This is a genomic window from Burkholderia sp. COPS, assembly GCF_019425585.1.
Classification (GTDB): domain Bacteria; phylum Pseudomonadota; class Gammaproteobacteria; order Burkholderiales; family Burkholderiaceae; genus Burkholderia; species Burkholderia cepacia.
The window spans coordinates 1-56,108 of record NZ_WIXR01000042.1 but is presented as its reverse complement, the minus strand read 5'-3'; the positions used below and the strand labels follow the sequence as shown (position 1 = coordinate 56,108).

Sequence of the window (56,108 nt, the reverse complement as noted above, 5' to 3'; positions counted from 1 at the left end):
AGCCTTCCGCGAGAAACGCGCGCAGCGCGGCGCGCAGCGACTTGTCGGCGGTGGCCAGCTCGCCCAGGGTATTGGTGACGAACTGTTGTACGGACTCCATGTGATTGGTCATCAGCGCGATCAGGCTCATGCTGTCCGCATGCACCACGCCGACGCCGGCGTGCAGCCTGCCGAGCAGCCGCTGCGTCGCCAGTGCGTCCAGGTGGCCGTGCCGGAATCCTTCCATGCCGCTGCCGGCGGTCGCGACGGCCATGTGCACACCGGGCAGCGCGTTGATCGCGCGCTGCAACCAGGGCATGTCGAGCGGTTTGCCGTCGTGATACGTCCAGACCCACAATGTCGCCGTATTCGCGACGACGACCAGCGCATTGCGCGTGCCCGCGCATTGGGCCAGCGCATCGGCTGCCCGCTCCAGCAAACCCAGTTCGATATCGGCTTCCTCGCTCCAGACGATCGCGGCGTGGTGGCGCTGCTCCAGCGTATAGCCCAGACGCCGGCTGGCCTCTTGCGCGCCGATGGCCGTACCTTCGACGATCTGCGTGACCAGTTCGCGACGGTCGGCGTGCGTGCCGCGCAGTCGCGCTTCGCGCTCGGCGCGCATGAACTCCGCCATGCCGACCATGTTGGTGTCGATGAACGTCGCGATCGAACGTGACGACACGGCGAGGAATTCGCGCAGTTCTTCCGGGTCCTGGGTCAACGTAAACGCGAGCTCCATCCAGCGTTGCCACACGACGCTCTGCGACGAACGGGCCGCGACGAACACGAGGTCGGTGAGGCCGCGCCGCACCAGTTCCTGCGCACTGCTCAGCATGTCGGCGGACAGGAAGCGGGAAACCGGCGCGCAAGGGTTTTCAAGGTTGGAGGTTGCCCAGTGAATCAGCCCGTTGCGGTTGATCCGCCGCACGGCCGCCGCGAGCACGGGGTCGCTCATCGTCGTGCTGGCCGCCACGTTCTCCTTGTCGAGTTCCTGCAGCCATTCCGTCTGCACATTCAGCGCGATCTCGGCGCCCTGGCGCATCAATTCCCGGATGCGAGGCGACGGCATCGGCCATGGCGGCGGGGTCATGGGGGGGAGGTTCTGGGACATGGCAGGCGAGACGCAAATGAAGAGGTGCAAGTTGCACTAATTGTAGTCGCGTACTGTGCGTTCGACACCTTGTTTGGTGCGGTTCGGTTGATAACAATAACGACACATCGCGCATTTCGACGCAATCAGGAGACACGCCGTGACCGTACACCCTCTTCCGTCCACCGAGCATGTAGATGTGCTCATCGTTGGCGCCGGCCTTTCCGGGATCGGCGTTGCCCGTCAACTCGAGACGGACCGTCCCGGCACGTCGTACCTCATTCTGGAAACACGTGCCACGACCGGCGGCACGTGGGACCTGTTTCGTTATCCGGGCATCCGCTCCGATTCGGACATGCACACCTACGGTTACGGTTTCAAGCCTTGGGCCGACAAGAAGGCGATCGCCGGTGCGGATTCGATCCTTGCTTACCTGAGAGAGACCGCGACCGAATACGGGATCGATCGTCACATCCGCGTGAATCACAAGGTGACCCAGGCAAGCTGGTCGAGTGCGCAGGCGCTGTGGAGTGTCGAAGTCGAGCGCCTCGATACGGGCGAACGCAAGACGATCCTGGCCAGGTGGTTCTTCAGCGCCGCGGGGTTCTATCGACACGACGAAGGCTACACGCCGAAGCTCGACGGGATCGAGAATTTCCGCGGGACCGTGGTTCACCCGCAGCACTGGCCGGAAGATCTCGACTACGGCGGCAAGCGCGTGGTGGTGATCGGCAGCGGCGCGACCGCCGTCACGCTGTTGCCGGCCATGGCCGACAAGGCCGGGCACGTCACGATGCTGCAGCGCACGCCGACCTACGTGGTGAGCCTGCCGTCCGAAGACCTCATTGCCAATACGCTGCGCAGGATCATGCCGCACAAGTGGGCCTATGCGATCGTGCGTCGGAAGAATGTCGCGATTTCCCGCTTCATCTGGCGCTTCTGCCGGTCGCGTCCGCAGGCTGCGCGGCGCCTGATCCGCTACCTGAACAAGCGCCAGTTGCCGAAGGACTATCCGGTCGACGTCCATTTCAACCCGCCGTACAACCCGTGGGACCAGCGCCTGTGCGTGGTGCCGGACGGCGATCTCTTCAAGTCGATCCGCGATGGCCGCGCGTCGGTCGTGACGGACCGCATCAGGACCTTCACGGAAACGGGCATCGTGCTGGAATCCGGGCAGACCTTGTCCGCCGATATCATCGTCACGGCGACGGGGCTCAACGTCAGGTTCTTCGGGGGGATCAAGCTGGTGGTCGACGGCGAGCCGGTCGATCTCCACAGCAGGGTGGCATTCAAGGGCATGATGCTCAGCGGCGTGCCGAACTTCGGGTTCTCGATCGGCTATACGAATTCGTCGTGGACGATGAAGGTCGGGCTGCTGGCCGAACACTTCTGTCGTTTGCTGACGCATATGGAGCGCGGCGGTTACGCGGTCTGCATGCCTGAATTGCCGGCCGCCGACATGCCGACGCGCCCGCTGCTCGATTTCGGTGCCGGCTACATCAAGCGCGCGATCGACGGCCTGCCGCGCCAGGGCCCGGGCACGCCGTGGATCATGTCGATGGACTATCACGTCGACGTCAGGATCTTGCGGTATGGCCCGGTCGAAGATCCGAACCTGCGTTTCGGGCATGCGCCGGCAGCAGGCGGCACGGATCATGTCGAGGCCCGTCGGGCCGTCGGAGCCTGATCATGACGATCCACGCCATGGAAGCAATCCAGGACGCGTTCTGCGACCTGCCGGGCGGGGTGCGCCTCTGCTATCGCACCTACGGGCCCGACGACGGCGAGCCGTTGCTGCTGATCGCGGGCATGACGCTGCAATTGACCTTCTGGCCGCCCGCGCTGATCGGCGCGCTGATTCAATGCGGCTATCGCGTGATCGTGTTCGACAATCGCGATGTCGGGCGCTCGTCGCGCATCGCGCGGCCGGGGCCGAGCGTGCTCCGGCAATTCCTGCGCGTGCCCGTCAAGGACGGCTACGACCTGGAAGACATGGCGCAGGACACGATCGGCCTGCTCGACAGCCTGAAGGTGGCGCGTGCGCATGTCGTCGGCATGTCGATGGGCGGCATGATCGGCCAGGTGCTCGCCGCTCGCCATCCGCAACGCGTGCTGTCGCTGACCTCCATCATCTCCACGACCGGTGCGCGCAACGTCGGCCAGCCGGCCATGTCCAGCATGCTGATGCTGACCGCACCGCCGCCGCGCACACGTGAAGCGGCGGTGGAGCAGTACAGCCGCATCATGGCCCACATCGGCACGCAGACGTATCCCGCGGACGACGCCGCGCGGCGCGCGTACGCGGCCCAGGCGTGGGACCGTGGCCAGCAGGCGCGCGACCACGAGAGCACGACCCGCCAGATCGGCGCGATCATCAAGTCAGGAGACCGAACCGAGGAAATCCGGCGAATCCGGGCGCCGACGCTGGTCGTGCACGGCGATCGCGACCTGCTGGTCGCGCCGAGCGGAGGCGTCGCGACCGCCGCCGCGATCCCGGGTGCCGACATGGTGACGGTGCGCGGCATGGGGCACGACATTCCCGATGGCGTCGTGCCGCTGCTGACGAGCCTGATCGACGGCCATATCCGGCACCGTGCAACACGCGCTGCCGCGGAACCCGAGCGTGCCGGCAGGCACATTGCGTGAGCCGGTTCGCGCGCGGCACGCGACAAGAGGAGACGGCGCGGCGCTCGCGCAATCGCCGGCAAACGAACTGCCCGAAGGCAGCGTGAAAACCAGGAACATCTTGCAAGACGCTTGTCGTGATGCGACGCGATCGCACGATCGACAAGCCGGAGGAGACACCATGCATCAAGGTTACCCGACCGACCTTGCGGCCCGCTTCGAGCGCCAGCGCCGCGCCTTCGCGCTGGAGCCGAACCCGGCGCTGGCTACCCGGCTGGCGCGCCTCGAACGGCTGGCTGCGTGGCTCGATGCGCACGAGCACGATATCGTGCGCGCCATCGACACCGATTTTCAGGGCCGCTCGGCTCACGAGACGCGGCTCGCGGAGGTGTTCATCGTGCGCGCCGGCATCCGGCACGCGCGCCGGCACCTGAAGCACTGGATGCGGGCGCGTCGCGTGCCGACCGCGCTGCATTTCCGGCCCGGCTACAACCGGCTCATCCCGCAGCCGCTGGGCGTGACGGGCATCATCTCGCCGTGGAACTACCCGCTGCAGCTTTCGCTCGGGCCGGCACTCGCGGCGCTCGCCGCCGGCAATCGCGTCCTGATCAAGCCGTCCGAGCTCACGCCCGCGCTGTCCGACCTGCTCGTGTCGATGGCGCGCGAGACTTTCGCGCCGGACGAACTGGACGTCGTGGTGGGCGACGTCGAACTGGGCAAGGCGTTTGCGAGCCTGCCGTTCGATCACCTGTTCTTCACCGGGTCGACCCAGGTGGGGCGTGTCGTCGCTCAAGCCGCCGCGGCCAACCTGACGCCCGTGACGCTCGAGCTCGGCGGCAAATCGCCGGCCATCCTCGATGCATCGTGCAACGTCGCGGTGGCCGCGCAGCGCATCGCGTTCGGCAAGCTGCTGAACGCGGGCCAGACCTGCGTCGCGCCCGATTACCTGCTCGTGCCCGCCGGCACAGCCGACAGCGTCGCGTCGCAGCTGGCGCGCGCCGTCGCGCGCCTGTATCCGACACTGGCCGCCAATCCCGACTACACGGCGATCATCAGCGAACGCCACCGCGCGCGCCTCGCCGACATGGTTGATGAAGCGCGTTGCGCGGGCGCGCGCATCCTCGAAGTCAACCCGGCCGGCGAATCGTTCGTTACGTCGTCGCGCAAGTTCGCGCCGACGATCGTGGTCGGCGCGCCGGCCGACACGCGGCTGATGAACGAAGAGATCTTCGGCCCCATCCTGCCGATCGTCGAATACGCGAACCTGGACGATGCACTCGCCTACATTCAGGGCCGCGCGCGTCCGCTCGCGTTGTACTGGTTCGGCGAAGACGCGTCGCGCCGCGATCGCGTGCTGCGCGAGACGGTGTCCGGCGGCGTCACGATCAACGACTGCCTGTGGCACCTGGTACAGGAGAACCAGCCGTTCGGCGGCGTCGGGCAGAGCGGCATGGGCGCCTATCACGGGCAGTGGGGCTTCGACACCTTCAGCAAACTGAAGCCGGTGTTTCATCAGGCCCGCCGGAACGGCGCCGTGCTGTTCCATCCGCCGTACGGCCGCGTCTTCGATCTGCTGCTGCGCACGCTGTCGCGACTCGCGTGACTTCCGAATCCTGTATCGAGAGAAATGCCATGAATCATCAGTTCGACTACATCGTCGTGGGCGGCGGCTCGGGCGGCAGCGTGGTAGCAGGGCGCCTGACCGAAGACCCGAACACCACCGTCTGCCTGCTGGAAGCGGGCGGCGGCGGCGACGGCATGGAAATCAACATCCCGGCGGGCATGGTCGCCATGCTGCCGACCCGCCTCAACAACTGGGCGTTCCACACGATGCCGCAGCGCGGCCTCGGCGGGCGCGTCGGCTATCAGCCGCGCGGCAAGGCGCTGGGCGGCTCGTCGGCGATCAACGCGATGGTCTACATTCGCGGCCACCGCACCGACTACGACACGTGGGCCGCGCTCGGCAATCCCGGCTGGTCTTACGACGAAGTGCTGCCGTACTTTCGCCTGAGCGAGCACAACGAGCGCATCAACGACGCATGGCACGGCCAGGACGGCCCGCTGTGGGTCAGCGACCTGCGCTCCGACAACCCGTTCCAGGCACGCTTCCTGACGGCGGCCCGCCAGGCCGGCCTGCCGCTGACGGACGATTTCAACGGCGCGCAGCAGGAAGGCGTCGGCATCTACCAGGTCACGCAGAAGCAGGGCGAACGGTGGAGCGCGGCGCGCGGCTATCTGTTCCCGCACCTCGGCAAACGCGCGAATCTCGCCGTCGAAACGCACGCGCAGGTACGGCGCATCCTGTTCGAGGGCAAGCGCGCGGTGGGCGTGGAAGTGCTGCAGAAAGGCACGCTGAAGACCTTCCGTGCACGGCGCGAGGTGGTGCTGGCCGCGGGCGCGCTGCAGACGCCGCAACTGCTGATGCTGTCCGGTATCGGCCCGAAGGGCGAGCTCGCGCGCGTCGGCATCGACACGCTGCACCATCTGCCCGGCGTGGGCCGCAACCTGCAGGACCACCCCGACTTCATCTTCAGCTACCGCACGCGCAGCCTCGATACGATGGGCATCTCGGTGGGCGGCAGCGCACGGATGCTGCGCGAGATCCTGCGTTTTCGCCGTGAGCGGCGCGGCATGCTGACGTCGAATTTCGCCGAAGGCGGCGCGTTCCTGAAGACGCAACCCGGCCTCGACGCACCCGACATCCAGCTGCATTTCCTGGTGGCGCTGGTCGACGACCACGCGCGGCGCATGCACCTGGGCCACGGGCTGTCCTGCCACGTATGCCTGCTGCGCCCGCGCAGCCGCGGCTCGGTCACGCTGCTCAGCCGCGACCCGGCCGACGCGCCGCTGATCGATCCCGCTTTCCTCGACGATCCGCGCGACCTGGAGGACATGGTGGCGGGCTTCAAGATCACACGCGGCCTGATGAACGCGCCCGCGCTCGCGGAGTGGATCACGCGGGACATGTTCACGCGCGACGTGCACAGCGACGACGAGATCCGCGCCGTGCTGCGCAAGCGCGCGGATACCGTCTATCACCCGGTGGGCACCTGCCGCATGGGGCAGGACGCGATGGCCGTGGTCGATCCGCAGTTGCGCGTGCATGGCCTCGACGGGCTGCGCATCGTCGATGCATCGGTGATGCCGACCCTGATCGGCGGCAACACCAATGCGCCCACCATCATGATCGCGGAGAAAGCGGTCGACATGATGCGCGGCGTCAGCCGGGTGGCATCCGCGGCGCATGCGACGGCGGCGCCGGCGGAAACGCACCAGTTCACGACGTCGGGCATCGATACCGACCGATAGGGGGCCGTCCGATTACCGTTGTTGCCGGACGTTCACCCGGCCAAACGAATGCGTGCATGCAGTGTCGGGACGGCCGGTCCCGCCGCTGCCATTTCTCACCCGCAGTTTTGACGAAGAGTTGCCGAACCATGTCAGCCATCCGATCGCCATTCTGGCCCGCGCACCTGGCCACGCGTCAGGTGCCGCCCGCGACCAACCTGTTCCGTCACGTGGAGGCCGCGGCGGCGCGCCATCCCGACAAACCGTTCATCCTGTTCTACGACACGCCGGTCTCGTTCGCGCGCTTCCAGCGCGAAGCCGAGCACGTGGCGGGTTTCCTGCAGCAGCGTTGCGGGGTGAAGGCGGGCGACCGCGTGCTCCTGGACATGCAGAACAGCCCGCAATGGATGATTGCGTACTACGGCATCCTGCGCGCGAACGCGGTGGTCGTGCCGGTCAACCCGATGAACATGACCGACGAGCTCGCGCATTACATCGAGGACAGCGGCGCGAGCACGGTGTTCGTCGCGCAGGACCTGTATCCGCGCATCGCGCCGCTCGTAGGCGGCGCGGGCGGCCTCGCGAACGTCGTCGTCGCGACGTACGGCGACTACGTGGCGCAACCTTCGGCCGTCGCGGTGCCCGATTTCGTGGCCGCGCCGCGCCACGTCGACGGCCCCGGCGTGGTGCACTGGCGCGATGCGCTCGCCGCGCAGCTGGCGCCGGGCGAACTGACGGCGGGCCCGGACGACATCTGCCTGATGCCGTACACGTCCGGCACGACGGGCAAGCCGAAAGGCTGCGTGCACACGCATCGTAGTGTCATGTGCACGGCGGCCGGCTTCGTCGACTGGTTCGACGATCCCGAGGACGCGATCCACCTCGCGGTGCTGCCGCTGTTCCATGTCACCGGCATGCAGGGCGGCCTGAACGGCCCGTTGTACCGCGGGTCGACGGTGGTCGTGCTGCCGCGCTGGGATCGCGATGCCGCGGGCCTGGCGATCGGCCGCAACCGCGTATCCGTGTGGCAGTCGATCTCGACGATGATGGTGGACTTCCTGTCGAGCCCGAACCTGCACGAATACGACCTGTCGAGCCTGCGTTCGGCGCGCGGCGGCGGCGCGGCGATGCCGGAAGCGATCGCCCGCAAGCTCAGGGAAACGGTCGGGCTCGACTACGTCGAAGGCTATGGGATGTCGGAAACGATCGCCGCGACGCACATCAATCCGCCGGCGCGTCCCAAGCCGCAGTGCCTCGGCATTCCGGTGTTCGACGTCGATGCGCGAATCGTCGATCCGGTCACGTTCCAGCCCGTGCCGCAAGGCGAGGTGGGCGAGATCGTCATGCATGCGCCGCAACTGATGCAAGGGTACTGGCGCAATCCGGAAGCAACGCGGCAGGCGTTCGTCGAGATCGACGGCAAGCGCTTCCTGCGCACCGGCGATCTCGGCCGCATCGATGCGGACGGCTATTTCTTCATGGCCGACCGGCTGAAGCGGATGATCAACGCATCGGGCTACAAGGTCTGGCCGGCCGAAGTCGAGACGACGATGTACCGCCATCCGGCGATCAAGGAAGTATGCGTGATCGGCACGCGCAGCGCGCATCGCGGCGAGACCGTCAAGGCCTTCGTCGTGCTCGATCCGGCGTACCCCGGCGGCGTGACGCCCGACGACGTGGTCGCATGGGCGCGCGATCATATGGCGTCCTACAAGGTTCCGCGCATCGTCGAATTCGTCGATGCGCTGCCGAAATCCGGGTCCGGAAAGATCATGTGGCGGGAATTGCAGGAAAGGGAAGAGGCGGCGGCCGCCGCAGCTCGAGGAAACGCAGTGGCGTGACGTAGGCGCGATGCGTGACGCATCTCGCTGAATGAAGCAGCCACGAGGGAATGCCCTCGTGTTTCGTGTCGATTTCATGTTTGTCATATCGACCTATCGTTGTTGTCATGAACTACCGATCGAGCGGCCCGGTTTCCGGCGTCGCGCGCTCGGGCCTGTCAACGTCAATCGAATGGTTCTCCATGCGGGAACCGGGCGTGGTGTGCGGAGAAAGAGAATGAGGAACGATTTATACAAGGTCATGCGCTTCACGGCATGGAGCGCGATCGTCGGCGGCCTGCTGGCCTACGCGAACGTCGGACTGGTGTCGGCGGTGGCCGGCCCGGATACCGGCATGTTGCTGCACGGCGCGACGATGCTGAGCCTGCCGTCCGATACGCGCGACCTGTTTCGCCTGTCGATGCTGGCCGACGTGTTCGGGTTCTATCTCGCGGTTCTCGTGATCGGCGGGTACTTCCTGCATACCTTCAAGGATGAACTCGGCGCGCTCGGCTACATGATCGCGTTCGCTATCGGGGCGTATGCGGTGCTCGGCATCACCGGCGCGGCATTGCAGCTGTCGGTGCTCGATCCGCTGGCGCGGATGTATGCGGGCGGAGACGACGCAACGAGGGCCGCCGCGGCCGCGGCGTGGGCGACCGTCGCCAACGGCACGCAAAGCGGGTTGTGGTGGGCCGAAGGCCCGCTGGTGTTCTTCTGGGCACCGATCGCCGCCAACCGGTTGAAACAGGCCGGATGGCACGGGTCGTTCCTGCTGAAGATCGTCGCGTGGTTCTTCGCGATCATCTTCGTGTCCGGATTCTTTCCTGAATACGAAGCCGTGACGGGGGCGAGCGAGGTCGTCGTCGTCCTCGTGCTGCCGTTGTGGATGCTGTGGTTCGGCGTGCAGTTGCTGCGGCGAGCGGGCCGGCACGTAAAAGCGGGGGCGATGGCCGCCGGCTGACGAATCGACAGCGAGGCCCGGGGCTCCCATAACCGGCTCCCTTCTCGCGTTCCCATGGACGGCTCCCATGTGCGATACCGAACGCGGGAATCGCACCCGCGTGAATTCGGCGGCCGTCGAAGCCGGTCTACTCGACCGCGACGCAGGCCGACGCGCCGCTCGACGCCGCCGCCCGCAGGTGGCGATCGCGGTCGGCCAGCCAGTCCTTGCGTTCGCCGCGCCAGCCTACCGCATGGATCTTGTCCATCTGGCGCGCGGCAACGGTTGCCGCGCAGGCCAGGCCGGGGAGCGGGATGTCGAGCAGGCGCCAGCGGCCCGCATGCGGCGTATCGACCTCGCGGAAGGGCCCTGCAAACGGCGCCAGCGACGCGAGCGTCGCGCCGTGTCCGCTTCCGCATGCGTTCGAGAGGCTGTCCAGCCGAAGCTGGTCGCGCGATGCCGGACCGGCGGGCGTGCCGGCTTGCGCCATGCCCAGCCCGATCGGGCCACGGGCGATCGCGATCACGATCCAGATACCGGCGTGGCCGACCACGATGTCGAGCCCGTCCAGCGAGTCGCAGCCCGCGATCGCGATATGGTCGGCCTCGCGCTCGATCAGCGTGAGCTCGTCGGCGGCGCGGCCGGCCAGCGTCCCCAGGATCGCGCGCAGCGCCGACCGGCCGATCGCGAAGCGGCGGCCGTGCGCGCGGTTCGGATGCATCCTGGCACGCCGCAGTTCCGTCTTCGACAGGCAGAGATGGCCTTGCTCGCTGGCGACGAGCTGCCATTCGCCGCGCAGTCGCCACAACAGGATCTCGCCCGGATCGGGAAGCCGCGACGGACATGACGCCAGCGTGTGCGAGCCGGTGATCGTCAGGGCGGGATAGCGCATGCGGGCCCCCGTGTCGGTGGCGGATGCGACGTGGCCCGGCGTGCCGGCCCCGTCATGCCTGTTGTCCGGTTTGCAGCGCGTCGTTGCCCGAATGCTGCCGCGTGAGCCGGGCGGCGAGCGAGACGGCCTGCCCGAACGACGCCACCGCGTGATGAGGAATCCCGAATGCCTTGACGGCGACCTCGCCCTGCGCGGCCACTTCCGCGCGGCGGTCGGGATCGGGTTCGACGCTGACGAGCGCCTTGCAGACGGCGCCCAGCTCGACCTTGTTCTGCTTGAGCCAGACCGCGCGATGCTTGCGGTCGTCGTGGCTTTCGTCGGTATCGAGCTCGACGTAGACGATCACGAACGGCTCGCCGTGGCGCATCAGCGTGTCGATCTCGCCTTCCCAGCGCGGCGCGTAGCCCGGTGTCGCGTGTTCGGGGCGAAACACGCAGACCGGAAAGAGATGGATGTCGTGCAGCGCGAAGTCATTCGGATTGAGAGCGGACATCGAGGGTTCTCCGTTGGATGAGCGACGCCGGAGCGTCGGGTGGCCGTGCGGCGGCATTCAATGCGCGCTCGCTTGCGCCGCGCCGGCCTGCGCGACCGGCGGCGTATCGCGCCAGCCGACGCCGAGCGACTTGTAGAGCGCGATCGCGCCCTGCACCTGGGCGAGCCGGCTGAGTGCGAGCGCATCGCGGGCGCGATACGTCGCGCGTTGCGCCGTGAGCACCGACAGGTATTCGCCGAGGCCGTTGCGATACAGCCGCGTCGCGCGCGACTGCGCGTCCTGGCTGCTGTCGACCGCCGCGGCGAGCATGGCTTGCTGGTCGCGCGCGGCGCCGATCGCCACCAGCGCGTCCTCGACATCGCGAAACGCGCGGCGGATGCGCTGCTCGTATGCGAGCCGGGCGGCCTCGGCGGCCGCGCGCGCGGCGTCGACGCCGGCTTTCGCGCGGCCGCCGTCGTACAGCGTCTGCGTGCCGTCGAGCGCGACCGACCATGCGACGCTCGCGCCCGAGAACAGGTCCTGCACGAGGCTCGCCGTCGTGCCGAGGCTCAGCGGAATCGCGAAATGCGGAAACTGCTCGGCGCGCGCGACGCCGACCTGCGCGGTCGCGGCGGCGAGCCGCCGTTCGGCGGCGCGAATGTCGGGGCGCTCGCGGATCACGTCCGACGGCAGCGTGACGGGCAGCGCGGGCGCGACCGGCAGGGTCGCGCCGGGCGCGCTCAGCGTGTCGCGCAGCGTTTCCGGAAAACCGCCGACGAGCACGCCGATCGCGTGGGCGAGCCGCGCGACGTCCTGCTGCAGCGGCGGCACCGCCGCCTGCGCGAGCTGCAGTTCGGCACGTGCCTGCGCGACCGCGAACGACGTGCCGAGGCCGCGCCGGTTCGAGCGCTCGGTCAGCTGCCGCGTGGCGTCGAGGCTCGCGACGTTGTCCGTTGCGATCCGCAGCCGCTCCTGGGTCGCCCGCAGTTCCGCGTAATCGGATGCAAGCTCGGCCAGCAGGCTCACGAGGATCGCGTGGCGATCGTCGTCGAGCGCGTCGATCTGCGCATCGGCCGATTCGACCGCGCGCCGCGTGCCGCCGAACAGGTCGAGTTCCCACGACGCATCGAAGCCGAGCCGGTAGGTGCGCGACTGGCCGATCCCGGGCGGCCATTCGAGCGCCCGCGACGAGCGCAGCGCATCGGCGTTCCCGCCCGCGGTGACGGTCGGGCCGAGGCGGCTCGCGATCTGGTCGCGTTCGGCGCGCGCCTGCAGCAAGCGCTGGCGCGCGATCGCGAGATCCTGGTTGTGCGCGATCGCCTGCTCGACGAGCGCATCGAGCTGCGCATCGCCGAACGCGCGCCACCAGTCCTGCAACTGCGCGGGGTCGGCCGTCACCGTGTCGCGCGGCGCGATCCAGCCGGGCGGATGCGCGGGCTGCGGCGCCACGTAATCGGGGCCGACCGTCGTGCATGCGGCGAGCGCGCACGCGCAGGCCGCGACGAAGGCGCGCACGCGGCACGTCGCGCGCACCGGAGGGAACAGGCATCGCATCGTCGCCTCCGTCACATCCACGCGTGCAGCCACGACGCGAGCCGGCCGCGCGGCGTGCGCTCGCGCCCGCGTTCGCCGACTTCGACGCTGCACGTCATGCCGGCCGCCAGCAGCACGCCGGCCGGCACCCGGTCGATCTCGATGCGCACCGGAATGCGCTGCGCGAGCCGCACCCAGCTGAAGGTGGGGTTGACGGCCGGCAGGCCGAGTTCGTCGAGCGTGCCGTTTTCGTCGGCGATGCCGCGGCCGATGCTCGTCACGTGCCCGCTCAGCAGCGGATCGAAGCCCATCAGCCGGATCGTCGCGGGTGCGCCCGTCGCGACGCGACGCAGCTTGGTCTCCTCGAAATAGCCGGTGATCCAGAAGCTGTGCGCGTCGAGTACCGAGATGCCGGGCTTGCCTTCGACCGCGTAGTCGCCGTGGCGCAGGCGCAACTGCGTCACGTAACCGTCGACCGGCGAGCGCAGCGTCGTGCGTTCGAGGTCGAGCTTCGCGACATCGAGCGCGGCCAGCGCCTTGCGGTACTCGGCCTGCGCGATCGCCACCGCGCGGCTCGAGCGCTGGATGTCCTCCCGCGGCACGAGATCGTCAAGGCCGGTGCGCCGCTGCGCTTCGTCGCGCTTCTGGCGCATCGACTCGGCGGTCGCGGCGACCTGCGCCTCGGCCTGTTCCACCGCCAGCGCGAAGCGCTGCGGATCGATCCGGTACAGCACGTCGCCTTTCGCGACGCGCTGGTTGTCGACCACCGCGACTTCGACGACGGTGCCCGACACTTCGGGCGCGATCCGCACGACGTGCGCGCTGACACGCGCATCGCGCGTCCACGGCGCGAGGACGTATGCGTGCCAGAGGGCGGCGACCAGCACGATCGCCACGGCCACGGTGGCGAGCGTCAGCAGGGAGCGGGTGAGGGGTTTGAGCGACATGACGCGATACGTTCCGACGGGAGGCTAGAAATAGAGGATCAGCGTGGCGACCAGCACGAGCGAAATCGCGAACTCGAACAGCGCCGGATGCCACACGCGGCGCAGCACGCCGAGCCGCGCGAGCAGCGCGCGCACGGCCAGGTAGAGCGGCACGGTCGCGCACGCATAGACGAAAAAGGGCGGCAGGTAGATACCGGCCAGCGGGAATTCACTGAGCATCGCGGGCGCGCTCCGGAACAGCGGTGAAATAGGCGGCGTACGTGTGCAGCAGCACGTGGACGTCGGCGAACGCGGCCATCAGCCACTTCAGTTCGGTGTTGCCCGGCTGCGCGGCGGCGAGGCCGGCCAGCACGTGCGCGGCGCGCCGTGCATGCCGGGCCGCGCGCGGCGGGGCGGCCGCGTGCCGCGCGAGGCCCGCGAGCCCCGCCCGCACGCATCGCCGCGCTGGGTCGGGCAGGCCGTCGCGCGCGGCGCCGCGGCGGATCCGCAGCAGCTCCTTGCCGACGTGCAGCGCCGCGAGCGCCTCGATGCTCGCCTGCGTCATCGCGGCCGGCTGGCCCGCGAGCAGCGCGCCGAGCTGTGCGATGCGGTGCTGCTGACGCTGCTGCCAGCCCGCCGCCGTGACGCGCCGGCCGGCCACGAGCGCGAGCGTGTCGTCGCGGATCGTGCGGCGCAGCCGCGTGGCGTCGGTGGCCAGGTTGCCCGGCAGGATCAACCGGAACGTGAGCAGCGTAAGGAACGTGGCGAGCACCCACGCGACCGACTGGTTCAGGAACAGCTCGACGTCGGGGCGGAACGGATTGGTCGCACCGGTCAGCGTGTTGAACGCGACGAGATAGGCGAGCCCCGCGAGCGCGGTCTTCGGCACGCTCGTCGCGTAGATGCCGGGCATCCAGAACAGCGCGAGCGCGACGACGAGCAGCGGAAAGCCTTCGATGCGCGGCAGGATGCCGAACGCGCACACGAACGCGGCCGGCACGGCCAGCACCGTGCCCTTGATGAACGCCTGCGCGCCGGCGGCCGGGTTGCCGGCGGTCGCGAGCAGCGCGCAGTACGGCGCGACGACGAGCAGCATCATGTCGCCCTGGTTCCAGCCGGTCGCGAGCCAGAATGCGCCCGAGATCACGATCGCGCACGCGGCGCGCACGCCGTTGCGCAGGGCCGCGCCCGTGTCGCGGTGAAAGCGCACCCGCGCGGGCCGGTAGCCGGGGCGCGGGCGCTGCAGTTCGACGAGCCCGTCGAGCGCCGCGCGGTAGTCGTCGATCTGCTCGATCAGCCGCTCGCCGGCGATCAGCAACGCCGCCTCGTCGCGCGGATCGCCGAGCGCGATGCCGTCGAGCGCGTCGCGCAGGCGTTCGCGCGCATCGCCTAGCAGCGCACGTGCGTGCGTGGCGCCGCCGGGGCCGTCGCCCAATGCGTCGGCGGCGGCCTGCCACGCGGCCGCGAGACGCGGCTGCAGCGATGCGACCGCGCGCGCGCCGGGGCTGTCCGCCGGCAGCGGCGGCATGCCGCCCGCGAGTGCGCCGAACAGCGATGCCATCCCGTGCCGCACGGCGGCCGCGCGTTGCGCGAGATCCTCCGATTCGGCCTTGCCGAGCGCGAGCAGATCGTCGATGCCGTAGATGCCGGCGAACAGCGCGTGCCGCTTGTCGTCGGCCGGTGCCGCCGCGAGGCCGTTGCGCTGCGCGGCGATGACCCGCGCGACGTCGGCGGTGATGCGCGTCACCAGCGCGTCGAGCTTCGCGTGCACGTCGCGCGTGCCGAGCAGCATCGACACGAGGCTCAGGCACAGCACGCCGATCGCGACCGTCGAGCCGCGCCCGATCACGTGTTCGAAGGTCAGCTCGGGATGCTGCATCGCGCCGTAGGTCGCGAGGCCGATCGTGTAGCCGGCCACGACGGTGCCCGACGCGCGGAAGTGCCGCAGCAGCGTCATGCCCGCGACGCAGACGCCGAGCCAGAACGCGAAGCCGAGGATGAACAGTAGCGGTTGCTGCGCGAAGCAGCCCATCAGCACGAACGCGACGACCATCCCCGCGATCGTGCCGACCACGCGCCACACGCCCTTGCCGATCACCGCGCCCTGGACGGGATTGATCACGAGCAGCACCGTCGACGCGGCCGAATACGGGGTTTCCAGTTCGAGCAGGTACGCGACGCCGAGCGCGAGCGCGGCGGCGATGACCGAGCGTGCGACATACGCGCCGCGCGGCGTGAAGATGTCGATGCGCGCGATCAGCGCCGCGGCCGCGCGAGTCAGGCGGCGGGGCGGCGCCGCGACGGCGCGCGTCTGATCTGCTGCTTCATGCACTGCACTCGCTCCATGAGAAAGGACGAAGCCAGTCTACGGTCGCGCCATGCATGCCGAACAGTGACGTCTTTGCACTCGACGAGTGCGTGCGACGCATCCGTCATGCGTGCGCCGCACGCAGCGCCGGCTGGCCGGTGCACAGCCCGCGCACGACACGCCGCAACCACTGGTGCGCGGGGTCGCTCTGGAAGCGCGGATGCCACGCCTGCGTGATCAGCACGGTTTCGAGCGGCACCGGCAGTTCGAACGTGCGCACGCCGAGCCCAGCCCGCACCGCGCCGCGCGCGAGATGCTCGGGCAGCGGCAGGATCAGGTCCGACGCCTGCAGCGCGAAGATCGCCGCATACGGCGTCGGCACGACGAGCACCACGTGGCGCGCGAGCCCGCGCGCGGCGAGCGCGTCGTCGATCGGCCCCGCCGACTTGCCGCGCCGCGACACGCCGATATGCGGCCAGCGCGCGAAGCGCTCGGGCGTGATGTCGTCGTCGAAGATCGGGTGGTTGTGGCGCGCGAGGCCGACGAAGGTCGTCGTGAACAGCGGCTGCACCCGAATCTCCGGCCCCAGGCGGCGCGACGCGCTGATGAAGAGGTCGATACGGCCGCTGCGCAATGCGTCGTCGTCGATGTCGTCTTCCTCGGGCATGAAGCGCAGCATCGCGCGCGGCATCCCGCGCGCCATCTCCTCGAGCAGCCGGCTGCTGTGCAGGCCGACGAAGACGTCGTTCGCACGCACGTTGAACTGCTTGTCGAGCGTGCCGAGATCGATTTCCGCGGACGGCGCGAGCAACTGCGATGCGCGCTCCACGGTTTCGCGGACGACGCCGCGCAGTTCGAGCGCACGCGGCGTCGGCACCATCTTGCGGCCGGCCTGCACGAAGATCGGGTCGCCGACCGTTTCGCGGATGCGTGCGAGCGTGCGGCTCATCGCGGGCGGGCTGAGGTTCATGCGGCGTGCGGCGCCGACGACGCTGCCCTCTTCGAGCAGCGCATCGAGCGAAATCAGCAGGTTCAGGTCGGGTGCCATCGGCTTCTCCGTTTCATCGCGTGCATGCGGCGCAATGGTAGTGCGTGATGTGCGCGCGCAGCGTGACTGCAGCGCACGCAACGATTGCGTGCGGCATCACGCGTGACGCACGCATCGGTGGGGGGGCGCGTGTTTTCTCGAGCGAACGAGCCTGGTGCGAACCCCGCGAACGAATGCTCGAAACAACGGAACGTGCGGCCGTCATCCGCCGCCGGCATCGGACGGCAGCGAGCGGACGGCGGCGAACGCGCCGTTCACGTACATCAGCGGGTTCACGTCGGCGGACATCGCGACGCGCGTGACCCGTCCGACCAGAATCGAATGCGAGCCGACCTCGACCTGTTCGAGCGTGTCGCAGAAGAACGACGTCTGCGCGTTCTCGAGATAGGGCAGGCCCGTCGCCGCGTCGGTACGCCATGCGTCGTGCGCGAAACGCGTATCGGAGCCCGTCGTGCTGCACGCGAGCGCGAGCGGCACGTGGCAGCTTCGCAGCGCGTTCACGCAGAAGCGCCGGCGGCCGGTGATCGACGCGTGAATGCTCGCGCGCCGGTTGATGCACACCAGCACGGTCGGCGGATCGAGCGCGACCGACGTGAACGAGCTGGCGGTCAGCGCGCACGGTGCGGCGGCGGCGCCGTCACCGCCGGTCGTCACGATCGTGACGGTGGCGGCCACGCCGCGCATCGCCTGTTTCAGTTGCTGCGCAATGTCCACGGTGTTCGTCATGATGCGGTCCTGTCGCGAGGAGCCCCGGTACCGCGCGGGTCGCGCCGCGCGGCACCGGGGCGGGCGTCAAAGCTGGTACGCGTCGGCCCAGGTCCAGTGATAGGACTTGAAGTCGGCGCGGCGCGACTTGAGCTCGGCGTCGCGCGCCTGCTGCTCGGGGCCGTCGGGCAGGTGGAATACGCCGCCGTTGCCGGCCGATGCAAGCTGGATCCGCGCGCTGCGGTCGATCCGCAGGCGCTGGTATTCGACCAGCGCGGCGCCGAGCGCGTCCTTCGACGCGAGCCCGGTCACGCACCGGCCGAGCACGACTGCGTCCTCGAGCGCCTGCGCGGCGCCTTGCGACTGGTACGGCAGCATCGGGTGGCATGCGTCGCCGAGCAGGCACACGCTGTCCCACACCCAGCGCGTGAGCGGCTGCCGGTCGTGCAGCGACCAGCGGCTCAGGTCCGACGCGCAGCGGATCAGCCCGACGAGGCGCGGATCCCAGCCGGCGAGCTCGGCCTCGAGCGTCGCGCGGTCGCCCTTGCTGCTCCACGATTCGCGCGTGCTGCCGTCGCCCGGCACGATCACGACGAGGTTCAGCAGCCGGCGGTCGCGCACCCAGTAATGGATCGCGTGCCGGCCGGGCCCGAGCCAGATCGTCACCTGCGGTTCCTTGACGATTTCGAACACGGGCGAGCGCGGGTCGATCGCATCGGCGTCGATCAGCGCGCGATACGCATCGTCGCCGCTGTAGTGCGGCGCGTCGTCGCCGAGCAGCGCGTGGCGCAGCGTCGAATGAATGCCGTCGGCCGCGACGACGAGATCCGCGCGCCAGCGCGTGCCCGCCGCATCGACGAGCGTCGCGCCGTCCGGCCCGTATGCGTCGAGGCCGCGCACCGCGATGCCGCCGAGGACGGCGACCGGCGGGCCGGCCGTGTACGGGTCGCGCACGGCGTCGAGCAGCGCGGCATGCAGGTCGGCGCGATGCGCGTTCCAGTACGGCGCGTTGAACTCGGCTTCGACCGCGTCGCCGAGCGGGAAGGTGCCGAGCAGGCTGCCGTCCTGCCAGCGGCGGCGGATCGTCGCGATCGGGGCGACGGCGGCCAGCCGCTGCCGGTCGAGCACGCCGAGCGCACGCAGCGCGCGCGTCGCGTTCGGCACGACCTGCAGCCCGGCGCCGACTTCCCGAAACGCCCGGCTCTGCTCGAGGACGGTGACCCGATGGCCGGCGCGCCGCAGCGCGAGCGCGGCGGCGAGGCCGCCGATGCCGGCGCCGACGACGATCGTGTCGAGTGACAGGGACGGTGTCATGGGCGAGCCCGTGGTGGATCCGGAAAGAATCGGCATGGCGTCATAGTCCCGGCAGCACGTCGCGGGCGAACACCTCCAGGTTGTTGCTCATCAGTTCGTACGGCTGCGCGCCGTAGTCGATGTGCCACAGGATCGCGTCGAGGCCGAGGTCGGCCTCGAGCGCGCGAATGCGCTGGCGCACGGTGTCGGGCGTGCCGAGCACGGCGGTTGCGTCGAGGTCGGCCGTGTCCATGCCGCCCATCTTGTTCTTCATCGCTTCGTTGTAGCCCTGGTAGGCCGGCGACTGCACCTGCTCCCACGACTTCGCCGCTTCCGCGAAATTGTGCCAGTGATGGCGCAGGCGCGGCTCCGCGAGTGCCAGCGCATGCGCGTCCGACGTGCCGATCATCAGCGGGATGCTGATCGCGACCTGCGGCTTGCGGCCGGTGTGGCCGTGATGGCGCTCGAACGTGTCGCGATAGAGCGCCACCATCTCCTGTGTCTTCGCGAGCGCGGCCTTGCGCGGCGGCGCGGCCATCAGCAGGTTGAAGCCGCGTTCGCCGATCCACTCGAAGCTGGACGGCGTGAGCAGCGCCGCGACCCACACCGGCGGGCGCGGCTGCTGCGTCGGGCGCGGCAGCGATTGCGCGTCGCGATAGCGGAAGAACGGGGTGTCCTCGCTGGCCGATTCCTCGGCGAGGAGCCGCACCGTCGCGTCGATCGTCTGCTGGAAGCGCGTCTTGCTCGAATCGAGATCGATGCCGAACGCATCGAATTCGTACGGCAGGAAGGCGCGCGCGAAGCCCAGCTCGAGCCGCCCGTTCGAGATCGCGTCGAGCTGCGCGGCTTCGGCCGCGAGCTGGATCGGATGATGGAACGACGCTTGGATGCCGCCCGTCATCAGGCGGATCGACTTCGTCTGCGCGGCCACGGCCGCGAGGAACATCAGCGGCGACGGGCTGTAGCCGCCATACGGCTTCAGGTAGTGCTCGGTCATCTTCACGTACGTGTAGCCGAGCCGCTCGGACAGCGCGCTGAGCTTCAGCGCCTGGGCGTAATAGTCGGCCGCCGGGCGGTCGGACGGGCCGGTATCGGGCAGGAAGGACACGCCGAACTTCATAGACACCTCACAGGTTGATGTGCTGCCGTTGTCTGCAAAGGGGAAGCGATGCCGCGACGAATGCGTCCCCCGGTCGGGAAACAGGATCGCTCGCAAGGCACTTGCAAGGATGATCCAATCATAGGATGATTGGGTCTATGCAAGTCTTACACGTCGCAAGATTTGCTGCAAGCGTTGCTCGGTTGTCGCTCCAGTTCCGCCCGCAAACGGGCACCCCGGGGGCAGGCTGAAGTCGAACGGGCCGGCCTTTCCATTTCTGGCGAGGAATCACGGATGAACGCTCTTCTATCGGTTTCTGGCAAGGCGCTCAGGATGCGGCGGGTGGTGCGTGCCGCGTCGGGCAAGTGTCTGATGGTGCCGCTCGATCATTCGCTCGCGGACGGGCCGATCGCCCATCCGCAGCAGTTGCGGCAACTGGTTGGCGACATCGCCGCGCACGGCGGCGACGCGATCGTCGTGCATCGGGGCCGCGCGCGCTTCCTGGCGCCCGACGTGCTGAGCGATCTCGCGCTCGTCGTGCACCTGAACGGTTGCACGCGCTACGCGGAGGACGCGAACGCGAAGACGCTGTTCGCGAGCGTCGAGGACGCGCTGGCGAGCGGCGCGGACGCGGTCAGCGTGCACGTGAATCTCGGCTCGAAAACGGAATCCCAGCAGCTGCTCGACCTGAGCCGCATCGCGACCGAATGCGCGCGCTGGTCGCTGCCGCTGCTCGCGATGATCTATCCGCGCGGCCCCGGCCTCGGCGATCGTCCGCAGGCCGAACTGATCGCCCATGCGGCGAACGTCGCGGCGGATCTCGGCGCCGACATCGTCAAGCTGCCGTACAGCGGCGACGCCGCGAGCATGGCCGACATCATCGCCGGTTCGTCGCTGCCGGTGCTGGTCGCGGGCGGCGCGAAGCTGCCCGAAGACGAGTTCGTCGCGTTCACGTCGCGGGTGATGAACGCGGGCGCGCTCGGCATCGCGGCCGGCCGCAACGTGTTCGCCGCGCCGAAGGCCGCCCCGCTGATCCGCCGCCTGTCGGACGCGGTGCACGGCGTCGAGCGGCGCGCCGCGCACCTGGCCGCCTGATCCGCTGCGCCGGGCCGTCGTACCCGGTCTTTTTCGACCATCGAGGGTTTCCATGCATCGCTATCCGTGGATCGACCTGCGCGCGCTCGGCGCGCAGGCAGGCGCCGTCGCGGCCGACGCGGCGAGGGCCGGCGCGCGCCGCGTCGTGGTGGGCGACGCCGGTCGCGAACCGTGCGCGGCCGGCGCGGCGGCGCTATTGACCGTTTCGACGGCGGGCGTCGCGACGCTGGTCGACGATGCGCATGCGCCGCTCGCGGGCGTTCGCGTGAGGATCGACGGCGCGGCCGATTTCGATGCCGCGCGCGCCGCGATCGCGCGGCACGCGCTCGTCCTGCTCGACTACGCGCTCGCGACCACGATGCCGCTCGAGCGCCTGCTCGAGGGTGTCCGCGACACCGCGTGCCGCATCGTCGTGTCGCTCGCCGATCCGCACGGCGCGGCCTACCTCGCGCGCAAGCATGCGCAGTCGCCGGTCGACATCGCGTTCGCACCGCGCGATGCGGCCGCGTTGCGCGGCGTGCTGGCCGCGTGCGGCGAGCTGCGCTCGCGCGAGCCGCTGAAGCTGAAGACATTCGAGGTGCAGCGCGTCGAGCCGCTCGGCGTCGGGCTGCATGCGGTGATCGACGGCTGTTCGCAGCTCGACGGCGAAGAATGCGTGCTGGCCGGCGCGAGCGCGACCAGCATGCTGCTCGTCGTCGCGGCCGGCGCCGCGCACCCGCCCGGCCGGCCGCTCGTGTTCGGCATCGACGCCGGCTCGGCCGAATCGTTCGTGTTCTGCGGCGGCGACCGCGCGCGCCAGCTGTCGCTGCTGCGTTCGGGCGAGCGGATCCTGACGGTCGGCGCGGCGGGCGACACGCGCGCGATCGTGGTCGGCCGCGTGCGGATCGAATCCGCGCCGCTCGTCGCGTTGCACACGCGCAGCGCATCCGGCACGAGCACGCGTGTCGTGCTGCGCGGCGACCGCGCGGTGCGGTTCCGGACCGACGGCGGCACGGCCGTCGGGCTCGCCGATGTCGCGCCCGGCGTCCGGCTGGCCGGCTACGAGCCGGGCGCCGGCTGGGTGGATTGCCGGATGCGGGCCGCCGCGTCGCGTTCGGCCGTATCAGTCAGTCGCTAGTTTCACCCTGTCATTCAACCTGCTTTATCCCCTTCGAAGGAGATTGGCCTTGAAGAAGCTTTCCTGGATTGACCTGCGCAACATCGGCGAGCTCGCGGACGAGATCACCGAGGAAGCGCTGCATGTCGGCGTGTCCGCATTCGTCGTGAAGGATGCGGAGCAGGCCGGGCGACTGCCGCCGAGCGCGTGCAAGGTCGCGGTCGTCGATCGGCAGCCGGCCGATGCCGCGCTGCTCGAGCAGGTGCAGATCGTCCTCGTGAAGGATGGGCTGCCGGTCGATTTCGCGGTGCCGGACGGCGTCGAGCTCGGCGTGTTCATCGAAGTGACGGGCGAGGCGACGCTCACGCGCGCGTGCGAGCTGTCGGTGTCCACGCCGTGGCTGCTCGTCGAATTCCTGCAGGACCCGAGCAAGATCCCGCTCGAGATCCTGCTGGCGGCCGCCGATCGCGCGGCGGGCGAGCTGATCACCGTCGTCGCCGACCTGGAGGATGCCGAAGTGACGCTGAACGTGCTGCAGCGCGGCCCCGAAGGCGTGTTGCTCACGCCGACGCAGGTCGGGCAGGCCACGCAGCTCGTGTCGATCTGCAGCGACACGGTCGAGGATCTGCAGCTCGAGGAAATCGAGATCGTCGGGCTCACGCACCTGGGGCCGGGCGAGCGCGTCTGCGTCGACACCTGCTCGCGCTTCGAGCAGGACGAGGGCATCCTCGTGGGTTCGTATTCGACCGGCATGATCCTGATCAGCAGCGAGACGCACCCGCTGCCGTACATGCCGACGCGCCCGTTCCGCGTGAACGCGGCCGCGCTCCATTCGTATGTCGTCGCGCCGGACAACCGCACCCGCTACCTCGCCGAGCTCGAATCGGGCGCGGAGATCCTGGCTGTCAACGTGCAGGGCAAGGCACGCCGCGTCGTGGTCGGGCGCGCGAAGGTCGAGACGCGGCCGCTGCTGCTGATCGAGGCGAAGAATGCCGCGAATCGCGCGATCAACATCATTGCGCAGGACGACTGGCATGTGCGCGTGCTCGGGCCGAAAGGCAGCGTGCACAACATCACGGAGCTCAAGCGCGGCGACCGCATCCTCGGCTATACGCTCGATGCGCAGCGCCATGTCGGCTACCCGATCCGGGAATTCCTGCACGAGCAGTGATCCGCCTGCTTCGTTGACGATGCGATCGCCCGGTGCATCACGTGCCGGCGCGGTCGAACCCTGCTCAGGAGTGCTTTATGGAAAATGCGGCAAAACAGGTGCTGGATACGCTGTTCGGGCGGTGGCGCAGCCGGATCCTGTACGCGGGCACGCGGCTCGGCGTGTTCGATGCGGTCACCACGGATGCACCGGTTTCGTCGGCCGCGCTCGCGGCGACGCTCGACGTCGACGAACCGCTGCTGTACCGGCTGCTGCGTGCGCTCGCCGCGCTCGGGCTGCTCGACGAGGACCCGCGGCGCGGCTTCCGGGCCACCGCGTCGGGCGCGCTGCTGCACGCGGATGCCGCGAGTACGTTGCGCGATTTCGTGCTGTTGCAGGAGGGCCCCGAGCACTACGCGATCTGGGCGCACCTGCCCGACATGGTGCGCGAGGGGCAGCAGAACGGTTTCGTCCGCGAGTTCGGCGCGATGGCGTTCGACTATGCGAAGGATAACGAACGTTATCGAAGCGATTTCAAGCGCGCGATGTCGAGCTTCTCGACCGTGCAGTCGGAACAGGTCGTCGATGCGCTGCGCGACGTCACGTTCGCGCCGGGCACGCATGCGTGCGACATCGGCGGCGGCCAGGGGCACATGCTGTGCAGCCTGCTGCGGCGGTTCGGCGCGCTGACCGGTGTCGTGTTCGACCTGCCGGAGGTGATCGACGGCGACGCGGACGACTGGGCGCAGCGGATGGGCGTGAGCGCGCGCTGCAGCAAGGCGGGCGGCAACATGTTCGACGCGGTGCCGGCCGCCGACGTCTATCTGCTGAAGCTGATCCTGCACGACTGGAACGACGACGAATGCGTGGCGATCCTCAGGCGGGCACGCGAAAGCGCCCGCGACGGCGCGCGCGTGTTCGTGATCGAGCGGGTCGTGCCGGCGCCGGGCGTCGCGCATTTCTCGAAGCTCTACGACATCCACATGATGTGCTGGGGCAGCGGCCGCGAGCGCACGCGGGACGAATACGACGCGCTGCTCGCCGCCGCCGGCTGGCGGCCCGTGGGGCTGCGCTCCGCGCCGGACGGGCAGATCGACGTGATCGAGGCCGTCGCCGCGTAGCGCGTACGGGGCAAACCGGGCAAACCGGGCAAACCGGACGTACCGGGCCCGTCAGGCGGCGGGCGCCTCGCGCGTCTCGAGCCAGGTCATCTGCGGCTTGAGGATCGCGAGCGTCGCGCGCACCGCCTTGTTCTCGTCGCGTTGTTCGATCGCGTCGAGCACCGCCTGGTGCGCCCGCATGTCCGGCTCGGGGATCTCGGCCTCGTCGAGTTCGACGAGGATGTCTTCCACGTTCGCGAGGATCGAGCCCGAGAAGTAGCGATACAGCGCTTCGAGCGCGTGATTGTGCGAGGCGGCGGCCACGGCGATGTGAAACGCGCGGTCGCGCTCGACGAACTTCTTCACGTCGCGCGACGCTTCGCGCTCGCCGCGCGCCTTCAGCAGCTTGCGCAACGTCACGAGATCCTCGTCGGTGCGCCGGCGCGCAGCGTAGCGCGCGCATTCCGTTTCGAGCATGCATTGCAGTTCGAGATGGTCGCTGCGCGCGGCACGATCGACGTTGCGCATCGTTTCGGCCGGATCGACGTTGCGGCGCACATAGGTGCCGTCGCCCTGGCGCACTTCGAGCACGCCGGAATACGCGAGCGTGCGAACCGCCTCGCGCACCGTGTTGCGGCCGACTTCGAGCTGCTTCGCGAGATCGAGCTCGGTCGGAATGCGCTGGCCGACGCGCCAGATGCCGGAAGTGATGTTGGATTTGAGGATCTCGATCGCAGAATCGACGAGCGAGTGTCGGGTGGCCGGGGGCAGGCTTGACATTAAGTGTGTCGCTTGAAACTTGAGGGTGTCGCTATCCTATCATCCGATCATTCATTTGGTCGTTCAGGATAACGATATTCAAACGTGACATTTTGTTAACGTCAGACGAATAAACCCGCGGCCGATCGATGCATGCCGCACATTCGTCGATTGCGTCCACCGGCATTTACCCGCGTCGCGTCGGCGTAAATGATTCGCATTCGCTGTTCAGTCGAGGTCGCCGTTGCAAGAGCGGCCCGTCTCCGTACCCAAGGGCGCGACGTATCCGCCGACGCCCGTCTCCGCTTTCCGGATAACCCGACATGAATCGATCACACATCGGCCGCGATGCGCGGCCTGGATTTCCGTTGCCGTGCGCGGCGTTGCGGCGCGTGCCGGGCTGGGCGGCCGTACTGGCCTGCGCGGCGACGATGCCGATCGCCGCTTCGGCTGCCGCGCAAGATGCGCGGGACGCGGGCGAGCCCGCGGATGCGCCGCTGCTCGCGCCGATCGTCGTCGACGGGCGGCGCGAGACGGGCGTCGGCCCCGTGAACGGCATCGCGGCCGACGTGTCGCGCGCGGGCACCAAGACCGACACGGCGATCGTCGAGGTGCCGCAGGGCTTGTCGGTCGTCACGCGCGAGCAGATGGACCGGCAGGACGTGCACAGCGTCGGCGACAGCCTGCGCTACACGCCGGGCACGTACGCGGACTCGCGCCCCGGCGGCGTGCTCGAGAGCGTGTTCCTGCGCGGCTTCGGCGGGTTCGCGGCGGCGGCGATCAATCCGCAGATGCTCGACGGCTTGCCGCTCCCGAAAGGCGTGAACTGGGCCGCGAGCGTCGTCGATCCGTGGACGCTCGAACGCATCGACGTCTTGCGCGGGCCGGCGTCGGTGCTGTACGGGCAGGCGAGCCCCGGCGGCATCGTCGACATGGTCAGCAAGCGGCCGACGCGCGACGCGCAGCACCTGCTCGCCATGCAGACCGGCTACCGCGATCGCGGGCAGCTTGCGTTCGATTTCAGCGGGCCCGTGACGCAGGACGGCACGTGGCGCTACCGGATCGACGGCCTCGCGCGCCGCGCGGACGAGCAGATCGACTATTCGCGGCAGCAGCGGATCGTCGTCGCGCCGTCGCTGACGTGGCAGCCGAACGCCGATACGAGTGTCACGCTGCTGGGTTCGTTCCAGCGCGATCCGCACAACAACTTCGCGGGCTGGCTGCCGGCCCTCGGCACGCTGTGGCCCGACGCGGGCCGGCGGATACCGACGCGCTTCTATCCGGGGCTGCCCGGCTTCGACACGTACGACCGCACGCAGGCGATGATCGGCTACGCGTTCGAGCATCGTTTCGACTCGACGTGGAAAGTCCGGCAGAACGTGCGCTATACGCATCTCGACGTCGACTTCGCGGGCGCGGCCGTCAATTTCGTCGCGCCCTACCTGGCGCCGGGCGTGCTGAACCGTTCGCTGTCGTGGTCGCGCGAGCATGTGAACCATCTCGCGCTCGACAACCAGGCGGAGATGCGCGTGATGACGGGGCCGGTCGAGCATACGGTGCTGGCCGGGCTGTCGTACGAGCATGCGGTGGCGAACCTCGTCGGGTCGGGGTTCGGCGCGGCGCCGCCGCTCGATACGCGTGCGCCCGATTACGGGCAGCCGTTCGCGGCGCCGCCGATCGGGCAGCAGACGCGCCAGACACCCGACCGGATCGGCATCTACCTGCAGGACCAGGTGCGCTGGGATCGCTGGGTTTTCACGCTCGGCGGGCGCGAGGAATGGTCGCGCACGACGACCGACGACCTGCTGCGCTCCACGAGCGTGCGGCAGAGCACGCGTGCGTTCACCGGGCGCGCGGGGGCCGTTTATCTGTTCGACAGCGGCTTCGCGCCGTACCTGAGCTATTCGACGTCGTTCGAGCCGGCGCTCGGCACGCGCTTCGACGGCCAGCCGTTCACGCCGACGAAGGCGAAGCAGTTCGAGGTCGGGCTGCGCTACCAGTCGCCCGACCGGTTGCAGAACGCGTCGATCGCCGCGTTCGACATTCGCCAGCGCAATGTGCTGACCGCCGATCCCGAGCATCCGTTCTTCAACGTGCAGACGGGCGAGGTGCGCTCGCGCGGGATCGAGCTGGAAGGGCGTTCGCGCGTCTGGAAGCAACTGGACGTGATCGCCGCGTACACGTATCTCGACACGACGGTGCAGGCCGATACGGACGCGGCCGTCGTCGGCAAGCGCGTGGCGGCGGTGCCGCGCCATCTGGCGTCGCTGTGGCTCGACTATGCGGTCGACCGGCCCGGGCTGCGCGGGCTGAGGGTGGGCGGCGGCATGCGCTACGTCGGGCGCAGCGCGGGCGACAACGTCAATACGTTCGACGTGCCGGCCGTCGTGCTCTTCGATCTCGGGCTGTCGTACGACCTGGGTGTCGAGCGGCCGGCGTGGAAGGGGTGGCGCGTCGCGGCGCACGTGAACAACCTGTTCGACCGGACTTATGTGTCGTCGTGCTTTTCGGCGGGAGGGTGCTTCTACGGCACGCGGCTGTCGGTGACGGGGGATGTCAGTTATCGGTGGTGACGGCGGGTGACGCTCAGGATGCCGGTGCGGGCTGTACGCATGCGGCCGGCCCGGTTGCGGCGCCGCACGGATACACTGTCGCCTTCGCGGTACGCATCGCCACAGCCTCGCCCGTCATCCCTGGATTCGTGGAGAGATTGCCCATGAGCATCGTCGTTCGTCGAAACCGGATCGCCATCCCCCTGTGCCGGGTGCTGATCCCGGGCGTGTTGATCGCTTCCGTCGCTGGCTGCGCGGCGACGGCGGTCGAAGACACCGCCATTGCTCCCGATCTGCATGAAACCGTCGTCAAGGTGCCGGTCGACGAAGGCGGGCACACACGCGACATCGTCGCCACGACCTACATGCCGGACGGCCCCGGGCCCTTTCCGCTGATCGTGCTGAGCCACGGCAGCCCGCCCGAGCCGCGCGACCGGCCGAAGGTGGGACGCTACCGCGCGTTGCCGCAGATCCGGACGTTCGTGCAGCACGGTTTCGCGGTGATCGTGCCGATCCGCCGCGGGTACGGTGCGACGGGCGGTGTCGACGAAGAGGATGCAGGGTCGTGCCGGCATCCCGATTACCTCGCTGCCGGCCAGCAGGCCGCGCGCGATGTGCTCGCGGCCGTGCGCTATGCGCAGACCTTGCCGCAGGTGGATCGAAGCCGTGTCGTGCTGGTCGGGCAATCGGCGGGCGGCTTCGCGTCGCTGGCGGCGGCAAGCTACGCGCCGCAGGGCGTGGTCGCGGTGGTGAACTTCTCGGGCGGGCGTGGGGGCAATCCGACGACGCATCCGGGCATGCCGTGCGATCCGCGGCAGATGGCCGACACGATCGGGCATTTCGCGAGCACGACGCGCGTGCCGGTGCTCTGGCATTACGTGCAGAACGACAAGTATTTCGCACCGGAAGTCGTGGCGACGTGGTTTGCCGCGTTTCAGGCGGCCGGCGGGCACGGGCAGATGATCGTCGAGCCGCCGTTCGGCAAGAACGGGCACGGGATGTTCGCGGTCAAGGAGGCGATTCCGATCTGGTTGCCGCATTTCGAGGCGTTTGTCGAGCCGCTTGTCGCGATGAAGTAGGGGGGATTGGTTTGGGGCGGGGGGATGACCGTTGGCGACCCGAACCCGCCCTTCGGATCAGCGGGACTTCAACGGCGGCTTTGGGGCGGTCTCCGACTTCCATCTTCGCGCAGACTGCTACCTCACGTTGGCATCGCAAACATCATGCGCGCCCGGAGATCGATTGCTGGCCAACAGGCGCTGATTAATCGTCGCTGGACGCGTGAAATCCCAGATACTTTTGTTGGTCGGGCAACGCTTCGGGTGCTACGGCGCGAGCGTCGACCGAGGCGAGTGCCTCACGCGATCGGCGGCGATTCGAAACGATGATCCACGATTCCGCACACGCCTTGCCTTCGGTGGCTTCGGTCCTGTCGATTGCGGTCCCGATCGCCCGCATCATCGCCTCGCGTTCCGCCAACACGGCAACGAACCCCTCGTTGGCGAGCGCAGTCGAACTCACGCCAAGGACGGCACACAGCATCCGTTTCGCACCAACATCGCCCACGTCCGCGTCTCGAAAAGCGTCGATGCCTGCCACAAGCGACGGCTCCACGTATTGACCCGACACTTCCAGCACAGGATGACGATCGCTCCACGCATCCGGTGGACATGCCTTTCCAGCGGGGCGAAGTTCGATGAACGGATTGATCTCGGCAGGATAAATGCGGCATACGCGCGGCCGCCGCTCGTAAATGCCGCATGCCAGATCGGGTTGCAGATGGGGGGCAGGGTCCTTCGAATGCAGCCACGACCGTCACGACAACGCGCAACGGTAATGTACCGCTCGGCGCCACGAACGAGCGCCGGAACTTGTAGGCGGCGGCCAGATCATCCGCCGCCGGCTCGACGAGCCAGGGTACGGCTTCACAGAGTAGCTGCACTTCACCGCCGTCGCGCAGCCAGTCCAGCGCTTCGGAAAGGCCGAGCGGTACCCGGAGGTCGCGGCAGCACCGACCGCACATCGTGCACGAGAAATGAAGCGGCATCGGTTGTCCGGTCGATGTAATCCAGTGAATGGGATGGCGCATTGGCCTCGTGCGAAGCGACACCCCGCCGTTATGCAGGCCCTGCGGCTCGATGAATCTCTGGCCGTCACGGTTGGCCGTGGGATCGGCCTGCGTTCACAGCAGAATGTCCTGCCGCCTCGAATTGCCTTGCGCCGCGCTGGAGACCGGCTCCCACGCCTGCCAGGTGGCAAGACGCTCGGCGTATGCGGAACGCGCGACAGGAAGCCCTTCCGTGCCGAGAAAGAGACGCAACGGCGGATCGGCCGAATCGACGATCTCGAGGACAGCCTGAGCGGTCGACCGAGGATCGCCGAAATCGATCTGTCCACTGGACGAAAAGACCCGTGCCCTGAGAGCGGCATAGGCATCGTTGCCGGTCGCCAGTTTCAGCGATGCCTGACTCGAAAAATCGGTGGCGTATGCGCCGGGCTCGAGCAGCGTGACGTTGATCCCGAAGTCTTTGACCTCCTGCGCGAGGCTCTCATGCATGGCTTCGAACGCCCATTTGGAGGCGTGATAGAAGCCGACGATGGGCCCCGCCACAATGCCGGCAACGCTCGATACGCCGACGATGTGGCCGTGGCGCTGCTCGCGCAGAAACGGCAACGCAGCTCGAATCACGCGCCAGGCACCGAAGAAGTTGGTTTCGAACTCGGCGCGGACGTCGGCCTCGCTCGCTTCCTCTATCGCGCCCACCAGCGCGTAGCCCGCATTGTTCACGACGACATCGAGCTTGCCAAAGTGCGCATGGGCCTGCGCGATGACGTGGTCTGCCTGGGCGGAGTCGGTGACATCGAGCGCCAGAGGAAGCACCGCCTCGCCATAGCGTTCGACCAGCCCGTCGAGACTGGCCAGCTGTCGCGCCGTCGCGGCGACCTTGTCGCCTCGCGCGAGTGCCGCCTCGGTCCAGATGCGGCCAAAGCCGCGGGATGCACCGGTAATGAACCACACTTTTTCTGTCATGGAATGCCTCTCAAGATGGATAGCCGTTACAGACAGATTTGTACCGCTTTGCCTGATCGGCGGCACTGGCAGAGCGCGCCATGCCCCTTGCGCCTGGCGCCAATCGAATGGACCGGATTTGCGCCGCAGCGCAGCGGTTACTTCACCGTGGTGCACAACAGGACAGCTTCGAGTGCCGGTCTCTGCGTGGCCGGCAACGAGTCGAAGCTACGGTGAGAAGTCTGGATAAGGAGCCCGCCGGGGGTACGCGTCAGATCGGTTCGGCGGCAACGCCGGGCGAATTCAGTTCCCGCCAGCGGTTCGGGGTGACGCCTTCCCAATCGCGGAACGCGCGATAGAACGAACTCGTGTCCTGGTAACCCAGCAGGCAGGAAACCTCATCGATGCCCGCGGCCGGGTCCGCGAGCAACCGGCGCCAGAGCTCCTGTCGAGCCTCGGCAAGAAGATCCCGGAATGTCGTGCCTTCATCCGTGATGCGCCGTTGCAGCGTCCGCTCGCTCATCCCGAGGTCGCGCGCCACGTCCGACAGTTCCGGCCGGCCGCTTGCGAGGCATCGTTTGAGTACGACTTTCACCTGCTCGCGGATCGAGCTGCGCGCTTCGATTTCCCCCAGCGCTGCCGTAAGTGCGGGAGTCAGCATGTCGAGCAGTTCGGGATTGTGGCCGGGAAACGGCCGGTCGAGATCGGCTGACTTCAGCACGAGCGCATTGCGCGCCGCGCCGTAGCGAATCGGGCAGCCGAAGTACTCGCGGTAGACCTCTTCCCTCGGGCCTGTGCGGACGAACTCCACGCGACGCGGCGTCAGGTGTTGCCCGGTGCCCCGCCTGCCGAGTTCGAGCAGCGTCGCAAACGTGACGTCGGTCGCAACGGCGGGTTCGGGTTCAGTTGCGCAGGGCCACTCCGAGGTGAGCGTACATTCGGCCCCCTCTTCGGCGATATGCAGTTGCTCCGGCGTGCAGAGCCTCTTGAAGCGGGCGACCCGCTCGAGGCCATCGCGATAGTCCCGGGCATGGAATGCGGCAAGGAGGAAAGGGGGATGCGTTGCGACTTCGCTCCGGGTCACCAGTGCGATGCCTAGACCAGGCTCGGGCGCCAGCTGCCCGATCGCTTTCCATAGCGCGAAGTACTGCTCGGTGCTCACGAGCGCCCGAGGATTCAGGTGCAGCGTGGCAGGTAACCGGGCCTGACGCAGTATCGCGGCCGGCGGCAGGCCGGCGTGCGCAATCGCGCGCCAGAACGCCTGCGGTACCGTGCATCTGTCTGCCATGACTGCGCCCATCGTAGCCTCGGTGTGGAAGTAATCTTTGCCGCTCGCACGCGCCCGGCTCGTGACGGGGGCGCGGACCATCCTAGCGCATCTGGCTCATGATCACGCGGTCGAACATGCGGTCGCCGAGCCACGCGCGGATCAGGATCATCGGTTTCGCGTACTTGCCGGAGACATATCGCGTGCGCGGCTTTTTCGCGCGCACGGCCTGCGACACCACGTTGGCGATGACACCCGGGTCGGTACCGCGTCCGTTGCCATAGGCTTGCTGCGTCGACTTTGCGACAGCCTGGGTCAGCTCCGCATAGGCGCCGCTGCCGGAGCGGGCGAGCAGGCTGCGCGAAACCACGTCGCCGAACCCCGTCTCGATCAGGCCGGGCTCCACGATCACGACACGGATGCCGAATGGTGCGAGCTCCAGCCGCAGGCAATCCGACCAGCCTTCGAGGGCATGCTTCGTCGCGTGATACCACGCGCCGAGCAGCGTATAGATCTTGCCGCCCATCGACGTGATGTTGACGATCGTGCCGCTTCCCCTCTCGCGCATGGCAGGCAGGAGCAACTGCGTGAGGCGGGCCGTGCCGAACACGTTGACCTCGAACTGGTATCGGGCCTCCTCGATGCCGATGTCCTCTACCGGCCCGTACAGTCCGAACCCGGCGTTGTTGACGAGCACGTCCACTCCTCCGGTTTCTTTGAGAATCGTCTCGACTGCCGACACGATCTCTGCATCGCGGGAAAGGTCCATGCGTAGCGGCCTGGCGCCGAGACGTTGCAGGTCGATCATCCTGTCGACGTGCCGCGCGGCCACGTAGACCTGGAAGCCGTCGCGAATCAGCTGCCGGGCGATTTCCTTGCCCATGCCCGAGGAGGCGCCCGTCACGAGGGCCGTTTTCTTGCTTCTATCAAACATCGTGGTCTCTCAGCGAGTTCTGACTGGAGTGAACGTTACTCGCCGCACCGCGCCGGTGCACTAACGAAAGGCGCCACGTTGGTCGCAATTCACGCCATGGCGGGAGCGGCCACCTGAAAACGATCCGCCGCGCAGCCGCCCGCTCCGGGAAGAATGGCGCTACTCGCAACGGGAACGGCGTCATCCGCCACTGTGCGCCCCGGGCTCAGTCCTTACGATCCGGTCTGTCGCAATCGTGATCACGCCTCGTGTGCGTGAGCCGGTCCTGCCGACGGCGAGCGCTGCCGCTGTGGGGGCGGCTGCACGCCGGACGCCCGGAACAGGATTGCTTCCTGGAAACCCGTCAAAAAGGATCACCGGCATGAACGCAAGCCTCGTTTTACGTCAATCGGCCGTCTCCATGATGCTCTTCTTCATGAGCCTGTTTTTAACACTAACTGCCCATGCCCAGCACGCTCCCGCCGACGGGATCGTTGGAATATGGGAAGCCGACGATGGCAGCGTAAAGCTCGACATGTACAAGGCAGGCGCCGCCTTCGAGGCACGCCTGCTGTACGGAAATCAGGTGGTGGAGTCCGATAACGTCACCTTCAAGCTCGACACGAGGAACCCCGACCCTGCGCTGCGCTCCCGCTCGCTGAAGAACATCGTGTTTCTGTCCGGCCTTCGCTGGGACGACGGTGAATGGACCGGAGGCTCGCTCTACGACGGGTCCTCCGGCCGCACATACACCTGCAAGGCGACCATCAAGGACGGAAAGATGTATCTGCGCGGCTACCTCGGCATATCCGCCCTCGGACAGACCCGGGTGTTCCATCGCGTGAATGGGTAACGACACAAGGGATGACCGGATGCCATGGGCGTTTGCCGGCAGGTCTTTTGGAACGGTCCGATGAAACTGTCATGGAGGTGCGTGCTGCCTGCGCTGTTGTGCGCGCTTCTGGCGACGTCCTGCGCGGGACCTGCCAGCACGAGCGAGACGGTGCGCGACAACGGTCTTCGCGGTACGACGCTGGAGGAAATGCGGACCGGGACAGACAGGACGACAGACCCTCTCCGTCGCCGGCCCGTCGTCGCGATCGTCCTCGGAGGCGGCGGCTTGCGCGGCTATGCCCATATCGGCGTATTGCAGGCACTGGAGGAGATCGGGTTCGATCCCGATATCGTGGTCGGGACATCCATCGGCGCAATTGTCGGCGCGCCTTATGCTGCCGGTGCTTCGCCGGGTGAGCTATGGACCTGTGCGGAAGACACCAGGGTCTATTCGCTCGCGGATCTCACTGCCACCGGAACGGGCTTCGTCAAGGGAGAAGCGCTCGCCCGCTGGGTCGACTCGCTTGTGGCAGGCAAACCCATCGAACGTTTTCCGAGGCGATTTGCAGCCGTAGCGACCGACCTCGAGCGTTCCATACCCGTCATCCTGACGCAGGGGGACGCAGGCGAGGTCGCGAGAGCGTCCGCGTCGATCCCCGGCGTGTTTGTCCCGATCCGATATCGGGACGGTGTGCTCGTGGACGGCGGTGTCACGTCTGTCGTGCCCGTCCGCGTGGCACGGGCAATGGGTGCCGACATCGTCGTCGCGGTAGACATCTATTGTCACAGTCCCCGCTATCCCGCGACTTCCATCATGTCCATCGTGCTGAGGACCATGCAGGCCCAAAGTTGTCTGATCGCACAAAACGAACTGGCTGAAGCGGACGTCCTGATCGCGCCGGCGGTTTCGCCCGCGGGCGCTCAGGACGCAGCCGGACGGGAGCGTGTGCGGCAGGCGGGTTACGACGCGGCAAAGTCCGCCGCTCCGCAGTTGGAGGCGCTTCTCCGGCAGTGGCAGCAAGTGGTCCGCTCCGCGCCGGGTGAGCCAATTTCCAACGCAACACTTCGCTGACAGATGATGCAGACCTCGTTCCAGCAGTCGTCATTCGATCTGGCGCATGTACGCCAGCCACCGTTTCATCGCCGGGTTGTGGTTGCCGGCGCTACGGGGCTCGTCGGAGCCAACATCCTTCAGCAACTGCTCGATGATCCTTCCGTGGCGGAGGTACATGCGCTATGCCGGCGTGAACTGGCGGTACGCAGTCCAAAGCTGACGGTTCACCTGGTGGATTTCCGGTCGATCCCGCCTTTGCCCCCAGTCGACGAAGCATATCTTGCGCTGGGTACAACGATCAGGCAGGCGGGAAGCCGCTCCGCATTTCGTGCCGTGGACTTCGAAGCCAATCTAGCCGTTGCGAAAGCCAGCCTGGCGGCGGGCGCAAGACGGTTTGGCGTGGTCAGCGCCATCAGCGCGAATGCGCGATCAATCGTGTTCTACAACCGAGTCAAGGGCGAACTCGAAGATGCACTTGCCGCGCTCGGCCCCGAAACCCTCGTCGTGGTACGGCCCTCGTTCCTGCTTGGAGACCGGACGGCTCTGAAACAACCTGTGCGCTACGGCGAAAAGATCGGTATCTGGCTGAGCCAGTTGCTGAGACCCCTGCTTCCCGCAGGCTTTCGTCCTGTCGAAGCGCACCGTGTTGCAGGAGCCCTGGTTTTGGCCGTGCCGGCAATCGGGGGAAAAGCCGTTGTGCCGTCTGGTTCTATCGAGGATTTCGGACTGGATTCGCTCTTTGTCCCCAAACAGTAGTCCTGACGACCGGGGCGCGCATAGAGTGATGGATTGTGAGTGCTCGACGTGCGGTGCTGCACAGAGGGGTGGTCACCGTTTGTCAGATCACCCGCGCGGCGGTTGGTGTGCGCAACATCCGGACTGTCGCGAAAACCAATGGCCGGTTCGCGACTGGACCCGACGTTTGAATGCCTACGCGACGCAACGAGCGGATGACGCCTTATGGCCGGATGCCGCCCGATGCGTTCGACTGTAGCCGACCCGGAGCGGTCCTTGACTTCACTCCGAGCGGACATTCCCACGGTGGCTTCAAATGTAAAGAGCTCGCCCCCCACCGGACGACGTTCGCACACGTTCTGCAAAGCCTTCAAAGAAAAAAGGAACGTTGTCGCCGGTGTCCCCGGATAAGCGGCCACGCACCTTGTCCCAAGTTCCGAGAGCGGTGTGATTTTGTGGATTACCGACAACAAGCACGGGCTGATTTCGCTCTTCGAGCCAGGAATACGTGCCGCCGAACTGCTGGCGACCGACCTCCAGAACGTAACAACCGAATCGCGTCACGATCCCCTCAACCGTCTCAGATGGCAGGTCATTTCGGTACATCGAAGCCTCTGCAAGCATCTCTTCAACAACCTGTAGGCTTGCTTCCGAAAAATCTAGCTTCCCCTCAGCACGGTCGTTGAAATCGGCCAGCGCTTGTGCTGCGAGGCGTTGCACTTCTTGCTGGAGTTCACTCATATTTAATCAAAGTTGGGCGTTCGAAGGGTGCGCTTGGGATTGTCGATAAGATATCCATTCCTCTCCTCGACGTGCCCGCAAATCGTCCATACGCAGTGCTTGATTGTCAACGATGTAGGCTGCCCAGTCGAGTGTCCCTTCCTGGCCGAACGCGGCCGGCCGCCGCTCTGTGACGCATGACCGGCACAGATCGACCCGAAGCGGCCACGCGTAGATTTCCAAAGCGGTCGTTTAGCGCACGCTCGCCTGACAAATACCACTGTCGATGTGCCGAAGCACGCCGATCCCAGCTCCGTTGGCACCGAGCGGTTGAATGGACCGAACACCGGGCTGGACCGTCGCAAGCTTGTTGCCGGCGCCCGCGTTGCGCTGGCCGGCGGTCGCATCGAGGGTCACGTTCGCGGCCTCTACCGGATGCGAAATGAGCACGAGGTGACTTGTCTTGGCCTCGACTGCCTTCGCGACCGTGCGGCTCGCCACGAAACGCACGGAATCCGAATGGGTGGCGCGATCTTCTTTCGATACCATGAGCCGGCTTCGATCACTCCACCGATGTCGGATCAATATCAAGCCGATATCATTCGGATTACATATCTATTGTCGTATTCACACGGCAACGGAAGCGTCGCCTCTTGCCCGTTCTCTAGATTTCCATCGAACGGGTACCCTGCGGTTTCCTGCGAAGATAAAGCGTTTGAGCGATCAACCCCAGAACGAGCGCGACGAGGAGCGCGGCTTGGGCACCGAGAAGCAGTGGCGACCTCGGATCGCTGACCAGCGGATGTCCGTCGGGCACACGCTTCAGCGTTTCGGTCACCGTGGGAACCATCAGCACGAATGCGGTCAACGTCAGACAGAAGGTTTCCAGGTAGATACCGGCTCGACCGGGCAGGGGCAGATACGCAACGCCATATCCAGCCAGTAACAGCACGACGGCTCCGACTCCGATGACGTAGCCGATACCTTGGTGCGCTATGGCGAACACGGTCAAGGAACCAATCAACATGGTAACGAAGTACACCCTCCCGGCAACCGAGCGCGGAACGATCCTGCCGTAACGCGCGAACATGTACACGGCCATGGGGATCGCGGGTAGACTGCCGAGAGTATGTATCCAGCCGAGCGGCGAAATTCCAAACATGGTTTCAATCCTTGCCTTGCGTGATTTCGTTGGTGGTCGACGCTTACTTTAGGCTCACGAAACCCGAATTGACATGACTGAACCTGGGAAAAACTTGACCATTTTTCCGGATCGGGCGCTTGCTGGTCTGGCTAACGGTGATCTCCTGTCCCAGGTTCTTGCGCGTATGCGCATGACGGGCGACCGCATCTTTTCGTCGATGCTGCAGCCATTCGCGCAGTTGGACATGTCTGCGCGGGCGGCGCACGCGTACGCAGTCATGGAAGGCGTGGTGCAAATTTCCGGCGATGAGGCAGGCGCTTCCGAGATTCGGTCCGGCGAACTGCTCTTGTTGCCGCGCGGGCCTGGCAGCCTGCGCATTTCCGCCCTGGACCAACCGGCGAACGTCGTCGTCTGCCACTTCTGGTTTGATCCGGCGAGCCAGCCGGATCTGCTTCTGACGTTACCCGCCATGATCCACCTTCGCCAGGCGGAGACATGCGACTGGCTGCCGAACATCATGCAGTTTCTTCTGCATGAGGCGGACAATGACGAGGCGGGGTCCGCCTTGATGGTCTCCCGCATGATTGATCTCGTGGTGGTGCGTGCGTTGCGTGCCTGGGTTCATCATGGTCATGCATCGAACTGGTTGGGCGGATTGGCGGACAAGCGTATTGCCCGCGCTTTGAAGGCAATCCATGAGCAGTCGCCACGTGGTTTGACGATCGATGGTCTCGCTGCCGTCGCGGGCATGTCCCGCTCCAACTTTTGCGAACGTTTCAATGCGCTCGTTGGCAAGTCGCCGTTGCGTTACCGCAATGAATGGCGCTTGAGCGTCGCCCGCGACATGCTGGCGAAAGGTGACGCGCGCGTGGGCGAGGTTGGACGGTCGGTGGGTTACGAGTCGGAAGCCGCTTTCAGTCGTGCCTACAAGGCCTACTTCGGCCATGCCCCTCGAGAAGCGAAGCCATCCATCACGCCCGCTGAATGACGGCGCTGCCCGCGACGCCATGAACGATACCGCGGCGAGAATGCAAGACAGCCGACCCGTGCCTGATCGTCGCGGACGCCACAGACGGAGCGTTTCAGCCAACCGCATCGGGACATCGAGCGAGGCAACTGTCGAAAGCCCGGCCCAATGTCGACCGGGGTTTCAAAAGGCACTTTTTATAACGCCCCCGTCGGCTCGCAACGCAGCTCCCGTCGTGGCCGCCGAAAGCGGACTGGCGATATAGGCCACGAGCGACGCAACCTCCTGCGGCGAACCAAATCGCTTGATGAGCGATGTGGGGCGGACTTTCTCGAAGAACTCCTGTTCGAACGCTTCAAACGATTTGCCCTCGGCGCTTGCAAGCGCCTCCACGAACTCGCCCACGCCACGCGATTTCGTCGGCCCCGGCAGCACGCTATTGACTGTAATTCCGGTGCCGGCAACGGCTTCGGCGAGCCCGCGAGACACGGCAATCTGCGCGGCTTTCGTCATCCCGTAGTGGATCATTTCGGCGGGAATCTGCACGCCGCTTTCGCTCGAAATGAAAATGATGCGCCCCCAGTCTGCACGCTTCATCGCAGGCAGAAACAGGCGAGCGAGGCGTACACCGCTCAACACATTGACGTCGAAGAAACGCGACCAGTCGGCGTCGGGGATCTCCTCAAACGGCTTGGGCTCGAAGATACCCAGGTTGTTGACCAGGATTTCCACGTCCGGATAACGCGTTGCCAGTTCATCGGCCGCCGCGGCTGTGGCGAGATCGCCCGCAAAACCCGTTACGTCGCTGCCCGTCTCGGCTTTCAGTTGCGCGACCACGTCATCCACTGATGACTGGGAGCGGCCATTCACGATCACGCGCGCGCCTTCCTGCGCCAACGTCCTGGCGATAGCGAAGCCAATGCCGGCGGTGCTGCCGCTGACCAATGCGAGTTTGCCTTGCAGATTCAGATCCATGATTCATTTCCTTTGCATGAGTGAGGTGGAACTGGCGGCATCGGCAGGTAGAAGCGGATGCCGACAATGAGGGATCAGGTCCGGGTAATGGACGCGCCACCGTCAACCAGTGATGCCGTACCGGTCACGAATGACGAATCGTCGGAAGCGAGATACAGCACCGACCGGGCAAGCTCTTCCGGCCTTGCAACGCGCTTGAGCGCATGCAGGCCCGTGACGAACGCCTGCGATTCCTGGGTGTCGTTCATGCCGCGATACATGTCCGTGTCGACAGCGCCCGGCAACACCGCGTTCACGCGCACGCCTTGCGCGCCGTACTCGGCGGCAAGTGCCTGCGTCAAGCCGATCAGGCCCGCCTTGCTCGCCGCATAGGCCGCAGTACCGGGAAACGCGAACGAGTAACCGACGAACGTCGACGTGAAGATGATCGACCCACCGCCTTGCTTCACCATTTCCGGAATCTGGTGTTTCGCGCCCAGGAAGGCGCTCGTCAGATTGGTCGACAGCGCGGCATTCCAGCCTGCTTCGGAAATACCGGTGCTCGGCCCCATCTCGCCGAGCGTACCGGCATTGTTGTAGGCAATGTCCAGGCGGCCGAACCGGCTCACCGCGAGCGCGACCAGCGCCTTAGAAAAGTCTTCCGATTGCACGTCACCCGCCAGGTATGCGGCTTCGCCGCCTTCGCTGACGATCTCCGCGGCGAGTGTTTCGAGTTCCGCCGCCCGCCGGGCCGCGATGACCACCTTGGCGCCTTCCTTCGCGAACAGCTTTGCCGTCGCACGCCCAATCCCTGCGCTGGCGCCCGTGACGATGGCGACTTTTCCTTTCAAGCGTTGCATGTTCAATCTCCTGATGCACTTCGTCGGCCAGTGCCCCATGCATTGGCGCGTTGAAAGCAATATAGGCCTCAGTTTTGATTGTAGAAAGGACCAAAATGTGCTTCTATCATTCAGCTTTTGTGAATGAACCGAGGTAATGATGGATCGTCTGCGCGCCTTCGAGGTTTTCGTGACGGTGGTGAGCCGTGGGGGCTTCGCGCGCGCCGCGGATGCGCTCGGCACGTCGCCCGCCAATGTCACACGCTATGTGAATGAACTGGAGGCGCATCTGGGCACGCGCTTGCTGAATCGCTCGTCGCGTACGCTTTCTCTTACCGAGGGCGGCGAGACGCTTTACGCCCGTTGCAAGTCGATCCTCGACGATGTCGCCGAGACGGAGGGGCTGGTCTCGTCGGCGTCGGTCGAGCCGCGCGGGCGGCTGCGCATCAATGCCCCCGTGAGCTTCGGTATTTTGTATCTGGCACCGTTGTGGCCCGAGTTCATGCGGAAATACCCGGGAGTCGAACTCGATGTTGGACTGATTGACCGCGTCGTCGATATCGTGGATGAAGGCTACGATCTCGCCATTCGCATCTCACGCGCCGGTTCGACCAGTCATGCGGCCCGCAAGCTGGCGACGTCGCAAAACATTCTGTGCGCATCGCCGGCCTATCTGGCTCGCTTCGGCGTTCCGGCAGCCCCGGCGGAGCTGAGCGGGCACCGCTGTATCGGCTACACGTATGCGTCCACCGGCGACGAGTGGCAACTGATCGACGAGCGCGGCAAGCTTCACTCGGTGAAGGTCGACTGTCACATGCATACCAACAACGGCGATACGGCGCGTGCAGCGGCCCTTGCCGGACACGGCGTGATCCAGCAGCCCACTTTCCTGATCGGCAAGGATCTCGGCGAGGGCCGGCTCGTGCATGTGTTGCCCCGGTACCGCTTGCCGGATATCGACATTCTCGCGCTGTATCCGAGCCGTCGGCACCTGAGCGCCAGGGTGCGCGTCATGATCGATTTCCTGGTCGACGCGTTCAGTGGCGTGCCTCCCTGGGACCGGAACGACGGAAATTGGGCAGGTGCCGCGCCGGCGACGGATTGAAGGCGCAGCCGCATCCAGTACATGCGCCAGCCATGTTCGGACGTTCGGGTTCAGGGCGTGCGCGATTGTTCTGCACCTTGGCGCACAGACATTCGGACGGCGGCCCCGGGCAGCCTTTGATTACTGCCGGCGACTATCTGGGAGTGCCATCGCTCGAGGATACGGAATTCGCGCGAAAGCTGTCTCTTCGGCGCCTGGACATTCGAATGTCCAGGCGATGCGGCCAGCCAATGTCTGCGGCTGGCCGGCCTCGGTCGAGTGGTATTGGGGGTGGCGGACTGGTTGATGCCGATCCTCAACGGTCAGTCGAATTTCTCCCAATCGCCATTCGCGGTTTCGCCATATCGTCGCGCGCCTGCACCTGGACCGGCAGGTCGGACGCGGCCCCAGACGCTGACGTACCGTTTGCTGTGGCTTGCTTACCAACCGGCGGAAAGGCAGATTTCAACGCGCATCATCAACACCTCCATCCGATTCGACGGTTCGCCAGTGCGCAATCCGCTCTGGTTTGTAAGTAATCTTGGCCAGCGCTCGCTCAGTCTCGGGCAGCGCGTTCCGAACAGCAGACATACATTTTTCGGGCTGCGCGGTCTCCCACTCAAATGAAGCCGAAAGCTGGCTGACGCTCCCCGTCGCCGGCCTCGCAAGTTCAGAGGGCAAATGGATGGCATTAAGATCCGGGATAGCACTACGTCCGATCAGCCCGATCTGGCGCGCGACTGCCGTAGGGAGCTCAAGGCTCACCCGGTAGCGGCCGCCGGGAGGTTCGAGCGGGACCAGCGCATCAATGTGCTCGAATGCCTCTGCCGTAGCCACCGCCCACTCCAAGCCAATCCCGTCACGAAGTATCGTCGTGCCGTCCCCATGGGGCGGGACGTTATAGAACGGATTGCCTGGGACTTCTAGTTGGGGGAAAGCACTCAGGACACGAGCCACCTCATCGTCCGTAGCGTCCTCGATTACGCCTCCGACGACCGATGACGCCAAGTCACCTAGTGGTCCCCGACCATTGCCATCCCAAGCGCCCACTAACGTGTCGCTAAGCGTCATCCCGTGCAATGCTTGGCTCAAAGGAGTAGCTGGAAAGCAGAAATCGGAACTATCGATCTGGCACATCGGATCGTTTCCGGCGCCCACGAGCAGCGTCCATACAGCTTGGTTCTCCGTCCAGACGCTTACTAGGCCATCCTGAACGCGCACCGTAAGGGGCGTCGCGGGGGCGTCCTGAACGGATTCTAAGCGGTGGCCAACGAGTTCGAACCACTCCGCAAGCGTGGCTGGCATTACGAAATTGAGGCGAGCCGAGATATCGGCGAGCTCGTCGGGCGAGCAGCCATCGGCTGAATCTAAGGCGCGCACATACCAGATACGCAGAAGTTCATCGAGCCATTGCCAGCGCGGAGAGCCTAGAAGGTCGAGCTGACGGCGGGAAGCACGATCGGTCATTAGCTATGTCTCCAGTCTGATCAAATCGTCGTGCGGTGATGACGTGAGATTGTGTGTGCATTTCCCACGACGGTCATCAACAAGTGTTCGTGACCTGGATTGGTGACGGTTTAGACACCGAAGTCGAAGGTCCGAAAGTGGCCGAAACCCGTCTTACACCCCATGCGCGAGAGCGGAATCGATTTCATTGTTTGTCAAGCCGAATCTCGCCATACGAGCGCGATGCTCTTCTGAGCCCAGATATGAACGAAGTTGCCCGTTTACCGCATTGAGCAGAGCGCTGTTTCGTCTGCTAAACGAGAATGCGCCGAGCGGGAGCTTCTGCTGCGTGCCATTCGTTTGCGGCTCGTGCTCCACTGCCTCAAGCATTGAGCCTCCGATCCGATACGCAACTATGCGATTTCCCAAGGCTGTGCTTGCATACGCGTCGATCGCGCCCGAGAGAACCGCTTCGATCGCGTCGGCCTGTTGCTCGAAGATGGCTATCTGGTTCTCGCTTACGCCTGACGTTCTCGCCGACTCGTGTTGCACCTGTCCGGCAATGACGCCAAGGCGCGCCTCGGGACGTTTGGCGAGTGACACGTAGCTGTTGAGCGCTTTCGGATTTCCAGTCCGAACCAGAAAGCCGTCTCCGATCCCCCATACGGGTACGCTGAACGCGACGATATTGGCGCGTTCAGGGGTAACGAAGAGCGGAACGTTCATATCCCAGTGACCTGCTTCAACGCCGGGTAGCAGTTCACTAAATGTCGTCAGGCGATGCTCGATCCGGGTAACACCGATCGCCCGAAGAACCGCATCGGCCAGATCAACGTCAGCACCCGTAGCAGTACCATCCGCTTCCGTCCAACCGAACGGTGGTTCTTCGATGTATGCAATCGTTACCTTCATCGCTGCGTCTCTCAATGGGAATGGCCATCAAACCTAGAGCTGATTGTTGACGATTCTACCTACGTGCGCAGATGTCGCTTTTTAGCCGGGAGCAAGCGGACGCAGTTGGCCCCGAATGTCCCGCAACACCGCTTTTCCAGCATAGGTGACTGAGCTTGAGACAGAGAGCGTCCTGTCTGAACTCAGCGCTTCGACTGGCCGCGCGGTAGGCCGGGAATCGGTCCAGAAATCAGGACGTTACCGCCGGAACCCTTGCTCCACTACGCGAATCGACAAATTTAATGCGGACGTAGGCGAGTTGACGACATTATTTTGATGGGACCGTCAATAAAATCGTCAATCCGCGGGACGGAGGCCCTGATCCATGAGAATTCTGGAGTCGCGGAATTATTTTGCTATACGAACTTTCAGAACGAGTGAGGACACCTCTGTTTGCGACGCCTGGAGGGCGCATCACACCCTGTCCGATGCCAACGGCACATTCCTCGCCGTGATCCTGACCTGCGCGAACGCCAACGCTACTCGACGTCCGAGGATACACGGCGGCTGTCCAGGTCCTTCAATGCCGGAAACGCGTCGCGGTCCCACGAGTGCAAGCCATACGACCTCCAAATGATATTGCGCCTGACGAATATTTCGAAGGTGGGTGTTCCTGGCGACAAGTTGCCCAGTCGCTGGCGTCGCTCAAAAAGCCATTGGACAACCGGGGGATAGCTGTCGATGGTTTCCGGCACGGCGATAGCCTCGCGCTCGACTATGAATAGATGGACATCGGGATGCGTCTTCGCCCACGATTCAAAATCACCTTTGCCGCCTAATGAACCTTTCCAGCGCTGGCAATAGACGCAGTCCTTTGCCGAATGCACGATCAGTACGATTGGCTCGCCCTCTCGCACTTTTGCCTGACGAATTCGATCTGCCCAAGAGAGCTTCGGTGATGGCTCCGGCGTGTTCGCGGTCGTTTCGTCGCCGGCTAGGACGACTTGCGGTGAAACAAGTGGCAACGACAATGACGCTGTAGCAACCCATGCCAGGAACGGGACCCACCTGCGACGTGCCATTTTTGTGCTCCTGCGAAGAATCGCGGACGTCGATTGACGAAACGACAGGGTCCGCAACGCAAAATATAGTAGTGACTGCGTGTCGGCGATAGCAAACTTTGCACCTCTGTTCGTTCGTGCCGAAGCGCCAGCCATCCCCGCATGATCACCCCTCGCCAGGCATATGCGGCTAAGCATGCAATCGGCCTCGGGGCCGCCGAACGCGCGGCATGGTCAAGATTGACTATGTACGTCTTGCGCGTCGTGGACGATAAATTCACTGACGCAGGGGGCGCCGGTCACGCTTGCCAATACGGTGACCGCGGCAAGCGTGTCGAATGCGACCAGCATGCTCGATACATACCTCGCCAATCTGCTTGGTGCGGTCGGCTTGCCCGCAACCTGCGATCCCGTGGCCACGGCATTCACGGCCGACCACACTGGAGCCGACGCACTGATCGATTTGCTGCACGACGCCTCCCTGGCGTGATTCGAATGCAGCGCGACGGCAGCCGATGGCGCTGAGCGCCGGGATACTTCATTTCGAGAGTTGCGCCGTAACGAAATCGACGAATACGCGCGCGCGCGTCGGCATGTTTTTTCCGAAAGCGTGAATAGCGTGCACGGGGACGCACGCGAGCGCCTGATCGGGTAGTACAACCTCCAGCCTCCCGGCGGCGAGATCGTCCCGTACGGCAATTTCCAGTATTTGGGCGATACCCAGTCCGTTCAGTGCTGCTACGCGCATTGCCTCACCGTTATCAGCGTCGAACCTGCCTTCGATGGAGCTGGACGTTCCATCGGCGAAGTTCAAGGGGTACGGTCGGCCATTGAGCCGGTAGCGCACATGCCGATGTGCAGCGAGATCCGCAACAACACGCGGTGATCCCCGCTCGCGCAGATATGCCGGCGCCGCAACCAACACCAGCCGAAGACTGGTGATCGGCAGCGCGTACAGGCCGCTGTCTTCCAGCCATCCCGCCCTGATCGCGATATCGATGCGATCGCGGATCAGGTCGGCATGATGGTCGCTGACGCTCACGTCGAGTGCGAGTTCCGGGTGGTTTGGCAGGAGTTCCCGCGTGACAGGATCGAGCAAAAAGCGACCCAGTTCGCCAGGCAGGCTTACACGCAGTCTTCCTGCTGCGGCGGCCGGCGATCGCAATACTTCTTCGGCGTCCTCCAGGCCGCGCATCAGCGGGGCAATGCGCTCATAAAACGCCTGACCTTCAATCGTCAGAACGGAGGCCCTGGTCGAGCGCTGGAATAACGTGACGCCCAGGCGCTTTTCGAGCCTTGCCACGCTCTTTGACACGGCCGACGTCGTCGTACCCAAAGATTGCGCCGCAGCCGTGAACGAGCCCGTCTCGACGGAGCGAACGAACGCGGGAAAGCCGCTGAATTTATCCACGGACATGATGACAAAGTGGAAATAGTGAAATGACCTGCGAGTGACTTCAACCCACCAGAAGCCGTTGCTAAATTCTGGCTCTACGCCGGACAGGTGGAATATGACGGAGAAAACATGAATCGACTCGCAAACAAGGTTGCTGTTGTTACTGGCGCAAATAGTGGAATCGGATTGGCCACGGCCAGGCTGCTGATTGAAGAGGGCGCGAATGTCATTATGGTGGGCCGACGTCCGGATGCCGTCGATGCGGCCGTGGCCGAACTTGGCGACCGGGCGATCGGACTGACGGGAGATCTCGCGAACCCGAAAACGCACGACGAAGTGGCCGCGCTAGTGTCGAGGCGCTTTGGAGGAATTGACATATATTTCGCGAACGCGGGAGTGAATACTATCGAAGCATCGAACGAAGTGAGCGAAGAGTCCTATGATCGTCACTTCGCGACAAACACCAAAGCAATTTTCTTCGGGGTACAGAAGATCACGCCACTCATGAGAGATCGTGGTGCCATTCTATTGACGAGTTCGATCGCGAGTTCGAAAGTGTTCGAAGGACATGCAGTCTACGCGGGTACGAAGGCCGCAATCGAGGCCTTCGCGCGGAGTTGGGCTTTGGAGCTTCAGACGCGTGGCATTCGTGTGAATGTACTGAGTCCCGGGCCGGTCGACACGCCAATTCTGACGAAGCTGGGTATCGCGCATGACGAGCGGCCGGCGTTCGAGGCTGCCGTCGCAGGGCGTATTCCGCTAGGCCGCCTCGGACTTCCTGAAGAACTCGCACGCGCGGCGCTCTTTCTCGTGAGTGACGAGGGCAGCTTCGTCAACGGCGTCAACTTGCGTGTCGACGGTGGCATGTCGCTCAGTTGATAGTACCCGTGGCGCGGCTCAGTTCGCCGCGCTTTGGTAGGTCGCGACATAGCGAGCCCGAGCTATGATCTTCCCGTGCATTTGAAACGCAACGAGTGCAGGGCTAGATGCCGGGCTCACGTCGATATGCGGGACATCGAGTGCGTACGCGGTGACGATATAACGATGTGGCTTGCCATGTGGTGGACACGGTCCGCCATACTTCGACTGGCCGAAATCGGTCAGCGTTTCGGTGACCCCGGGCGGCAGCAGATTCACGTTGCCGGAGGCGCCCTTTTGCAGAGACGTCTGCGAAGGCGGTATGTTGACAACAGCCCAATGGGTCCAACCGAGACCGCTCGTCGGCGCGTCGGGGTCATGAATCGTCACGACGATGCTGCGAGTAGCGGCTGGCGCGTTTGACCATGTCACGTGCGGTGACACATTCTCGCCGTGGCAACCGAATCCGCTGAACACTTGTTCATTCCTGAAACGGCCGTGATCCAGATCGGCAACTTTGAGCGCAAACGTTTCGGCGGTCGCGACGCCGGGCAGCGTTGCGAATAGCGCGCAAGCGCAAACAGCTTTTCGCGGCATGGGAAGGGATCGCATGGCAGGCTCCTGTGGATTGAAGGGCTCCACGCGCCGCGCGCGCACGTGGAGATAGCAGTCATGCTCGAAGAAATTCAGGTGCAGGTAACCCTTAACGACAGTGTCATGCACGGGATGCGCACCAGTCGCTTCCGGATACGGAAAGTGAGTCCAGATCGCGGAGGGTGATTATCAATTATCCGATATCGATTAGTAATCCCACGTAACAGGAACAAAGCGAAAGCTGTCGCCGTTCCTTGCAATGTGTCCGATGGATGGGAACGCGACGTGCGCTGCGGCAAGCAAAGCGCCCGTTTCCGCGGCTTCGTTGAACAGCGCGAGACGCACGTCCACTGCACCTTCAGGATCATGCTCGAAGCCATTCTGCCAATCCGGATTGTCGAAGTTGACTTCGAAAATCGCATCTCCTACGAACGTTAGCTTCTCGCCGTTTGATGTGACGTCCACGACGCAGTGCCCCGGTGTGTGCCCGCCCGTCACGCGCGCCGACACGCCCGGTGCGACTTCGACTGCCCGATCGAACTGCACGATATTCTCGCGGTAGAGTTCCACGAACTTCGCAGCAGCCTTGCGTAGCGCAGGCGGAACCGTCTCCGGCATCACCGTCTTGCTGAAGTCGGGGTTTTTCCAGAACTCTACTTCGGAGGCCGACACGTGGATGCGCACGTCCGGGCGTAGCCTGGCCTTGACGCCATCGACGTTCAAGCCGCCAACGTGATCCATGTGCATGTGCGTAATGACGATGTCAGTGATTGCAGTAAGGTCGATACCTGCCGACTCCAGTCGCACTACTGACTTTCCGGCTCGCGTGAAGTATTCGAAACCATCACCCACGCCCGAGTCGATCAGAATGAGCTGCCCGCCGCTGCGCACGAGCGCAATATTCAGCGCCCAGTCGAACATGTCTCGTTGCAGGAAACGACCGTCGAACCATTCGTTGCGATCCGCTTCGCTCACATTGGTGGACATGGTGGAGGTGGGCAGCGGTAGAACGCCATCGCTGATCAATACGACATCGATGTCACCCACGCGCACCGCGTAACGGGAAGGTACGAGTTCAGCTGAACCCTGTTTGCCCAGGTTGGAAGTAACGGGCTGCACATTGTGAGTTGTCTTGCTCATGATCCATTGTCCTATTGCTTCAGTTGGGGGGATCCGGTACACGCGGGGCGGTTCACCTGAGCGACCACGGGTTTTGCGCGTATCGCTTTGCTCGCAATTCAAGCGAGCGTGTGACGCATTGTAGTGAGGGACGGGCGAGCGCCGGTAGGATCGCGAGTGCGTATGCCATGTTGTCTGGACGGCAACAATCCAGGTCGTATAGCCGGCGAAATGCAATGCCAGCGACAGAACATCTGACTTAATTCGGGTTTCTATCTGCCAGATGCGTCGCGAGAAGCAAGTGATCGAACGGGCCCAAAATGGTGCTTGACGGCAAACTCGATGACGCGTAGCGGGCTGCCCGATCTTGCCATCCGACACGTGGACGAATCATGCACGCTGGCGCAGGGTCCGGGAAAGGTGGCCATAGTTCACATCATGCGTGATGTGTGCGGACCGCATAATTCAGTGTCAAAAAGCCTTCTCGGACGGACACGGACGGTTCTGCGCTCAAACCCTGCAATGCACGCGTCGATTGCTGTAAGGTCGAATGGCAGCTTCCGAAGGCGAATCGGTCGAACAAATTTCCAGATTTTTTGAACTACCTATAGGCTTAGCTCGAGAATTTCACCACTTGCAGCAGCCGAATTAAAGAAATCACGCATTTCTACCAACTTGGAAATCAGATCCGCTCGCTGCATTTCCAGAGTGTATGTCTCTCCTTGTGGCGTCCATCTGTAGATGAAGCTGATCATCTCTTCCTCGCGCCCCTCAAGTTCGCAGATTTGATGCGCCAGCTCGCACGCGATCTGGCTAAGTGCAGCTGGTTCGGCCTCATCTTCCTCGAACTGATCGTATATCGTTCCGAGCGATGCGTTAACTCTGTACCAGAACCCTGACACGAACAGCCATTCCGAAGCGATTCCATCCAGAACGAAGACAGGCTCCTCAATATTTCCGGCGATAAAGAAGCGTGAACTCCTGGCGCTCATACACCACCATATTAATCCGTTGCTGACGTTCGATTGTCGTCGATTCAAGTCGTTGCGTCGACCGGTTGAATCCACCGCCGCCAATCGACAGATGCGGCCGACGGTTGCCGGCCCACAAGGGACAGTCAAGATTGCGGGGAGCCGACGCTCGTGCCATCGCTTTACTATGTGTAGCCGGCGATATGGAGCTTGCGGCTGTCCCGAGCCGCAAGCCGCGTCGGCATCGATACTTGCACAGCCGCAGGGGCAGCGCCACGGTGTGACTTCGGCCACCGCGAGTTGTTCGAGAAACGCTAGCGCCTCCGGTTCGCCATGTTCCACCGTCCAGCGAGCATGGAAAGTGTGATTACCCCATTGAGCGCTCAATGCCTGGACCCGGGCGAAGAACGTGCGGAACATGCTTTCCCGCGCTTTCGACATCGACGAAGGCAAACGCGTGCGCCGCATGCTTTCGACGCCGCCGGCGGACTGCCGGCGGCGCAAGCCTTCACCGAACAAGCGTTGCACAAATGCGGATGCAGGTCACTCTTTCGCCGTTAAGCGGGAACGTCGTTGCACTCGCATCCTTCCTCGGCGATCTCAACGGCGTCGTAGCTCATCCATTCTCGTATCGCATGGACTACACGGTCCGTTACGCGACAGGCTGCGTTAGCGTCACCGGATTCGCCAGAATGAATCCCGACGATATCCCACGACTCTCCGCCGAAGAACGCAACTGCGCTACCGCTCTGGCCCGCCGTCGTAGAAATGCGATAGCGTAGCGTCCGGGCGGTGACCGCCGTTAGCTTTCCGGAAGCCGTCCACAGCGTACCAAGCGGTTTGTCCATGGGATAGCCTGAGATCACGACGTCAAGATTCTCGAGCCCGTCATATCCAATGTTGCGAAGCCGAAAGTTCGCAAAACCGGGAATAACTTCTTCGCTGAGGGTGATGAGCGCGTAATCATAGTCCGCAAACTCGCTTTTCTGCGGATACTCGTCGTCGATATTGAAGCTCGTCATGTCGTAACCGCCAAACGGATCGAGCACGCCATTCTTGCCGGGATAGAAGCGAGCAGAGACTGCGCGCCCGCCCTCGTCCTCCAGGTAAAGGACATGAGCAGCGGTGAGCACATGACGACTGCCGAGGAGAGTGCCAGTACCGTAACCGTAATTGCCCGACGGAAACTTCACAACAAGCTGGCCAATGGCATTCCAGGGGGCGGTCTTTGTGTCGTTAACTCGCTTACGGGTATCGGGTGGAAAGACCTTCGCAACCTTCATCCGAGCTACCACTGGTAGCGGCTCGGATTGGGCCTCGACCCGCCCCGCCACGAGGGTGTCAAAAGCTGCGGATGCTTGTTCCAGCGGTACAGGCTCGAGCACGACCACGCCATCGGGTTGCTGAACAACGTTGACCTGTTCGGTCAGCGTTGTCTGGTTGAGTAACTCGAGCATGGTCGCCATTTGATCCGGTGTCCAACGTCCCTGTTCAACGTTGTTGAAGTACTGCCGCACTTTTTCGTTCTTCGCCGCCAGCTCCTTCCCGATGCGGGACTGTAGTCCATCACTCTTTTGCGCTGTGATACACCCGCCTTGCTTCAGCTGGAGATCGTAGAAGTATTTCGTCGTGCTCGCATTGCAAGGCAACGCAAGCGACATATTTCCGTTGAAGGCCACCAGCGTATTGCCTTCAAACGTAATCGTCTGGTCGTACTTGATAGATTGCTGGAAAGTGTTCTCGCCAAACGACATGTTGAGGCTCACTTTCCACGGCAACAGATCGCCTCCAAGCGAATCTTTACCCGCAGGGGGCTCTTGAGGCTTGGGATTCGGTTCGAAACGGAACAAGCCCTCACCACTCGTGATCTGCGCGTTGATGGCTTCAAACAATGCTTTACTTGATTCGAGCAATGCGCGCCCAAACTCCTTTCCGCCGCCGCCTTCGATATAAGTGATCTTGACGATATTCTCTTTTCTCAGGCTCTGGACAATTTTGTCCAGATCCGCACCTCCGAGATTCAGCCATCCAAGTTTCAGTGACGCGCTGACCTTCTTTCGTGTATAGCTCCACACCTGCGAGAGGTCGGCCTCGATGCGGGCGACCCATTTGTCGGCCCTGAGCTCCGCCGTACCGTAGAAGTTCACGCCGATGTCTGGACTGCTTTGACGGTCGAGACTGCCCTCGTTCGCTACGAGCTCGCTGAAGAGGCTATTGCCCGACCCGATGTTGAAACCGAATTGCGTGCCGATCTGAAATCTGGACGGGAAAGTGACGCTGCTGCCCCCCCCTTTTTCGACGACATTGCCGGCTAGAATCGGTTGAACTTCAACCTCCTGAAGAACGAGCGGAACCAGGACAACTTCGTCTTTCGGCTTCAACTGGAAGACCCGGCGAATTTCCTTGGTAATTGCATCGCGCTGTTTTTTCGTGATGTCCGCCACGGCCTGCCCGCTGACTGTAGCGCCGACGATGCTCTCGTATTTCCCTTTACCGACATCGATGTAATAGGGCTTCGCATTAATTCCCCAGTATTTGACGCTGAAGTCAAGCAACGTTTCATTGGCGATGGAATCGATACGGGCGGGAAAGTAATGAAACATATTGCTTTCGTCCGTGTCTTGATAAGCTATCACGCCGTCTGCTGCGCAGGATTTGTTCAAACGTCCAGGCATGTCAACCTCGCTATGTAGAAGACTGTATATGAGCGCCATGCATTTGTGATGTGAGATGGGGCTCGCAGTACTGCGGCTTGGGGAAATGGATCAAGGTAGTGTCATCGCGCCTCCTTCAGTAAGCGTGCTAACCGGGCAGTTACCCGATGCGGCGTGATCCCGATGGATCGCATCGGGTGCGGAGGACGAGGCATAGGATCGCAATTGTCGACGGGACATGCCGAACGTCACCTGGAGGATGTCGCGCGGCCATGCATGTGCGATCGCGTAGCTGACTGCGGCGCGACGTAGGGCTAAATAGACCCCCCAGGCTGACGGAACCTCTATCTGGCCGTTGGCGTCGGCTTGTAGCCTCCACGGTTTGTAAGCGGCGTGTGGGATGGTTACGCCTGTCTGGCTGCAGAACCGGGCGGGGGCGGCGGGCAGATAGACGCGCCTTCCACCGACGCGTGCGACGAGGTCGAACATGGTCTCGAATCCGGCCGATTTCGCAAGCGATGCCAGGATCAACGGGAGGTAATTCAACACGAGTTCGTCGTGCCTCTGGCAAAACAGAACCGAGGTCTCGCGCAGATTGCCCCCGAAGAAGGCGTCACCGCTGAAAAGTCGCGCGAGAAGCGCCTCTTCCCCGTTTGGCTGGTGGCACAAATCGTCGCCCGCACGGATTGCTCTCATGGCTCGCTCGTTCTTGTACGATGAAAGCAGACTACCGAGTTTCCGGGAAGCGATGTAGGGGGAACGCCGCCCCTAGACGTAGAGAGGTGGCCGCGCGAACTCGGATAATCGGATAAGTGGTTTGGCCGAGGCCTGAGCCAGCGACAATGCTGGTGAAGGAACCGAGGAAATGACGGAGAGAACCCGACGCACGCACTCAGCGGCGTTCCAAGCGAAGGTGGCGCTGGCAGCGGTTAAAGGCGAGCGCACGCTGGCTGAACTGGCGCAGCAGTTCGAGGGGAAATCGGACTTTTCGAGCAAAAAATGGCGATGGCCAAGCACGGAACTGCTTCCGGCAACGCTCTGTGCTTTGTGTGTTTGCTGCCACCGCGACGGTAGCAACGCATTGACTGACAACGACTATCGTCACCGAACCGCCAGAAATTGCACGGAAAGTATGATTACCCTACACCGGCGTCCGGAACTTCATAGGCCTTGGCTGCGGTGACGACCTGTGCGATCTGCTTCCTGAGCGTGTCGAGAGGAATGACCGTCGGCTTGACTAGTACCCCCTGCATTGCTTTTCCACGGCGTTGCATGAGTTGGGATTTTGACAGCGTGTGGAGCGAAGCAGCCGCTCAACTTTCGGCTGCGCGGGTTGATCACTGACGGTTTCTGGTGGTGGATTCAACCGGTCGCTGCCCTGCGACGTGCGACCTGCGACTTCCGACCCGAAGTAGACAATCACGCCGTCACGATGCGGTCATTCGCTGCGCGTCAGTCCGGGGCACAGCGAGAGAATTTGTCTCGGCCTGGATGGGTAGGCGCGCGTCCGCTCATTCTTAACCCGGTCAGCCGCGGGTTGTTAAATGCTTTCATTCGCGGACGAACACGGTTCGACACATGTCACGGTTGCAGCACGGCAGTAGAGCAGAACGGAGAAGCCAGTCGACGGATACAGGTCGATCTGGGTGCGGCCATCATCGCAGCGAGAAAACCGGAGGTCATAAATCCACGACGGGTAAGAAACGTTTTCAGTCGTGAACTCGCTTCCCTCAACATCCTCGAGAAGGAACGTAATCCTACAAGGCACCTGTTGTCCGTTCCGTGCCGGATTATCCTGTCCGCTGTGACGGATCGTGAGTTCCATATCAGTACGCCATGCTCCGTTCGAGCTGACGCGACGCAGCGTTACAGCAAGCACCTCGGCATCGTGAAACCGAGGCCAGTAGCCAAAGATACTTCGTATCAACCAGGCATATTTGACCGCGCTCTCGTCCGTTTCCTTGCGGTTCCTGTATCGGTCTGATTCCCACGATTCCGGCAAACCCTCTACCATCTCCTCCAGCTTCTTTATCAGGTATCGTTCTGCCTCTTCAGCCGAGCCGCGAAAATCGAGCGCGCTCGCGGCGCTACCGATGCGACCGTCACTCAGCTCCTGCACGATCTCGTAACCGTATATGAACGTACCGTCGTCGCGCTGATTGATGTGGTAACCAATGTCATAGGTCAAGCGGCGTTCGTTCTGCCGAACGTACCTGAACGTCTTCGAGTAGTTTGACTGAAGCTGCATTTTTGACTCTCTCGCTATTGTCAACCGCCTAGTCCTCAGTTGATTGTCGACGCTTTTTGCGCCGACGTCGAATGACAGAAACCGCCGGCTGCTACCTTCCGCAGTTGCTTGCCGTAGGCCAGCGCAGTGACCCGAAATCGACCCATAGGAGACAGATGCAATTCCTGAGATCGGCCGCGCGCAGCAACGTCGGCCGACGGGAAGTTGGCGCGTTGCGCCTCATGACCAACCCCTTTCACTCGGACGCCTCGTCGATAGCCTTCAGAATCATTTGTTGGTCGTCAATTACACTCTCATCTCCGGAAAAGCGGGACATCTCCATATGTCCGTCGTCGAACACGTCGATCTCGATACGCTCACCTGGCACAGTTATCGAGATCAGAATGGTGTCTGGGCGATGCCGGCCCAATGTATAAAAGAGGTGGCGATCGTCGAGGTCACTAAGCAATTCGTACAAGGCGTGCGTCATATATCCCCGCCAAGATCGGCAGCTAGCCGTGAGAACCGAGCTGAAACAAAGCTGCAAAAATAATGGCAGTGAAGAACGCCAGCGCCGTCGCCCCTTGGATTCTGGTTCGCCGTACCATTTTGGCCGACACAATATCTTCTGCAGACATGTTGAAGCAGAACTTGTACCACCATCTCCAAGCCCTTGATCTACAATAGAAGGCCAATATTCGCTCTGGACGAAATGCCATGATTGCGGATATCGCGGCGCCATAAGCGATCACGACAAAGCCGAAAATGGCGCGGTAGGTCGATTCGTTCACGTAGCTGTCTCAGGTCGACATAGCGAGGAAATAGGCGGAACGTCCGAAATTCGATCAACGAACCCATGCTGTCACAATCTAGACTTTCGACCGCAACTGGCTTGTCGGGGTTTGCACTACGTTGCGGGTTGTGCCAGCACCGCTAGGCCCACGCGCTAGGATATCGCTCGCATCCGGCTAACCACCAAGGTTTTTCTTCGAGATTGTCAATGGTCCAGGAACGGATGGCGAAGAGCCGTTGTTGGCGCCGACTCCCGTCATTGCCCACCCATCCCGGCATCGCCAAACCCTGAAGATCCGTTTTTGCGGAACCCGATCCACCCGATGATGATAAAAGCCGTGTTCTTCGACGTCGGCGAAACGCTGATCGATGAAAGTCGAGACTGGAACGAGTGGGCCGACCATCTCGAGGTGCCGCGACGGGTGTTTCATGCGTTGCTCGGCGCGGTCATCGCGCGTGGTCAGCATCATCGTCGCGTGTTCGATCTCGTGCGGCCGGGTGTCGACTTCGCCGCATCGTGCCGGGAGCGCGAGGCGACCGGAGGCACTTATGCGGTGACCGTGAAAGATCTCTACCCCGACGTCGTGCCGTGCCTGAAACGACTGCGCGAAACCGGCGTGCTGGCCGGCATGGTTCCAGTGTTCTTGCGGCGCGGCCCATGGGCGATCATTCAGTCCGGTTCCGGGCGGTTCGCGTCTCCCGTGCATGCGATCGACAGCCTTTCCGCGCTTCCGGCGTTACTGTCCGGAAGTTTGGGGACATAACAACCAGCCGCCAACTCGCCATTCCCGCCCAAACCCCACCC

The 56,108-nt window shown here is 64.6% G+C and carries 53 protein-coding genes (1 of these 53 running past the window's edge); 20 read left to right on the top strand and 33 right to left on the bottom strand.

All coding sequences use genetic code 11. The features are described 5' to 3' along the window. Positions 1-1,069 carry the 5' portion of a helix-turn-helix domain-containing protein gene (locus FOZ70_RS29515; RefSeq protein WP_230945254.1) on the bottom strand. Its footprint begins 164 nt before the window's first position, so the window shows 1,069 of its 1,233 coding nt (coding positions 1-1,069); its start codon is at positions 1,067-1,069; the stop codon falls past the left edge of the window. A gap of 160 nt (positions 1,070-1,229) precedes the next feature. Between FOZ70_RS29515 and FOZ70_RS29510 the strand changes: the two genes are divergently transcribed. The 6 genes from FOZ70_RS29510 (at position 1,230) to FOZ70_RS29485 (ending at position 9,766) form a co-directional block, all read left to right on the top strand. Further along, positions 1,230-2,756 carry an NAD(P)/FAD-dependent oxidoreductase gene (locus FOZ70_RS29510; protein WP_219707404.1) on the top strand — a complete coding sequence of 509 codons (1,527 nt, stop codon included), beginning with the start codon at positions 1,230-1,232 and terminating at the stop codon, positions 2,754-2,756. A 2-nt stretch (positions 2,757-2,758) separates the two neighbouring features. Then, positions 2,759-3,715, top strand: a complete 957-nt coding sequence (locus FOZ70_RS29505; protein WP_081058018.1) for an alpha/beta fold hydrolase — start codon at positions 2,759-2,761, stop codon at positions 3,713-3,715. 160 nt (positions 3,716-3,875) lie between these two features. Beyond that, positions 3,876-5,297 carry a coniferyl aldehyde dehydrogenase gene (locus FOZ70_RS29500; protein WP_219707403.1) on the top strand — a complete coding sequence of 474 codons (1,422 nt, stop codon included), beginning with the start codon at positions 3,876-3,878 and terminating at the stop codon, positions 5,295-5,297. A 29-nt stretch (positions 5,298-5,326) separates the two neighbouring features. Beyond that, the gene (locus FOZ70_RS29495) at positions 5,327-7,003 is read left to right on the top strand and encodes a choline dehydrogenase (protein ID WP_060322697.1); all 1,677 of its coding nucleotides are present in this window, start codon (positions 5,327-5,329) and stop codon (positions 7,001-7,003) included. A gap of 128 nt (positions 7,004-7,131) precedes the next feature. After that, positions 7,132-8,823 (top strand): long-chain fatty acid--CoA ligase, encoded by a 1,692-nt coding sequence (locus FOZ70_RS29490; RefSeq protein ID WP_219707402.1) that lies wholly within the window; start codon positions 7,132-7,134, stop codon positions 8,821-8,823. A gap of 217 nt (positions 8,824-9,040) precedes the next feature. Continuing rightward, a complete protein-coding gene (locus FOZ70_RS29485; protein ID WP_219707401.1) occupies positions 9,041-9,766 on the top strand; it encodes a hypothetical protein in 726 nt (241 codons plus the stop codon). Positions 9,767-9,893: 127 nt separating this feature from the next. Here the strand turns inward: FOZ70_RS29485 and FOZ70_RS29480 are convergent, their stop codons facing one another. The 10 genes from FOZ70_RS29480 to FOZ70_RS29435 all read right to left on the bottom strand — a co-directional run bounded on the left by FOZ70_RS29480 (position 9,894) and on the right by FOZ70_RS29435 (position 20,030). Then, a complete protein-coding gene (locus FOZ70_RS29480) occupies positions 9,894-10,637 on the bottom strand; it encodes a hypothetical protein (protein WP_219707400.1) in 744 nt (247 codons plus the stop codon). Positions 10,638-10,689: 52 nt separating this feature from the next. Next, positions 10,690-11,130, bottom strand: coding sequence for a hypothetical protein (locus FOZ70_RS29475; protein WP_027792347.1), 441 nt, complete (start codon positions 11,128-11,130; stop codon positions 10,690-10,692). A gap of 57 nt (positions 11,131-11,187) precedes the next feature. Continuing rightward, on the bottom strand, positions 11,188-12,663 hold the full coding sequence (locus FOZ70_RS29470; RefSeq protein ID WP_219707399.1) for an efflux transporter outer membrane subunit: 1,476 nt from the start codon (positions 12,661-12,663) through the stop codon (positions 11,188-11,190). Positions 12,664-12,674: 11 nt separating this feature from the next. Then, the gene (locus tag FOZ70_RS29465) at positions 12,675-13,589 is read right to left on the bottom strand and encodes an HlyD family secretion protein (RefSeq protein WP_048028680.1); all 915 of its coding nucleotides are present in this window, start codon (positions 13,587-13,589) and stop codon (positions 12,675-12,677) included. 24 nt (positions 13,590-13,613) lie between these two features. Then, a complete protein-coding gene (locus FOZ70_RS29460) occupies positions 13,614-13,808 on the bottom strand; it encodes a DUF1656 domain-containing protein (protein WP_027792350.1) in 195 nt (64 codons plus the stop codon). Further along, on the bottom strand, positions 13,798-15,900 hold the full coding sequence (locus FOZ70_RS29455) for an FUSC family protein (RefSeq protein ID WP_219707398.1): 2,103 nt from the start codon (positions 15,898-15,900) through the stop codon (positions 13,798-13,800). Before FOZ70_RS29455 ends, FOZ70_RS29460 begins: the two co-directional genes overlap by 11 nt. A gap of 100 nt (positions 15,901-16,000) precedes the next feature. Further along, a complete protein-coding gene (locus FOZ70_RS29450; RefSeq protein ID WP_219707397.1) occupies positions 16,001-16,924 on the bottom strand; it encodes a LysR family transcriptional regulator in 924 nt (307 codons plus the stop codon). Between the two features lie 201 nt (positions 16,925-17,125). Continuing rightward, the gene (locus tag FOZ70_RS29445; RefSeq protein ID WP_048028684.1) at positions 17,126-17,650 is read right to left on the bottom strand and encodes a flavin reductase family protein; all 525 of its coding nucleotides are present in this window, start codon (positions 17,648-17,650) and stop codon (positions 17,126-17,128) included. A gap of 66 nt (positions 17,651-17,716) precedes the next feature. After that, positions 17,717-18,943: an FAD-dependent monooxygenase gene (locus FOZ70_RS29440; RefSeq protein WP_042978376.1), complete on the bottom strand. Its 1,227-nt coding sequence runs from the start codon at positions 18,941-18,943 to the stop codon at positions 17,717-17,719. Positions 18,944-18,983: 40 nt separating this feature from the next. Continuing rightward, a complete protein-coding gene (locus tag FOZ70_RS29435; RefSeq protein WP_346656421.1) occupies positions 18,984-20,030 on the bottom strand; it encodes an LLM class flavin-dependent oxidoreductase in 1,047 nt (348 codons plus the stop codon). A 285-nt stretch (positions 20,031-20,315) separates the two neighbouring features. Between FOZ70_RS29435 and FOZ70_RS29430 the strand changes: the two genes are divergently transcribed. From FOZ70_RS29430 to FOZ70_RS29415, 4 genes are all read left to right on the top strand, one after another. Then, entirely contained in the window at positions 20,316-21,116 is an 801-nt protein-coding gene (locus FOZ70_RS29430) for a 2-amino-3,7-dideoxy-D-threo-hept-6-ulosonate synthase (protein ID WP_021164281.1), read from the top strand. 52 nt (positions 21,117-21,168) lie between these two features. Further along, positions 21,169-22,233, top strand: coding sequence for a 3-dehydroquinate synthase II family protein (locus FOZ70_RS29425; RefSeq protein WP_219707395.1), 1,065 nt, complete (start codon positions 21,169-21,171; stop codon positions 22,231-22,233). A gap of 49 nt (positions 22,234-22,282) precedes the next feature. Then, complete coding sequence (locus tag FOZ70_RS29420; protein ID WP_021164176.1) at positions 22,283-23,383, top strand: 3-dehydroquinate synthase II family protein; 1,101 nt, start codon at positions 22,283-22,285, stop codon at positions 23,381-23,383. Between the two features lie 77 nt (positions 23,384-23,460). After that, entirely contained in the window at positions 23,461-24,483 is a 1,023-nt protein-coding gene (locus FOZ70_RS29415; protein WP_060221913.1) for a methyltransferase, read from the top strand. A gap of 51 nt (positions 24,484-24,534) precedes the next feature. Here the strand turns inward: FOZ70_RS29415 and FOZ70_RS29410 are convergent, their stop codons facing one another. Further along, on the bottom strand, positions 24,535-25,242 hold the full coding sequence (locus FOZ70_RS29410; protein WP_021164174.1) for a FadR/GntR family transcriptional regulator: 708 nt from the start codon (positions 25,240-25,242) through the stop codon (positions 24,535-24,537). 302 nt (positions 25,243-25,544) lie between these two features. Here FOZ70_RS29410 and FOZ70_RS29405 point away from each other — a divergent pair, with 302 nt between their 5' ends. Together FOZ70_RS29405 and FOZ70_RS29400 are read left to right on the top strand one after the other, a co-directional pair. Then, positions 25,545-27,794: a TonB-dependent siderophore receptor gene (locus FOZ70_RS29405; RefSeq protein WP_258025767.1), complete on the top strand. Its 2,250-nt coding sequence runs from the start codon at positions 25,545-25,547 to the stop codon at positions 27,792-27,794. Beyond that, the gene (locus tag FOZ70_RS29400; protein ID WP_346656420.1) at positions 27,722-28,852 is read left to right on the top strand and encodes an alpha/beta fold hydrolase; all 1,131 of its coding nucleotides are present in this window, start codon (positions 27,722-27,724) and stop codon (positions 28,850-28,852) included. Before FOZ70_RS29405 ends, FOZ70_RS29400 begins: the two co-directional genes overlap by 73 nt. Before the next feature lie 184 nt (positions 28,853-29,036). On the opposite strand, the gene FOZ70_RS38260 is transcribed toward FOZ70_RS29400, so the two are convergent. From FOZ70_RS38260 to FOZ70_RS29380, 4 genes are all read right to left on the bottom strand, one after another. Further along, positions 29,037-29,372, bottom strand: coding sequence for a hypothetical protein (locus FOZ70_RS38260; protein WP_258025766.1), 336 nt, complete (start codon positions 29,370-29,372; stop codon positions 29,037-29,039). 583 nt (positions 29,373-29,955) lie between these two features. Continuing rightward, entirely contained in the window at positions 29,956-30,804 is an 849-nt protein-coding gene (locus FOZ70_RS29390) for an SDR family NAD(P)-dependent oxidoreductase (RefSeq protein ID WP_060325444.1), read from the bottom strand. 250 nt (positions 30,805-31,054) lie between these two features. Continuing rightward, positions 31,055-32,083: an AraC family transcriptional regulator gene (locus FOZ70_RS29385; protein WP_219707394.1), complete on the bottom strand. Its 1,029-nt coding sequence runs from the start codon at positions 32,081-32,083 to the stop codon at positions 31,055-31,057. 70 nt (positions 32,084-32,153) lie between these two features. Then, positions 32,154-32,984 (bottom strand): oxidoreductase, encoded by an 831-nt coding sequence (locus tag FOZ70_RS29380; RefSeq protein ID WP_219707393.1) that lies wholly within the window; start codon positions 32,982-32,984, stop codon positions 32,154-32,156. Positions 32,985-33,345: 361 nt separating this feature from the next. Between FOZ70_RS29380 and FOZ70_RS29375 the strand changes: the two genes are divergently transcribed. Genes FOZ70_RS29375 through FOZ70_RS29365 form a run of 3 tightly spaced genes read left to right on the top strand, consistent with a single transcriptional unit; the run spans position 33,346 to position 35,607 of the window. Next, the gene (locus tag FOZ70_RS29375) at positions 33,346-33,816 is read left to right on the top strand and encodes a DUF2147 domain-containing protein (RefSeq protein ID WP_048027405.1); all 471 of its coding nucleotides are present in this window, start codon (positions 33,346-33,348) and stop codon (positions 33,814-33,816) included. A 60-nt stretch (positions 33,817-33,876) separates the two neighbouring features. Beyond that, positions 33,877-34,869, top strand: coding sequence for a patatin-like phospholipase family protein (locus tag FOZ70_RS29370; protein ID WP_258025765.1), 993 nt, complete (start codon positions 33,877-33,879; stop codon positions 34,867-34,869). 3 nt (positions 34,870-34,872) lie between these two features. Then, positions 34,873-35,607 (top strand): epimerase, encoded by a 735-nt coding sequence (locus FOZ70_RS29365; protein ID WP_258025764.1) that lies wholly within the window; start codon positions 34,873-34,875, stop codon positions 35,605-35,607. A 291-nt stretch (positions 35,608-35,898) separates the two neighbouring features. Here the strand turns inward: FOZ70_RS29365 and FOZ70_RS29360 are convergent, their stop codons facing one another. From FOZ70_RS29360 to FOZ70_RS29350, 3 genes are all read right to left on the bottom strand, one after another. Then, a complete protein-coding gene (locus tag FOZ70_RS29360) occupies positions 35,899-36,327 on the bottom strand; it encodes a hypothetical protein (RefSeq protein WP_175898880.1) in 429 nt (142 codons plus the stop codon). Between the two features lie 231 nt (positions 36,328-36,558). Then, entirely contained in the window at positions 36,559-36,855 is a 297-nt protein-coding gene (locus FOZ70_RS29355) for a hypothetical protein (RefSeq protein WP_219707392.1), read from the bottom strand. 115 nt (positions 36,856-36,970) lie between these two features. Then, positions 36,971-37,468 carry a hypothetical protein gene (locus tag FOZ70_RS29350; RefSeq protein ID WP_059854540.1) on the bottom strand — a complete coding sequence of 166 codons (498 nt, stop codon included), beginning with the start codon at positions 37,466-37,468 and terminating at the stop codon, positions 36,971-36,973. A gap of 73 nt (positions 37,469-37,541) precedes the next feature. Here FOZ70_RS29350 and FOZ70_RS29345 point away from each other — a divergent pair, with 73 nt between their 5' ends. Next, positions 37,542-38,438: an AraC family transcriptional regulator gene (locus FOZ70_RS29345; protein ID WP_048028696.1), complete on the top strand. Its 897-nt coding sequence runs from the start codon at positions 37,542-37,544 to the stop codon at positions 38,436-38,438. Between the two features lie 162 nt (positions 38,439-38,600). Here the strand turns inward: FOZ70_RS29345 and FOZ70_RS29340 are convergent, their stop codons facing one another. Together FOZ70_RS29340 and FOZ70_RS29335 are read right to left on the bottom strand one after the other, a co-directional pair. Further along, positions 38,601-39,392, bottom strand: coding sequence for an SDR family oxidoreductase (locus tag FOZ70_RS29340; RefSeq protein WP_059552955.1), 792 nt, complete (start codon positions 39,390-39,392; stop codon positions 38,601-38,603). A gap of 74 nt (positions 39,393-39,466) precedes the next feature. Further along, the gene (locus tag FOZ70_RS29335) at positions 39,467-40,231 is read right to left on the bottom strand and encodes an SDR family oxidoreductase (protein WP_219707409.1); all 765 of its coding nucleotides are present in this window, start codon (positions 40,229-40,231) and stop codon (positions 39,467-39,469) included. Between the two features lie 139 nt (positions 40,232-40,370). Between FOZ70_RS29335 and FOZ70_RS29330 the strand changes: the two genes are divergently transcribed. Continuing rightward, positions 40,371-41,315: a LysR family transcriptional regulator gene (locus tag FOZ70_RS29330; protein WP_059863888.1), complete on the top strand. Its 945-nt coding sequence runs from the start codon at positions 40,371-40,373 to the stop codon at positions 41,313-41,315. A gap of 444 nt (positions 41,316-41,759) precedes the next feature. Here the strand turns inward: FOZ70_RS29330 and FOZ70_RS29325 are convergent, their stop codons facing one another. The 3 genes from FOZ70_RS29325 to FOZ70_RS29315 form a co-directional block, all read right to left on the bottom strand. Further along, a complete protein-coding gene (locus FOZ70_RS29325; RefSeq protein ID WP_059585616.1) occupies positions 41,760-42,761 on the bottom strand; it encodes a hypothetical protein in 1,002 nt (333 codons plus the stop codon). A gap of 153 nt (positions 42,762-42,914) precedes the next feature. Next, positions 42,915-43,652, bottom strand: coding sequence for a transporter substrate-binding domain-containing protein (locus tag FOZ70_RS29320; RefSeq protein ID WP_059554367.1), 738 nt, complete (start codon positions 43,650-43,652; stop codon positions 42,915-42,917). 518 nt (positions 43,653-44,170) lie between these two features. Further along, a complete protein-coding gene (locus FOZ70_RS29315; protein ID WP_219707391.1) occupies positions 44,171-44,713 on the bottom strand; it encodes a hypothetical protein in 543 nt (180 codons plus the stop codon). A gap of 328 nt (positions 44,714-45,041) precedes the next feature. Here FOZ70_RS29315 and FOZ70_RS29310 point away from each other — a divergent pair, with 328 nt between their 5' ends. After that, positions 45,042-45,182, top strand: coding sequence for a hypothetical protein (locus FOZ70_RS29310; RefSeq protein WP_175925414.1), 141 nt, complete (start codon positions 45,042-45,044; stop codon positions 45,180-45,182). Positions 45,183-45,230: 48 nt separating this feature from the next. On the opposite strand, the gene FOZ70_RS29305 is transcribed toward FOZ70_RS29310, so the two are convergent. After that, positions 45,231-46,109 (bottom strand): LysR family transcriptional regulator, encoded by an 879-nt coding sequence (locus tag FOZ70_RS29305; RefSeq protein ID WP_081078257.1) that lies wholly within the window; start codon positions 46,107-46,109, stop codon positions 45,231-45,233. Between the two features lie 108 nt (positions 46,110-46,217). On the opposite strand from FOZ70_RS29305, the gene FOZ70_RS29300 reads away from it, so the two are divergent. Continuing rightward, positions 46,218-46,967 carry a glucose 1-dehydrogenase gene (locus tag FOZ70_RS29300; protein WP_059817387.1) on the top strand — a complete coding sequence of 250 codons (750 nt, stop codon included), beginning with the start codon at positions 46,218-46,220 and terminating at the stop codon, positions 46,965-46,967. Positions 46,968-46,985: 18 nt separating this feature from the next. Here FOZ70_RS29300 and FOZ70_RS29295 read toward each other — a convergent pair whose 3' ends face one another. The 8 genes from FOZ70_RS29295 to FOZ70_RS29260 form a co-directional block, all read right to left on the bottom strand. After that, positions 46,986-47,558 (bottom strand): YbhB/YbcL family Raf kinase inhibitor-like protein, encoded by a 573-nt coding sequence (locus FOZ70_RS29295; RefSeq protein WP_081052614.1) that lies wholly within the window; start codon positions 47,556-47,558, stop codon positions 46,986-46,988. 189 nt (positions 47,559-47,747) lie between these two features. Continuing rightward, positions 47,748-48,680, bottom strand: coding sequence for an MBL fold metallo-hydrolase (locus FOZ70_RS29290; RefSeq protein WP_059484487.1), 933 nt, complete (start codon positions 48,678-48,680; stop codon positions 47,748-47,750). Positions 48,681-49,264: 584 nt separating this feature from the next. Continuing rightward, positions 49,265-50,158, bottom strand: a complete 894-nt coding sequence (locus FOZ70_RS29285) for a hypothetical protein (protein WP_219707390.1) — start codon at positions 50,156-50,158, stop codon at positions 49,265-49,267. Positions 50,159-50,187: 29 nt separating this feature from the next. Then, positions 50,188-52,305: a trypsin-like peptidase domain-containing protein gene (locus FOZ70_RS29280; protein ID WP_219707389.1), complete on the bottom strand. Its 2,118-nt coding sequence runs from the start codon at positions 52,303-52,305 to the stop codon at positions 50,188-50,190. Between the two features lie 90 nt (positions 52,306-52,395). After that, positions 52,396-52,980, bottom strand: a complete 585-nt coding sequence (locus FOZ70_RS29275; protein WP_059854524.1) for a hypothetical protein — start codon at positions 52,978-52,980, stop codon at positions 52,396-52,398. An 844-nt stretch (positions 52,981-53,824) separates the two neighbouring features. Further along, positions 53,825-54,472, bottom strand: a complete 648-nt coding sequence (locus FOZ70_RS29270; RefSeq protein WP_175925418.1) for an Imm50 family immunity protein — start codon at positions 54,470-54,472, stop codon at positions 53,825-53,827. Between the two features lie 295 nt (positions 54,473-54,767). Then, positions 54,768-55,001, bottom strand: a complete 234-nt coding sequence (locus tag FOZ70_RS29265) for a hypothetical protein (protein ID WP_027792372.1) — start codon at positions 54,999-55,001, stop codon at positions 54,768-54,770. A 22-nt stretch (positions 55,002-55,023) separates the two neighbouring features. Next, on the bottom strand, positions 55,024-55,302 hold the full coding sequence (locus tag FOZ70_RS29260; RefSeq protein ID WP_059704281.1) for a hypothetical protein: 279 nt from the start codon (positions 55,300-55,302) through the stop codon (positions 55,024-55,026). A 324-nt stretch (positions 55,303-55,626) separates the two neighbouring features. Between FOZ70_RS29260 and FOZ70_RS29255 the strand changes: the two genes are divergently transcribed. Further along, positions 55,627-56,067, top strand: coding sequence for a hypothetical protein (locus FOZ70_RS29255; protein ID WP_059863871.1), 441 nt, complete (start codon positions 55,627-55,629; stop codon positions 56,065-56,067). Positions 56,068-56,108: the final 41 nt, after the last annotated feature.

What these genes read in the sequence shown, in the direction of transcription:
- FOZ70_RS29505 (WP_081058018.1), top strand. Translation starts at nt 2,759, where the DNA reads ATGACGATCCACGCCATGGAAGCAATCCAGGACGCGTTCTGCGACCTG.
- FOZ70_RS29500 (WP_219707403.1), top strand. Translation starts at nt 3,876, where the DNA reads ATGCATCAAGGTTACCCGACCGACCTTGCGGCCCGCTTCGAGCGCCAG.
- FOZ70_RS29495 (WP_060322697.1), top strand. Translation starts at nt 5,327, where the DNA reads ATGAATCATCAGTTCGACTACATCGTCGTGGGCGGCGGCTCGGGCGGC.
- FOZ70_RS29490 (WP_219707402.1), top strand. Translation starts at nt 7,132, where the DNA reads ATGTCAGCCATCCGATCGCCATTCTGGCCCGCGCACCTGGCCACGCGT.
- FOZ70_RS29485 (WP_219707401.1), top strand. Translation starts at nt 9,041, where the DNA reads ATGAGGAACGATTTATACAAGGTCATGCGCTTCACGGCATGGAGCGCG.
- FOZ70_RS29480 (WP_219707400.1), bottom strand. Translation starts at nt 10,637, where the DNA reads ATGCGCTATCCCGCCCTGACGATCACCGGCTCGCACACGCTGGCGTCA.
- FOZ70_RS29475 (WP_027792347.1), bottom strand. Translation starts at nt 11,130, where the DNA reads ATGTCCGCTCTCAATCCGAATGACTTCGCGCTGCACGACATCCATCTC.
- FOZ70_RS29470 (WP_219707399.1), bottom strand. Translation starts at nt 12,663, where the DNA reads ATGCGATGCCTGTTCCCTCCGGTGCGCGCGACGTGCCGCGTGCGCGCC.
- FOZ70_RS29465 (WP_048028680.1), bottom strand. Translation starts at nt 13,589, where the DNA reads ATGTCGCTCAAACCCCTCACCCGCTCCCTGCTGACGCTCGCCACCGTG.
- FOZ70_RS29460 (WP_027792350.1), bottom strand. Translation starts at nt 13,808, where the DNA reads ATGCTCAGTGAATTCCCGCTGGCCGGTATCTACCTGCCGCCCTTTTTC.
- FOZ70_RS29450 (WP_219707397.1), bottom strand. Translation starts at nt 16,924, where the DNA reads ATGGCACCCGACCTGAACCTGCTGATTTCGCTCGATGCGCTGCTCGAA.
- FOZ70_RS29445 (WP_048028684.1), bottom strand. Translation starts at nt 17,650, where the DNA reads ATGACGAACACCGTGGACATTGCGCAGCAACTGAAACAGGCGATGCGC.
- FOZ70_RS29440 (WP_042978376.1), bottom strand. Translation starts at nt 18,943, where the DNA reads ATGACACCGTCCCTGTCACTCGACACGATCGTCGTCGGCGCCGGCATC.
- FOZ70_RS29430 (WP_021164281.1), top strand. Translation starts at nt 20,316, where the DNA reads ATGAACGCTCTTCTATCGGTTTCTGGCAAGGCGCTCAGGATGCGGCGG.
- FOZ70_RS29425 (WP_219707395.1), top strand. Translation starts at nt 21,169, where the DNA reads ATGCATCGCTATCCGTGGATCGACCTGCGCGCGCTCGGCGCGCAGGCA.
- FOZ70_RS29415 (WP_060221913.1), top strand. Translation starts at nt 23,461, where the DNA reads ATGGAAAATGCGGCAAAACAGGTGCTGGATACGCTGTTCGGGCGGTGG.
- FOZ70_RS29410 (WP_021164174.1), bottom strand. Translation starts at nt 25,242, where the DNA reads ATGTCAAGCCTGCCCCCGGCCACCCGACACTCGCTCGTCGATTCTGCG.
- FOZ70_RS29405 (WP_258025767.1), top strand. Translation starts at nt 25,545, where the DNA reads ATGAATCGATCACACATCGGCCGCGATGCGCGGCCTGGATTTCCGTTG.
- FOZ70_RS29390 (WP_060325444.1), bottom strand. Translation starts at nt 30,804, where the DNA reads ATGACAGAAAAAGTGTGGTTCATTACCGGTGCATCCCGCGGCTTTGGC.
- FOZ70_RS29385 (WP_219707394.1), bottom strand. Translation starts at nt 32,083, where the DNA reads ATGGGCGCAGTCATGGCAGACAGATGCACGGTACCGCAGGCGTTCTGG.
- FOZ70_RS29380 (WP_219707393.1), bottom strand. Translation starts at nt 32,984, where the DNA reads ATGTTTGATAGAAGCAAGAAAACGGCCCTCGTGACGGGCGCCTCCTCG.
- FOZ70_RS29375 (WP_048027405.1), top strand. Translation starts at nt 33,346, where the DNA reads ATGAACGCAAGCCTCGTTTTACGTCAATCGGCCGTCTCCATGATGCTC.
- FOZ70_RS29370 (WP_258025765.1), top strand. Translation starts at nt 33,877, where the DNA reads ATGAAACTGTCATGGAGGTGCGTGCTGCCTGCGCTGTTGTGCGCGCTT.
- FOZ70_RS29365 (WP_258025764.1), top strand. Translation starts at nt 34,873, where the DNA reads ATGATGCAGACCTCGTTCCAGCAGTCGTCATTCGATCTGGCGCATGTA.
- FOZ70_RS29360 (WP_175898880.1), bottom strand. Translation starts at nt 36,327, where the DNA reads ATGAGTGAACTCCAGCAAGAAGTGCAACGCCTCGCAGCACAAGCGCTG.
- FOZ70_RS29355 (WP_219707392.1), bottom strand. Translation starts at nt 36,855, where the DNA reads ATGGTATCGAAAGAAGATCGCGCCACCCATTCGGATTCCGTGCGTTTC.
- FOZ70_RS29350 (WP_059854540.1), bottom strand. Translation starts at nt 37,468, where the DNA reads ATGTTTGGAATTTCGCCGCTCGGCTGGATACATACTCTCGGCAGTCTA.
- FOZ70_RS29345 (WP_048028696.1), top strand. Translation starts at nt 37,542, where the DNA reads ATGACTGAACCTGGGAAAAACTTGACCATTTTTCCGGATCGGGCGCTT.
- FOZ70_RS29340 (WP_059552955.1), bottom strand. Translation starts at nt 39,392, where the DNA reads ATGGATCTGAATCTGCAAGGCAAACTCGCATTGGTCAGCGGCAGCACC.
- FOZ70_RS29335 (WP_219707409.1), bottom strand. Translation starts at nt 40,231, where the DNA reads ATGCAACGCTTGAAAGGAAAAGTCGCCATCGTCACGGGCGCCAGCGCA.
- FOZ70_RS29330 (WP_059863888.1), top strand. Translation starts at nt 40,371, where the DNA reads ATGGATCGTCTGCGCGCCTTCGAGGTTTTCGTGACGGTGGTGAGCCGT.
- FOZ70_RS29325 (WP_059585616.1), bottom strand. Translation starts at nt 42,761, where the DNA reads ATGACCGATCGTGCTTCCCGCCGTCAGCTCGACCTTCTAGGCTCTCCG.
- FOZ70_RS29320 (WP_059554367.1), bottom strand. Translation starts at nt 43,652, where the DNA reads ATGAAGGTAACGATTGCATACATCGAAGAACCACCGTTCGGTTGGACG.
- FOZ70_RS29315 (WP_219707391.1), bottom strand. Translation starts at nt 44,713, where the DNA reads ATGGCACGTCGCAGGTGGGTCCCGTTCCTGGCATGGGTTGCTACAGCG.
- FOZ70_RS29310 (WP_175925414.1), top strand. Translation starts at nt 45,042, where the DNA reads ATGCTCGATACATACCTCGCCAATCTGCTTGGTGCGGTCGGCTTGCCC.
- FOZ70_RS29305 (WP_081078257.1), bottom strand. Translation starts at nt 46,109, where the DNA reads ATGTCCGTGGATAAATTCAGCGGCTTTCCCGCGTTCGTTCGCTCCGTC.
- FOZ70_RS29300 (WP_059817387.1), top strand. Translation starts at nt 46,218, where the DNA reads ATGAATCGACTCGCAAACAAGGTTGCTGTTGTTACTGGCGCAAATAGT.
- FOZ70_RS29295 (WP_081052614.1), bottom strand. Translation starts at nt 47,558, where the DNA reads ATGCGATCCCTTCCCATGCCGCGAAAAGCTGTTTGCGCTTGCGCGCTA.
- FOZ70_RS29290 (WP_059484487.1), bottom strand. Translation starts at nt 48,680, where the DNA reads ATGAGCAAGACAACTCACAATGTGCAGCCCGTTACTTCCAACCTGGGC.
- FOZ70_RS29280 (WP_219707389.1), bottom strand. Translation starts at nt 52,305, where the DNA reads ATGCCTGGACGTTTGAACAAATCCTGCGCAGCAGACGGCGTGATAGCT.
- FOZ70_RS29275 (WP_059854524.1), bottom strand. Translation starts at nt 52,980, where the DNA reads ATGAGAGCAATCCGTGCGGGCGACGATTTGTGCCACCAGCCAAACGGG.
- FOZ70_RS29265 (WP_027792372.1), bottom strand. Translation starts at nt 55,001, where the DNA reads ATGACGCACGCCTTGTACGAATTGCTTAGTGACCTCGACGATCGCCAC.
- FOZ70_RS29255 (WP_059863871.1), top strand. Translation starts at nt 55,627, where the DNA reads ATGATGATAAAAGCCGTGTTCTTCGACGTCGGCGAAACGCTGATCGAT.